Annotated in this window: 53 protein-coding genes and 2 pseudogenes (1 of these 55 only partly in view); 30 read left to right on the top strand and 25 right to left on the bottom strand. The window is 60.0% G+C overall.

The genetic code is table 11. From position 1 onward, the window contains the following. On the bottom strand, positions 1–800 hold the 5' portion of the coding sequence (locus tag EH240_RS27745) for an FAD-binding oxidoreductase (protein ID WP_125004577.1). Its footprint begins 268 nt before the window's first position; the window shows 800 of its 1,068 coding nt (coding positions 1–800); its start codon is at positions 798–800; its stop codon lies off the left edge, out of view. A gap of 4 nt (positions 801–804) precedes the next feature. Then, positions 805–2,043, bottom strand: coding sequence for an aromatic ring-hydroxylating oxygenase subunit alpha (locus tag EH240_RS27740; protein ID WP_125004575.1), 1,239 nt, complete (start codon positions 2,041–2,043; stop codon positions 805–807). A 157-nt stretch (positions 2,044–2,200) separates the two neighbouring features. On the opposite strand from EH240_RS27740, the gene EH240_RS27735 reads away from it, so the two are divergent. After that, positions 2,201–3,079, top strand: coding sequence for a LysR substrate-binding domain-containing protein (locus tag EH240_RS27735; protein ID WP_125004573.1), 879 nt, complete (start codon positions 2,201–2,203; stop codon positions 3,077–3,079). Positions 3,080–3,134: 55 nt separating this feature from the next. Here the strand turns inward: EH240_RS27735 and EH240_RS27730 are convergent, their stop codons facing one another. Beyond that, on the bottom strand, positions 3,135–4,130 hold the full coding sequence (locus EH240_RS27730) for an isopenicillin N synthase family dioxygenase (protein WP_125004571.1): 996 nt from the start codon (positions 4,128–4,130) through the stop codon (positions 3,135–3,137). A 249-nt stretch (positions 4,131–4,379) separates the two neighbouring features. Next, positions 4,380–5,291 carry a LysR substrate-binding domain-containing protein gene (locus EH240_RS27725; RefSeq protein ID WP_125004569.1) on the bottom strand — a complete coding sequence of 304 codons (912 nt, stop codon included), beginning with the start codon at positions 5,289–5,291 and terminating at the stop codon, positions 4,380–4,382. A 418-nt stretch (positions 5,292–5,709) separates the two neighbouring features. Here EH240_RS27725 and EH240_RS27720 point away from each other — a divergent pair, with 418 nt between their 5' ends. From EH240_RS27720 to EH240_RS27710, 3 genes are read left to right on the top strand one after another with little or no spacing between them, the layout of a single operon-like run. After that, positions 5,710–7,260, top strand: a complete 1,551-nt coding sequence (locus EH240_RS27720; RefSeq protein ID WP_125004567.1) for a trimethylamine methyltransferase family protein — start codon at positions 5,710–5,712, stop codon at positions 7,258–7,260. Positions 7,261–7,268: 8 nt separating this feature from the next. Further along, positions 7,269–8,378, top strand: coding sequence for a mandelate racemase/muconate lactonizing enzyme family protein (locus tag EH240_RS27715; protein ID WP_125004565.1), 1,110 nt, complete (start codon positions 7,269–7,271; stop codon positions 8,376–8,378). Beyond that, on the top strand, positions 8,378–9,439 hold the full coding sequence (locus tag EH240_RS27710) for a GlxA family transcriptional regulator (RefSeq protein WP_245436419.1): 1,062 nt from the start codon (positions 8,378–8,380) through the stop codon (positions 9,437–9,439). The genes EH240_RS27715 and EH240_RS27710 overlap by 1 nt, the downstream gene beginning before the upstream one ends. Positions 9,440–9,657: 218 nt before the next feature. Here the strand turns inward: EH240_RS27710 and EH240_RS27705 are convergent, their stop codons facing one another. The 7 genes from EH240_RS27705 to EH240_RS27675 all read right to left on the bottom strand — a co-directional run bounded on the left by EH240_RS27705 (position 9,658) and on the right by EH240_RS27675 (position 16,839). Next, positions 9,658–10,773: a mandelate racemase/muconate lactonizing enzyme family protein gene (locus EH240_RS27705; RefSeq protein ID WP_125004597.1), complete on the bottom strand. Its 1,116-nt coding sequence runs from the start codon at positions 10,771–10,773 to the stop codon at positions 9,658–9,660. 11 nt (positions 10,774–10,784) lie between these two features. Continuing rightward, the gene (locus EH240_RS27700) at positions 10,785–11,909 is read right to left on the bottom strand and encodes an alcohol dehydrogenase family protein (protein WP_167484179.1); all 1,125 of its coding nucleotides are present in this window, start codon (positions 11,907–11,909) and stop codon (positions 10,785–10,787) included. 63 nt (positions 11,910–11,972) lie between these two features. Further along, positions 11,973–12,710, bottom strand: a complete 738-nt coding sequence (locus EH240_RS27695; RefSeq protein WP_125004561.1) for an SDR family NAD(P)-dependent oxidoreductase — start codon at positions 12,708–12,710, stop codon at positions 11,973–11,975. Further along, complete coding sequence (locus EH240_RS27690; protein WP_125004559.1) at positions 12,707–13,441, bottom strand: SDR family NAD(P)-dependent oxidoreductase; 735 nt, start codon at positions 13,439–13,441, stop codon at positions 12,707–12,709. The genes EH240_RS27695 and EH240_RS27690 overlap by 4 nt, the downstream gene beginning before the upstream one ends. A gap of 344 nt (positions 13,442–13,785) precedes the next feature. Continuing rightward, positions 13,786–14,772 (bottom strand): glycine betaine/L-proline ABC transporter substrate-binding protein ProX, encoded by a 987-nt coding sequence (gene proX, locus EH240_RS27685; RefSeq protein WP_125004557.1) that lies wholly within the window; start codon positions 14,770–14,772, stop codon positions 13,786–13,788. Between the two features lie 37 nt (positions 14,773–14,809). Continuing rightward, the gene (locus tag EH240_RS27680) at positions 14,810–15,751 is read right to left on the bottom strand and encodes an ABC transporter permease (protein ID WP_125004555.1); all 942 of its coding nucleotides are present in this window, start codon (positions 15,749–15,751) and stop codon (positions 14,810–14,812) included. Beyond that, positions 15,751–16,839, bottom strand: a complete 1,089-nt coding sequence (locus EH240_RS27675) for a quaternary amine ABC transporter ATP-binding protein (RefSeq protein ID WP_125004554.1) — start codon at positions 16,837–16,839, stop codon at positions 15,751–15,753. The genes EH240_RS27680 and EH240_RS27675 overlap by 1 nt, the downstream gene beginning before the upstream one ends. Before the next feature lie 126 nt (positions 16,840–16,965). Between EH240_RS27675 and EH240_RS27670 the strand changes: the two genes are divergently transcribed. The 6 genes from EH240_RS27670 to EH240_RS27645 all read left to right on the top strand — a co-directional run bounded on the left by EH240_RS27670 (position 16,966) and on the right by EH240_RS27645 (position 23,701). Next, positions 16,966–17,673 carry a GntR family transcriptional regulator gene (locus tag EH240_RS27670; RefSeq protein ID WP_125004552.1) on the top strand — a complete coding sequence of 236 codons (708 nt, stop codon included), beginning with the start codon at positions 16,966–16,968 and terminating at the stop codon, positions 17,671–17,673. Between the two features lie 10 nt (positions 17,674–17,683). Then, on the top strand, positions 17,684–18,589 hold the full coding sequence (locus EH240_RS27665) for a dihydrodipicolinate synthase family protein (RefSeq protein ID WP_125004550.1): 906 nt from the start codon (positions 17,684–17,686) through the stop codon (positions 18,587–18,589). A gap of 2 nt (positions 18,590–18,591) precedes the next feature. Continuing rightward, a complete protein-coding gene (locus EH240_RS27660; protein ID WP_125004548.1) occupies positions 18,592–20,091 on the top strand; it encodes an aldehyde dehydrogenase in 1,500 nt (499 codons plus the stop codon). Further along, the gene (locus EH240_RS27655) at positions 20,088–21,434 is read left to right on the top strand and encodes an NAD(P)/FAD-dependent oxidoreductase (RefSeq protein ID WP_125004546.1); all 1,347 of its coding nucleotides are present in this window, start codon (positions 20,088–20,090) and stop codon (positions 21,432–21,434) included. Before EH240_RS27660 ends, EH240_RS27655 begins: the two co-directional genes overlap by 4 nt. A gap of 97 nt (positions 21,435–21,531) precedes the next feature. Continuing rightward, the gene (locus EH240_RS27650) at positions 21,532–22,638 is read left to right on the top strand and encodes a mandelate racemase/muconate lactonizing enzyme family protein (RefSeq protein WP_125004544.1); all 1,107 of its coding nucleotides are present in this window, start codon (positions 21,532–21,534) and stop codon (positions 22,636–22,638) included. Positions 22,639–22,807: 169 nt separating this feature from the next. Continuing rightward, on the top strand, positions 22,808–23,701 hold the full coding sequence (locus EH240_RS27645) for a dihydrodipicolinate synthase family protein (protein WP_125004542.1): 894 nt from the start codon (positions 22,808–22,810) through the stop codon (positions 23,699–23,701). Here the strand turns inward: EH240_RS27645 and EH240_RS39250 are convergent. Continuing rightward, positions 23,682–23,789, bottom strand: a pseudogene (locus tag EH240_RS39250) (IS110 family transposase); the annotation flags it as partial. The gene EH240_RS27645 and the pseudogene EH240_RS39250 sit on opposite strands and share 20 nt — an antisense overlap. Positions 23,790–23,894: 105 nt before the next feature. Here EH240_RS39250 and EH240_RS27635 point away from each other — a divergent pair. The 4 genes and pseudogenes from EH240_RS27635 to tnpC all read left to right on the top strand — a co-directional run bounded on the left by EH240_RS27635 (position 23,895) and on the right by tnpC (position 28,760). Next, the gene (locus EH240_RS27635; RefSeq protein ID WP_125004593.1) at positions 23,895–24,299 is read left to right on the top strand and encodes an MAPEG family protein; all 405 of its coding nucleotides are present in this window, start codon (positions 23,895–23,897) and stop codon (positions 24,297–24,299) included. Positions 24,300–24,588: 289 nt separating this feature from the next. Beyond that, a pseudogene (locus tag EH240_RS27630) lies at positions 24,589–25,500 on the top strand (DUF5996 family protein). A gap of 169 nt (positions 25,501–25,669) precedes the next feature. After that, positions 25,670–26,137 carry a Ros/MucR family transcriptional regulator gene (locus EH240_RS27625; RefSeq protein ID WP_125004540.1) on the top strand — a complete coding sequence of 156 codons (468 nt, stop codon included), beginning with the start codon at positions 25,670–25,672 and terminating at the stop codon, positions 26,135–26,137. A 1,036-nt stretch (positions 26,138–27,173) separates the two neighbouring features. Then, complete coding sequence (tnpC, locus tag EH240_RS27620; RefSeq protein WP_125004538.1) at positions 27,174–28,760, top strand: IS66 family transposase; 1,587 nt, start codon at positions 27,174–27,176, stop codon at positions 28,758–28,760. A 609-nt stretch (positions 28,761–29,369) separates the two neighbouring features. Here tnpC and EH240_RS27615 read toward each other — a convergent pair. Next, entirely contained in the window at positions 29,370–29,606 is a 237-nt protein-coding gene (locus tag EH240_RS27615; protein ID WP_125004537.1) for a hypothetical protein, read from the bottom strand. An 86-nt stretch (positions 29,607–29,692) separates the two neighbouring features. On the opposite strand from EH240_RS27615, the gene EH240_RS27610 reads away from it, so the two are divergent. The 5 genes from EH240_RS27610 to EH240_RS27590 all read left to right on the top strand — a co-directional run bounded on the left by EH240_RS27610 (position 29,693) and on the right by EH240_RS27590 (position 33,130). Continuing rightward, positions 29,693–30,589: an ATP-dependent DNA ligase gene (locus EH240_RS27610; protein ID WP_125004591.1), complete on the top strand. Its 897-nt coding sequence runs from the start codon at positions 29,693–29,695 to the stop codon at positions 30,587–30,589. Then, positions 30,586–30,858 (top strand): hypothetical protein, encoded by a 273-nt coding sequence (locus tag EH240_RS27605; protein ID WP_245436411.1) that lies wholly within the window; start codon positions 30,586–30,588, stop codon positions 30,856–30,858. Before EH240_RS27610 ends, EH240_RS27605 begins: the two co-directional genes overlap by 4 nt. An 81-nt stretch (positions 30,859–30,939) precedes the next feature. Then, positions 30,940–31,206 (top strand): hypothetical protein, encoded by a 267-nt coding sequence (locus EH240_RS27600; RefSeq protein WP_125004535.1) that lies wholly within the window; start codon positions 30,940–30,942, stop codon positions 31,204–31,206. Positions 31,207–31,394: 188 nt separating this feature from the next. Further along, a complete protein-coding gene (locus EH240_RS27595; protein WP_125004533.1) occupies positions 31,395–32,291 on the top strand; it encodes an ankyrin repeat domain-containing protein in 897 nt (298 codons plus the stop codon). 656 nt (positions 32,292–32,947) lie between these two features. After that, positions 32,948–33,130 carry a hypothetical protein gene (locus tag EH240_RS27590; protein ID WP_125004531.1) on the top strand — a complete coding sequence of 61 codons (183 nt, stop codon included), beginning with the start codon at positions 32,948–32,950 and terminating at the stop codon, positions 33,128–33,130. Between the two features lie 445 nt (positions 33,131–33,575). On the opposite strand, the gene EH240_RS27585 is transcribed toward EH240_RS27590, so the two are convergent. The 3 genes from EH240_RS27585 to EH240_RS27575 form a co-directional block, all read right to left on the bottom strand. After that, positions 33,576–33,806, bottom strand: a complete 231-nt coding sequence (locus EH240_RS27585; RefSeq protein ID WP_125004529.1) for a hypothetical protein — start codon at positions 33,804–33,806, stop codon at positions 33,576–33,578. Between the two features lie 172 nt (positions 33,807–33,978). After that, on the bottom strand, positions 33,979–34,560 hold the full coding sequence (locus tag EH240_RS27580) for a hypothetical protein (protein WP_125004527.1): 582 nt from the start codon (positions 34,558–34,560) through the stop codon (positions 33,979–33,981). A gap of 127 nt (positions 34,561–34,687) precedes the next feature. Then, entirely contained in the window at positions 34,688–34,981 is a 294-nt protein-coding gene (locus EH240_RS27575; RefSeq protein WP_245436410.1) for a ribbon-helix-helix domain-containing protein, read from the bottom strand. A gap of 106 nt (positions 34,982–35,087) precedes the next feature. On the opposite strand from EH240_RS27575, the gene EH240_RS27570 reads away from it, so the two are divergent. Beyond that, positions 35,088–35,885 (top strand): hypothetical protein, encoded by a 798-nt coding sequence (locus EH240_RS27570; protein WP_125004525.1) that lies wholly within the window; start codon positions 35,088–35,090, stop codon positions 35,883–35,885. 448 nt (positions 35,886–36,333) lie between these two features. Then, positions 36,334–36,693 carry a hypothetical protein gene (locus EH240_RS27565; RefSeq protein WP_125004523.1) on the top strand — a complete coding sequence of 120 codons (360 nt, stop codon included), beginning with the start codon at positions 36,334–36,336 and terminating at the stop codon, positions 36,691–36,693. 47 nt (positions 36,694–36,740) lie between these two features. Here the strand turns inward: EH240_RS27565 and EH240_RS27560 are convergent, their stop codons facing one another. From EH240_RS27560 to EH240_RS27545, 4 genes are all read right to left on the bottom strand, one after another. Then, positions 36,741–37,160 (bottom strand): trypco2 family protein, encoded by a 420-nt coding sequence (locus EH240_RS27560; RefSeq protein ID WP_125004522.1) that lies wholly within the window; start codon positions 37,158–37,160, stop codon positions 36,741–36,743. 328 nt (positions 37,161–37,488) lie between these two features. After that, positions 37,489–39,822 (bottom strand): trimethylamine N-oxide demethylase, encoded by a 2,334-nt coding sequence (locus EH240_RS27555; protein ID WP_167484183.1) that lies wholly within the window; start codon positions 39,820–39,822, stop codon positions 37,489–37,491. 102 nt (positions 39,823–39,924) lie between these two features. Next, complete coding sequence (locus tag EH240_RS27550; protein WP_245436415.1) at positions 39,925–40,824, bottom strand: GlxA family transcriptional regulator; 900 nt, start codon at positions 40,822–40,824, stop codon at positions 39,925–39,927. Between the two features lie 301 nt (positions 40,825–41,125). Further along, positions 41,126–42,466, bottom strand: a complete 1,341-nt coding sequence (locus EH240_RS27545; RefSeq protein WP_125004516.1) for an NAD(P)-binding domain-containing protein — start codon at positions 42,464–42,466, stop codon at positions 41,126–41,128. 177 nt (positions 42,467–42,643) lie between these two features. Here EH240_RS27545 and EH240_RS27540 point away from each other — a divergent pair, with 177 nt between their 5' ends. After that, complete coding sequence (locus EH240_RS27540) at positions 42,644–43,960, top strand: ABC transporter substrate-binding protein (RefSeq protein WP_125004514.1); 1,317 nt, start codon at positions 42,644–42,646, stop codon at positions 43,958–43,960. Here the strand turns inward: EH240_RS27540 and EH240_RS27535 are convergent. After that, positions 43,948–44,643 carry a FadR/GntR family transcriptional regulator gene (locus tag EH240_RS27535; protein WP_206075332.1) on the bottom strand — a complete coding sequence of 232 codons (696 nt, stop codon included), beginning with the start codon at positions 44,641–44,643 and terminating at the stop codon, positions 43,948–43,950. The genes EH240_RS27540 and EH240_RS27535 overlap by 13 nt on opposite strands. On the opposite strand from EH240_RS27535, the gene EH240_RS27530 reads away from it, so the two are divergent. The 6 genes from EH240_RS27530 to EH240_RS27505 all read left to right on the top strand — a co-directional run bounded on the left by EH240_RS27530 (position 44,623) and on the right by EH240_RS27505 (position 49,927). Beyond that, positions 44,623–44,970 carry a hypothetical protein gene (locus EH240_RS27530; RefSeq protein ID WP_167484177.1) on the top strand — a complete coding sequence of 116 codons (348 nt, stop codon included), beginning with the start codon at positions 44,623–44,625 and terminating at the stop codon, positions 44,968–44,970. The two genes, EH240_RS27535 and EH240_RS27530, sit on opposite strands and share 21 nt — an antisense overlap. A 73-nt stretch (positions 44,971–45,043) precedes the next feature. Next, positions 45,044–46,177 (top strand): aminomethyl transferase family protein, encoded by a 1,134-nt coding sequence (locus tag EH240_RS27525; RefSeq protein WP_125004508.1) that lies wholly within the window; start codon positions 45,044–45,046, stop codon positions 46,175–46,177. 71 nt (positions 46,178–46,248) lie between these two features. After that, positions 46,249–46,848, top strand: a complete 600-nt coding sequence (locus EH240_RS27520; RefSeq protein WP_125004506.1) for a dimethylamine monooxygenase subunit DmmA family protein — start codon at positions 46,249–46,251, stop codon at positions 46,846–46,848. Continuing rightward, positions 46,845–47,810 (top strand): PDR/VanB family oxidoreductase, encoded by a 966-nt coding sequence (locus EH240_RS27515; protein WP_125004504.1) that lies wholly within the window; start codon positions 46,845–46,847, stop codon positions 47,808–47,810. The genes EH240_RS27520 and EH240_RS27515 overlap by 4 nt, the downstream gene beginning before the upstream one ends. 16 nt (positions 47,811–47,826) lie before the next feature. Continuing rightward, a complete protein-coding gene (locus EH240_RS27510) occupies positions 47,827–48,867 on the top strand; it encodes a heme-dependent oxidative N-demethylase family protein (RefSeq protein ID WP_125004502.1) in 1,041 nt (346 codons plus the stop codon). Between the two features lie 28 nt (positions 48,868–48,895). Further along, positions 48,896–49,927, top strand: coding sequence for a GlxA family transcriptional regulator (locus tag EH240_RS27505; RefSeq protein ID WP_206075331.1), 1,032 nt, complete (start codon positions 48,896–48,898; stop codon positions 49,925–49,927). Positions 49,928–49,933: 6 nt separating this feature from the next. Here the strand turns inward: EH240_RS27505 and EH240_RS27500 are convergent, their stop codons facing one another. The 4 genes from EH240_RS27500 to EH240_RS27485 are packed head-to-tail and all read right to left on the bottom strand — an operon-like array spanning position 49,934 to position 55,002. Continuing rightward, positions 49,934–50,506, bottom strand: coding sequence for a sarcosine oxidase subunit gamma (locus tag EH240_RS27500; RefSeq protein ID WP_125004500.1), 573 nt, complete (start codon positions 50,504–50,506; stop codon positions 49,934–49,936). Continuing rightward, entirely contained in the window at positions 50,499–53,456 is a 2,958-nt protein-coding gene (locus EH240_RS27495) for a sarcosine oxidase subunit alpha family protein (RefSeq protein WP_125004498.1), read from the bottom strand. Before EH240_RS27495 ends, EH240_RS27500 begins: the two co-directional genes overlap by 8 nt. After that, on the bottom strand, positions 53,453–53,740 hold the full coding sequence (locus EH240_RS27490) for a sarcosine oxidase subunit delta (protein WP_125004496.1): 288 nt from the start codon (positions 53,738–53,740) through the stop codon (positions 53,453–53,455). The genes EH240_RS27495 and EH240_RS27490 overlap by 4 nt, the downstream gene beginning before the upstream one ends. 11 nt (positions 53,741–53,751) lie before the next feature. Continuing rightward, entirely contained in the window at positions 53,752–55,002 is a 1,251-nt protein-coding gene (locus tag EH240_RS27485; protein ID WP_125004494.1) for a sarcosine oxidase subunit beta family protein, read from the bottom strand. 297 nt (positions 55,003–55,299) lie between these two features. Here EH240_RS27485 and EH240_RS27480 point away from each other — a divergent pair, with 297 nt between their 5' ends. Together EH240_RS27480 and EH240_RS27475 are read left to right on the top strand one after the other, a co-directional pair. Beyond that, positions 55,300–56,490: an aminotransferase class V-fold PLP-dependent enzyme gene (locus tag EH240_RS27480; RefSeq protein ID WP_125004492.1), complete on the top strand. Its 1,191-nt coding sequence runs from the start codon at positions 55,300–55,302 to the stop codon at positions 56,488–56,490. A 10-nt stretch (positions 56,491–56,500) separates the two neighbouring features. Further along, positions 56,501–57,180: HpcH/HpaI aldolase/citrate lyase family protein (locus tag EH240_RS27475; protein ID WP_148101153.1), on the top strand; the 680-nt coding region annotated here is incomplete at its 3' end.

Here is a 57,180-nt window from a genome sequence, read left to right as displayed (position 1 = left end):
TCGGTGGGAACGAAGTCATCCGGGACCTTCTCGGCCTCAGGAAGCGGTGCGCGGAAGCTTTCCTGATGATAATGCGCCATGTCGAAACCGAGACCGGCCAGCGCCTCGCGCACGGCTTGCATGAAGGGCTCTGGCCCGCAGCAGAACACCTCGCGATCAAGATAATCCTGCGCCATCAGTCCGAGCATCAACTGGTTGAACATGCCTCTGTAACCGGTCCACGGCCTGTATGGATCGGTCTGTTCAACCACCCATTTCAGGTCGATGCCAGTTACGCGCGACGCCATATGCTCCAGCCGTTCGCGGAAGATGATCTCAGAAGGGCGGCGCGCGCAGTGGACAAAGACGATGTCCGGATCAACTCCGGAATCATACAGATGTGTAGTCATGGACATCATAGGTGTGATGCCCGAGCCGGCTGAGATGAAAAGATACTTTTCGGCTGGCTGATGCGCCATCGAGAAGGTGCCCCCCGGACCTATTGCCCGCAGGCGCATTCCCGGACGGAGGCTGTCAAACATCCACTGCGTTCCGACAGAGTCGGCCTGCGCCTTTACGGTAATGGTCAGCGAGGTCGGCCGCGACGGAGATGAGGATATCGTGTAGGTCCGATAGATCGGACCGCCGGGAGTGGGCAGTTCCAAAGTGAGGAATTGCCCTGGATCAAAATTGAACAGCGATCCGGAGGGCGACCGGAAACAAAAGGTCAGGACGTTCGGCGCCTCCGGAAGAAAGGAGGCACATTCGAGTTCTTCGGCGTCGGTCCAGAAAACCAGCCTGGGTTTTGCCACCACGTTCATTGGTTCACTCCGCGGCCAATCGCATCGAGGCCTGAGAGCGCTCAAGCCAGTTCGCATACCAATCGACGAATTGGGTCACACCGCTTTCCTGAACCGGCGAATATGGTCCGGGAACATAGGCAGGAGAAAAGATCCCTTGCTGGTTGGTCTCGACGATCTCACGGTCTTCATCATTGGTAGAAATCCAGACCTCGGTCAGGCGCTTGAGGTCGTAGTCGACGCCTTCGACGGCATCTTTGTTCACCAGCCAGGTGGTGGTGACCTCGGTTTCCGTGGCGCTGATTGGCGTGACTCGGAAGGTCAAGGAGTGATCCGGCAGGAAGTGGCTCCAGGTCGTCGGATAATGGAACATCAACAGCGAGCCTGCTTCGGGCAGAGCCACCCGGCCAAGATTCTTGTGAACGGCAGCCTTGCCGTCGAGCGTGTAGCTCACGGCCTTTTGCTGCAGCGGCATCCGCGCCAGGCGAAATTGGCCGCTGCCGCCAAGGCGGAACTGCGCCGGCGCGCCTGAGGCTTCGCAACGGTCAAAATGCGCCTGAAGGGTCGCCGAGACAGACCCGTCCGCAGACACTCCGGCCACTTCCGGGTCGAGCGAGAAGGAGCGGCAGAGCGACGGGTGGTTGCTGCTGCAGTGGTAGCATTCGCGGTTGTTTTCCCACACAAGCTTCCAGTTGGCCTTCTCGATGATGGTCGACGTATGCGCGGCCTTCGCATTGTTGAGGTCATGGACCTCTAGGTAGGGAAGGGCCAGGTCGGCAAACGGTTCGAAGTCTGGGGGCGTAGCTGACAGACAGACGTAAATCAGGCCGGCAAGATTGCGCAAATGGACCGGCTTCAGCCCGTGTTTGGACATGTCGAAGTCGGGCCCCATGTCATTTGCCCAGATGAGCTTGCCGTCAAGCTCATAGGTCCACTGGTGATAGGGGCAGACGAGTTTGGCCACTTGGCCTTCGCGCGCCTTGCAAATCATCGAGCCGCGATGGCGGCAAGAATTGTGGAAGGCGCGGATTTCACCATCGCGGGCGCGCACGATGACCACCTCATAGGCACCCACGCGCATCGTCACGTAGCTACCGGCTTTCGCAAGCTGGCACGCCGGGGCCGCGTAGAGCCATTCCTGGTAGAAGATGTGCTCGAGATCGAGATGGTAAATCGTCGGCGAAGTGTAAAAGGGCTGCTCAAGGGCATAGCCCGAGACGCGGCGCGCTAGCAACTCTTGGATCGAGGGCGAGGGGGCGATCATGCGGAATTCCATAGATGGCGTGCACATTTGAGATGTAATTTTCTTGCCTGAACGCCTTTTGCGCAATAGCACTAATTTTCAGCACGATTTAGTTCAGCTAATCTGTTGCACTCTGCGAACCATCCATGAGCCAAAAAGCGGGTCCGAAGAAGCGTTGATGCCAAGACCGTACGATCTCTCCTCGGTGACGGCTCTCATCTGCTTCGAGGCGGCCGCCCGAAATGCGAGTTTCAAAAACGCCGCCCAGGAATTGAATGTGACGCCTGCGGCGATCAGCCACCAGATCAAGGCGCTTGAGGGTGATTTGGGATGCAACCTGTTCCTGCGCATGAGCCGCGGCGTCGAATTGACTGAGAAAGGGGCGTTCTTGTTCGTTGCCGTGCAGCGCGGGCTTGAGACGATTTCCGAGGCCGTTACTCACATGCGCGATCGCCCGGAAACCGCTGACGTGACTATCCGGACAACGACGGCCGTTAGTTCGTTATGGCTTACACCGAAGATCGCAGCCTTCTGGAAAAGCCATCCCACCGTCACCGTGTCGCAGATCGTCAGCGACGTGCCCGGAACAGCGATCCGCTGTGATCTAAGTATTCAATACGGAGATGCGCAGGTGAATCGCGAGGAGTGTCACAAACTTTTTCAAGATCGCATTGTCGCGCTTGGAACTCCAAAATTCGCCGCAGAGCACGGCATTTGCCGAGTTGAGGATCTGCTCATGGCGCCTTTGATTCATATGAATAATGAGGAAACCGACTGGACGAACTGGCCAGAGTGGTTTCAAGCGCTTGGATACACCATCCCGAAAGGCCGCAGGTTTTCCGTGAACAACTACATGATTGCTCTCCAAGCCGCTCAGGATGATATCGGGGCGGTCTTGGGGTGGGATGGATTGGTCAAAAGCCTGATGGAACAGGGCCGGCTGGTCACACTTGTACCCGACAACATTCCCTCACCCAGGGCATTTTATCTGAAAATCCATCCCAGGGCAGGTTCGAAAGCTCGGCTTTTTGCGAGCTGGCTCGCCAAAAGCTCTTGAGCGGCTGCTCTCTTGCTCGCTGACTTCTTCGGGCGGCTTCACATCACCGCCCTCGCTATGCCTTGGCCAAGTGGGCGTAGCTTACTGCGAAACGCCCGAATTTGTGCTGGCCACAAGTCACCGGCTTATAGCGACGCGGGTTGCCATCCGTGACGCAGGACGCCAAAGGTTCGATGATTGCATCGAAATCAGCATCGATAAAGAACGGGATCGAATAGCGCTCCCGCCCAGTGGTGTTGACCACGCGATGCATGTTCGCCAGATAGACATCATTGGTGAGCCGCTGGATCAGATCGCCAATGTTGATGACGAAGGTGCCGTGGATGGGTGTGCCCTCTACCCAGTCTCCGTCGCGATTCATGACCTGCAGACCGCCGACGTCGTCCTGCGCGAGGATGGTCAGATTGCCATAGTCCGTGTGCGCACCGATACCGATGATGTTTTCCCCCACATAGCCACCTTGCGGAGGGTAGTGGAGAAGGCGCTGGATACTGATCGGGTTGCGCATCAGTTTCTCGAAATGAGTTTCCTGCAAGTCCAGGCTGAGCGCGATGCCCTTCAACAGTGTTTTCGAGAGGATGACCATTTTCTGATGGTACGCGTATGTCAGCTCGGAAAACTCGGGCAGGGTTGCGGGCCACTGGTTGGAGCCAAAAAACGGACCTTCTAGGGTCGAGCGCTCAGGGCCGATGTCAAAGCATTCTTTCAGGTCTTTCGTCTTGCTTGGATCGGTGTTTTCCCCGAATGGCTCGATGTATCCGCGCAGCGCTACATCCGATTTGCTTACGTGCAGTTCCATCTTCTGCGGCATGGGCAAATCAAAAAACCGGCGACTCACATCGAACACCGAATCGACAAACTCCTGAGGAATGCCATGGTTCCTGACGTACATGAAACCAGTGTTCGACAGCGCCCAACGTATCTGCTTGGCCACTGCCTGCTTATTGCTGCCATCGAGAAGGGGCGCGATATCGACCACCGGAATCTTGTCGAAGCTTTCGCGCTTCGCACGCAGCTTGTCGTCCAGTCTGGCAACGAGATCTACGGACATTGGACACCTTGGCTTGACGGAGGGAGACGGGCCGACCTTGGCCCATTCGTTCCAATCCCCTCAACTGCAATAATATTGCTGTCGGATTACTTCTAATAATCTGGCGTCACGGTGCGGACGGCACGAACGATCCGATCCTGATGGATTCCGGCATCTCAAACTGATCGTGCCTAAGACAGGTTGGCGACGAAGACGCCAAGTTCGGCGAGCAATATAGCGACACGAGGAGCGCTTAGGGGCGGAAGAACTCTAGCTGTCTCGTTCTTGCGCAGCGATTTCTCGTATCCAGCTTCGCAGGATTTCGGCAGCGGGCGAAAGCGTACGGTTATCGTTCCAGGTGAGATAGTAGCTGCCTGGCGCCGGGAGTTCGAGTTCGGTCAGCCTGACCAGTTTGCCTTCCTCGATCTGTGACGTCACGAGGCGATGCCAGCCCACGGCAACGCCCTGGTCGGCCTGAGCCGCCTGCATGGCTACAAAGAATTTGCCGAACCGGCGGCCGCGGGTCGGACCGTGGGGCACGGCCGCACGGCGCAATACCTCGTCCCAGCCCGCCCAGTTTGGGTCAACCCAGTCAACATGCAGCAAGGGAAGATCCGGCAAAGATGCTGCCGTCGCGTCTCGATGCACATTGGCAAACTCCGCCCCGCAGACCGGATATATGGTTTCGCTGAAAAGGAGCTCGGCATTCTCGTCAGGCCAGGAGCCGAATCCGTATCGGATGCGCAACTCCACCTCGGCCCTTCGATAGTCACGCGGATTGTCGGAAATCAGATGATCGACTGCAATCTCGCCGTACCGTGTCCAGAAATCGGGCATACGCGGTATCAGCCACATTGTAGCAAAGGCGTCAGAACAGGCGAGCGTGACGTTCTTGGAGCGATCGCCGCGCTTGACGGTGCGGACAATTTCGGCTGCGCGCGAAAAGCCGCTCGCAAGAACGCCATAAAGGTCCTCGCCGGCACTCGTCAGCATCACCCCTGAGCCCAGCCTTACAAACAGCTGAACGCCAAGTTCGTCCTCGACCGCCTTGACCTGTTTGCTGACCGCCCCGGGGGTTACATTCAGCTCTCCCGCCGCCAGCTTGAACGACAAGTGCCTGGCGGATGCTTCGAAGATCGCGAGGGCTGTCAGGGAGGGCAGGTCATAATATCGGCGAACCATCCTGGGCTCCAAACATTCCAAAACCGAGCGGCGCCGCGATTTCGGCAAAACGTACGTGAGACGTCGGCACGACATTGTGATCGCTGCCATGCATACACCAGATCGCATCTGGCGAAAGCTGGCTCTGTCGGGACTTTAGGCATTTTGATGCGGAATATGCTGACCGTCGCAACTCAGCAAAGATGAGACTTCTGCTGGGGCGCGTGGGAATGATTTACGGGCCGGCTTTCAGTGATTGAGCTGCGTTTCCCATAACGATGCTGATTGGATCAATCGTGAGCGACGAGGCGAAGCCACGGACTTCAGCACTTTAGTCAACACGCACGTGAGACTTTTGCAGTAGGTCAAGTCGGCCGGTTGCAGCAATAGTCGCGCGCGGCCCGGCTGCGGCTCGCGTATTCTTTTTTTGGAGGCCCGCATGACCATTGAAGCGCAAGTCGCTCGAAGGGGAGGACGCGATGCGCGCCGAATTATTCGGACCGCGCCCAAAGTGGAGATGCTGCCGACGCTCAAGCGCGGGCTACCCGTAATCGAGCCCATGGATGCAGAGCAGGTAGAACGTATTCACGAAGCGTCGCTTGCGATCCTGGAAGAGGTCGGGGTGGTGTTCCGCGACCCGATCGCTCTTGAGGACTGGAAAAGAGCAGGCGCCGACGTTCGCGGTGAGCGAGTCCATCTGGATCGCGCGTTGGTGATGGATCTGATCAAAACAATCCCACCCGACATTGAATATTTCGCTCGCAACCCGGCGAAAAACGTACAGCTGGGCGGCCCGAATTCGATCTTCGTTCCGATGACCGGCGCGCCTTACATGCGCGATCTTGACGACGTGCGTCGCGGCCCGACCATTGCCGACTTGGGGACCTTCCACAAGCTGGCGCACATGATGCCGGCGCTGCACTCATCGGCGCACCACATCGTCGAGCCGATGGATATCGTCGTAGCGCATCGACATCTGCACATAACCTACTCGTCGATGAAGCATTCCGACAAGATCTTCATGGGAATGACCACCTCGCCCAAGAACGCCGAGGACGTGCTCGACATGTGCGAGATTCTTTTCGGCGAAGGCTTCATGGAAACGCATGCGGTCACAACCGGAAACTGCAACGGCAATTCTCCACTGGTGTGGGACCAGGTTATGCTCGGCGCGATGCGGGCATTCTGCCGGCGCAACCAGCCGGTGCTGTGCTCGCCATTCGTGCTGGGCGGCGCGAACACGCCCGCGTCGACGGCAGCCGCGGTGGCGCAGCTCAATGCCGAGGCGCTTTCTGCACTCGCCTACACGCAAGTGATCCGCAAAGGGTGCCCGGCCATCTACGGGCATTACTTGTCGACGGTCTCCATGCAGTCCGGCGCCCCCATGGCTGGAACGCCCGAGATATCGTTGATGAACTTCATGATCGGCCAGATGGCGCGACGCTACAACGTCCCGTGGCGCACATCGAACCTGCTCGGCGGTGCCAAGATTTTCGATGCTCAGGCCGGCTACGAAAGCGCCATGACAATGATGGCGGTGCTGATGTCCGGCGCCAACTACATCTGGCACTCGGCGGGCTGGAACGAAGCCGGGATGCATTGTTCCATCGCGAAGTTCGTCGTCGATGCCGAGGTTTGTGCCATGGGCTATCGCATGACCCAAGGTATCCACTGGGATGATTTCGACGAGGCCTTGGCCGCCATCCGTGACGTCGGACCCGGTGGCCACTATCTCGGACATCCGCATACTCAGGCCAACTTCGAACGCGCATTTTTCATACCAAAGCTATTCGATAACAATTCGATCGAGCAGTGGAAGGTCGACGGCTCAAAGGACATAAAGCAAAGGGCGCTCGACCACGCGAAGCACCTTTTGGGAGAGTACCAGGAGCCCACGCTGGACCAGGCCAAAGATGAAGAACTGCGCGCCTATATCGATCGACGCTCGCGCGAGATCCCGGCGGTTGACGCCCTCAACGAAGACTATTGAGGGTCGTCATGCGCATCAACAGGATCAACGTCTATTCGACCCAGCTTCCCACCAAGGGTGGCGCCTATAAGATGGCGAGCACCGAAGTCCACTCTTTAGACAGCACCGTTGTCGAAGTTATGACGGATGACGGCATCACGGGATGGGGCGAAACCTGCCCCGTCGGGCCAGTCTATCAACCCCATCACGCGCTGGGAGCTCGGGCGGCGATAGCTGAGATCGCGCCAGGCCTGATTGGAGAGTCGACCCAGTCGCCGCGACATCTGGCCAAGCGGATGGATGAGAGACTGAATGGGCACAACTACGCCAAGGCGGCGCTCGACATAGCGTTCCTCGACCTCATCGGCCAACGTCTTGGCGTGCCGGTCTCGACGCTGCTGGGCGGAGCCCTGACAGACCGCGTGTCGTCTTACTACTCCCTGATCGTGGGCTCTCCAGACGAAACCGCGCGTATCGCGGCCGACAAGGTCAAGGCGGGCTACCCGCGTATCCAGATCAAGATTGGTGGGCGCAATCTGGAAAAGGATGTAGCGACCGTGCAAAAGGTCTGGGAAGCCGTTGGCCTCAAGGCAAGCATAGTTGTGGACGGCAATCGCGGTCTATCCGTAGCGTCTGCCCTTCACCTAGATCGGCTTTGCCAAAACATCCCGTTCGTGTTCGAGCAGCCCTGTAACAGCATGGAAGAGATTGCGGCTGTCCGGGGCAGGGGTACCCATCCCATCTATCTGGACGAGAACACCGAAGACCTGAATGCAGTATTGCGGGCCATCTCATCGGGTATTGCCGATGGTTTTGGCTTCAAAGTCACTCGCCTGGGCGGACTGACCAAAATGATGACCGCTCGCGACATGTGTTCCATCCGGTCGCTGCCGCACACCTGCGACGACGCATGGGGCGGCGACATTATTGCAGCCGCCTGCGCACATCTTGCTTCTACGGTCGAGCCACGCCGCTTTGAAGGCGCCTGGATCGCGCAGGAATATATCGATGGGCACTACGACAATACAAACCCCGTAGTCATTGAAAATGGTCATATCGCCGTGCCACAGGGAGCGGGCCTTGGGGTAAAGCCTGAAGCCGGCATCTTCGGCGTCCCGGTAGCGAGCTATGGTTGCTGATGAACGCTCCGGCCCGCGTCCACGAAACCAGCAGCCCCGTCCACGCTGACGTTGCGCTTCAGGTGTCGGGGAAGCCGCATGACATTGCCGTGCTCGTGTTGCCGGGATTTTCGCATTTGGCGCTTCACGCCTATATCGAGCCCTTTCGCATAGCCAACACTGTTTCCCGGCTTCCTCTTTTCCGCTGGCGGATTGCGGGGATCGACGGCCAAGCGGTTGTGGGCGCCAACGGGCTCTCGATAACGGTGGACGTTACGATCGAGGAATTGACAGCGGACCGGTCCTACAGTTGCAGACTGAACCAACTGGCCGTCGTGGCAGGCGAGCCGGTCGAGAAGCAGATGACGCCTCTGTTGCACACGTTCCTGCGGCTACTGGCGCGGCGAGGGGCATCGATATCGGCGATCGGCACGGCGACGTGGCTGCTCGCTCAGACGGGGCTTCTCGGGGATACCCGTTGCACCATTCATTGGTCGCGGCTCGCGGCTTTCTCTGAGGTTTTTCACAAGCCACGCATCCGTGATTCCCTGTTCGTCAAGGATGGCCAATATTCAACGTGCGGCGGCGAATTGGCGGCGTTCGACCTCGCGGTGGATCTCATCGCGAGTCACGCGGGCGCCTACATCGCTCAAGAAGTATGCCGTCATGCGACGGTGGAGGGCCAGCGGTCCGGTTCGAATCGCCAGACGGGTCCTTCTGGTCTGGCGTTTGCAGGAGTCAGCGACAAGCTGGCGATGGCGATGCGCATTATGGAAGAGAATGTGGAGACTCCGCTGTCGATGGGCGACGTTGCGGATCGGGTCGGGATTTCCCGCCGCCAGCTTGAACGCCTGTTCGCAATCCACATTGGTCAACCACCGGCTCGTCACTACCTCAGGATCAGGGTCGACCACGCCAAGCGCCTGATCGAAGGCACGCGAATGCCCATCATAGACATTGCTGTTGCCTGCGGGTTTATGTCGGCGTCGCATTTTGCCAAATGCTTCCGCATCATCAATGGCTTTTCGCCACAGCAGTGCCGGACGATGGTGCCGGCTTGGGTCGGGCCGGGACTAGGTTGAGAAGCTCAGCTGCAGGGTGACCGTCCTGGCCGCGAAATGTCAGGAACACGTTGAACTTACTGGTCGCTGTCGACCGAACACAGCTGTTTGCGCAGCCACGCGAGGCAAGCGCCCAAGCGATGCCGTAGCGCCTGACCAAAGGCCTCAATCACCGTGGTTGCTCGGCGCCGATGCTGGTCATGCACGTGCTTGCAACCGGCGTGACCTACACCGCTCAATCAAGAATAAGTTGCAACTGGAGCGCCCAGGACGTCTAGGCGCGGAGTAATGCCTAGTCCAGGCACGTCAGGCGCGATGACACGCCCTTCAGCTACCACGAAATCGCCGTCTGCCACCTTTGTAGTCACCATATCTCGACATTCCAGAATGCATCGAAGGTTCTTTTCGGGAACGGTCTGTCCAAGATGCACTATGCCCGCGAACGCGATATCCGATCCTACAGTGTCTTGTACGCTGACGGTGTAGCCCGCTGCGAGGCAGATATCTCTGTGGCGACGACCCTTAGTGAGACCGCCATTCTTGGAAATCTTGAGGCCGATACCGTCCGCCGCATCGTCTGCGATTATCTGGACGATTGAGGCGTCATTCGTCGCGAGCTCATCGAAAATTATCGGAACGTCAGTGCGCCGACGCAGCGACACACATTCGCGCCACGTCGCGCAAGGTGCCTCCAAGACAAAGTCGAGACCTTGCGGCAGCAATCGCAACATTCTCAGCGCCGTCTCCACCGTCATGCCGCCATTGGCGTCCACGAGAAAGAACTCGCCTGGCTTCTTGTCAGCCATCGAAGCGGCTATGCGTTCGGCGTCGATCGCCGGATCGTCGCCCACCTTCACGGAGTGCCCGATATATCCTTTGGCTCGGTGTTCCGCGACGCGCCTGCGCATCTCCTCGGGATCGCCCACATAGATCGACGAGATGATCGGCATGCGCACGCTCGTCCGGCCGCCTAGCAGCTCGCAGACCGGCATGTCGACCGATTTTCCGAAGATGTCCCAGCAGGCGATGTCCAGAGCCGTCTTCGCATGTTCGTGGCCGACCAGCGCGAAGTCCATCGCCTCGTTGATGCGGTCGACCCGCCGCGGATCGAGACCGATCAGACTGGGCGCAATCTCGGCGATTCCTGAGCGGACACCAAGCGCGTGGGCCGCGACATAGGTCGAACCCCACGGCGTGCTTTCGCCCCAACCTTCGATGCCGGCGTCGGTGGTCACTCGAACGATCGTCGCATCGAAGCTGCGGTATTCTCGTCCACCCGAAAGGAGGTAAACGCCGCCAGAATAGGGGAGGTCGACCTGAAAGACGTCGATTTTTTGGATCTCGAGGCCGCGCATTTTGGTCGCTTTCATTTGGGTATGACGAGGACCAGCTTGCCGCTGATTTTCTTGGACAGGAAATCCTCCTGCGCCTGCACAATGTCTTCCAATCGATAGGTCTTGCCGATGTGCGGCTTGATTTCGCCGCTCTCGACGTAAGACACGAGATTCTCGAAGACTATGTCCTCCTGGAATGTGCAGCCGAAGAAGGTCAGATCCTTGAGATAGAGCGTGCGCACATCAAGCTCGACAATAGGTCCGGCAATTGCGCCGGCAACGGCATACCGTCCGCCACGACGTAGCACGTCCAGCAACTGCGGAAACTGCGGCCCTGCCGCGACGTCGATGACAACATCGATCGAGTCTCCTCCTACGGCACCGAGGAGGCTCTCGCCACGCGCTACCACGCGATCAGCACCGAGGTCGCGTACCGTGGCGGCCTTGCTTTGGCCCGCAACCGCGATGACGATGGCCCCACGCCGCTTTGCCAGTTGGACCGCAGCGGACCCGACGCCACCGGACGCGCCTGTGATGAGCACGGTCTCGCCGGCCCTCACGTCTGCCCGATGCAACATGCCTTCAGCGGTCGAATAGGCGCAAGGCACCGCAGCCAATTCGACGTCGCTCCAGTCGCAGTCGACCTTGAACGTCTCACGCGAGGGCGCTCGCGCGTATTGTGCGAATGCGCCGTCGCATTCGGAGCCAAATGTCCAGCATTCCCAAGGTCGATAGTCCACATAGGTGCGAAGCAAATTCCGCACGATCACCCGTTCGCCGATGCGCCCCTCATCGACACCCTCTCCAACAGATACGATGTAGCCACAGCAATCAGCGCCCTGAATGCGCGGGAAGGACAACGCCATGCCTGTCCAACTCGCGTCGTCATTCTCCAACGATTCAAATCCGGAGGAGCCGCCCTCCGAAGTTCCGCTCCTCACTGCCTTGGAATACCAGCCGATCCGGGTATTGATGTCGGTATTGTTAATCGCAGCCGCAGCCACTTTTATGAGAACCTCGCCCGGTCCAGGATGTGGAACCGAGAGGTTGGTCTTGAATTGCAGCTTGTCGAAGCCGCCATGTCCGGTCAGCACTACGCCGGACATGGTCGTTGGAATGCGGGTTGATGGGGACAATTTCGTGGCCTCTCTGTTCATGCTCGTGTCGTAGGGGGCAAGATCCGGCAGACGGCGGCTGGCGCGAGATCGGCCAGGGACTGGTCATTGTGGTAGACTAAGCTTCGCCATTCGACCGCCGTCGATGGTCCAAACCTGACCTGTCACGAACGACGACTCGTCCGATGCCAACCAAGCCACCAGACTTGCGACCTCTTCGGGCTTTCCGGTGCGTCCCACAGGATGAATTTTGCCGATATCCCGGCGGAACCCTGCCGGATCGGGCATGCTTTCGATGAACTCAACGTTGAGATCAGTGTCGATCCAGCCTGGCGCAACGGCATTGCATCGGACACCTTCGGCACTGTGGTCGACCGCTACCGCGCGGGTCAGACCGTTAATTCCAGCCTTGGAAGCGCAATAGGCAGCGTGTCTCGGGTTGGAGCCGAGCCCCTCGATCGAGCCAATATTGACGATCGTCCCGCCAACCGCTCGCAGATGCGGAAGCGCTGCCTTGATCATGACAAATGGTGTGGTCAGATTTACCGCTATCGTCCGCTGCCAGTCCTCGAGGCTCATGTCCTCAACGAGGGCTTCTTGCATCATGCCGGCGTTGTTTACCAAAACGTCGAGCCGTCCGGCACGGCCGGCAACTGACTGCACAGCGTCGGAAGCCGCGAACGGGTCGGTGAAATCAACGGCTATCCCTTCGAACTCCAGGTCCTTGCCACGTTGTGCCGTGAATACCCGCGCGCCCTCGTCTCGCAACCTTCGTGCAACGGCTAGACCGATGCCACTGCGACCGCCTGTGACGAGGGCGACTTTGCCTGCGAACCTGTTCATCCCACGGGCTTCCCACCATTGACCTCAACCAGCGAGCCGCACATGTAACGGGCGGCGTCAGAGGCAAGAAACAGGACCACCGCGGCAATATCCTCCGGCTCCGCAATCCGGCCAATCGGGACGGTCTTTCCTAGCTCGGCAACCGCCGTGTCCGGGTCGAAGCCGCGTTTGACAAAGCCTGTTCGAAGCATCGGCGTGTTGACCTCGTTGGGGCACACGGCATTGACCCGAATGTTCTGATGGGCGTGGTCCATGCCCATGCACTGGGTCAACGAGGCCACGGCTGCCTTCGTCATGCAGTATACGGCGTGGTTCGGACCCGGCCGAACGCCCCAGCATGACGACACGTTGACGATCGCACCGCCACCCCGATCCGCCATGATAGGAATGGCGCCCCGGCACACACGAAACGGGGCCTCTACATTTACGCCGAGCGACAAGGCCCAGTCGGCGTCCGTTGTGTTGGCTACCGAACCCCGCGTGATCACGCCGGCGTTGTTGACCAGAATGTCCAGGCCACTCAGAGCCGCAAATGCGGCTGCGGACAAACTGTCCGCATAGCTTGCATCGAGCAGGTCGCCAGGCAGATGCGCCTCCGCGTCCACGCCCGCCACGTCGCGATCTGCGACGGCGACCCTGACGCCTTCAGCTCTCAGCTGTTTGACAATCGCCGCTCCGATGCCGCCGGCGGCACCTGTCACCAGGGCGGTCTTTCCCCTGAAATAACTCATCAGCCCGTTCCTGTTCACTTCAATTAGGGTCAGTCCTGGCTACCCGGCGTGTTGCCGAAATGCTCTCGATAAAGGGCTTCGAACAATGCGACGTCGACGTGAGCCCGCATGCCAGAGCGATTTCCTGGTCGATAGGCGATGCAGGCTCGTATCGCTCGATCAACCGCTCCAACTGCCTGGAAGGCATGCCAAGCCGGTTATCGAGTTCTAATCGCTCGTTCGCGCTCGATGTACTCTTCGATGATGTCACTCCGCCAAGGCGGCTATGATCGTGCCGATGGCGGCGGGCGAGGGGGCAAAAAATGGGTTGCGGGGCGCTGTCTGGAGCGCCCCGCCGTCGACAATCATTTCACCGTTTCGCGGGCCGCTTTGACCCAGCCGTCGTACGCTTCGCGGTGGGCCGCGATCCAGGTCTCGACATGCTTGTCGATGTCGGCGGAGTTCTTTTCGCCGTCGGCGATCAATTTGTTCTCAGCCGAGATGTCTTTGATGTCGATCTTCGCGAGCTCAAACAGCTTGGCGGCCGCCGGATTGGCCTTAAGGAAATCGTTGCGAGCAACAATCCGCAGGCTGTCCACCGCGAAGCCCAGATTCTTGCCATCAAACTCGGTGTTCGCTTTGGCACCATCGGGCAGGGAAGTGTAAGGCACGCTCAACCATTCCACGTCCTTGCCTGGAACCAGCGCGCCCGAGACCCAATAGGGCGTCCATGTGTAGTAGAAGACGGTCTTACCGTTCTTGGCGCGTGCGATCGTATCGGCGATGATCGCGTTGTATTCGCCCTGGTTGTGTGTGACCGTGTCGCGAAGCTTATACTCGGTCAATTGATGCTCGATCACGCGTTCGCATCCCCAGCCGGGCACGCAGCCGGCGAGATCGGCCTTGCCATCGCCGTCCTCGTCGAACTTCGCAGCGATCTTGGGGTCTTTCAGGTCGCCCAGGTTCTTGACTCCGGCGTCGTAGCTGGCCTTGTCGACCAAATAGCCCTGGAGGGCGCCTTCGACCAAAGTGCCCACCTTGCTTATCTTCTCCGGTCCACCCGCTTCTTTGAAGAATGCTTCATGCAGCTGATCCCAGCTATCGGTGAAGAAATCGGCATCTCCGGTGCCGACGGCCAGATGCGCGGTCTGGGCGATCACTTCCTGCGGTTCGGCAACGGTATAGCCAAGATCCTGGAGCGCGCGGAAGATGATCCGCGCCTGGAACATTTCCTCGATCGCTGGCTGAATCACCGGTCGTACGGTAACGCCTTCGCCTGGCTTTTCCTTGGCAAAGAGCGGACTTGCGATAAGCGATAGGACGATGGCTGTAGTCACAGAAAAGAGTTTCATGCACTTTCTCCCTTGTTGCATGTGAAATTGATTCTCATCAGGCATGCTTGTGGAACAGGTTGGCGATCAGCCCGACAGGCCCGCTCTGCCACCAGTGGCGGTGGCCTCTTTCGCGCCTCGACTGATTGAGGCCTTGGGTGATGCGGTCGAGGACTATCGCCAGGATCACGATGCCAAGCCCGCCGACGATGGCCTTACCGGCATCGAGTCGTCCCATTGCGCGCAGCACTTCGTTGCCAAGGCCGCGGACCGAGATCATGGAGGCGATTACCACCATCGACAGCGACAGCATGATGGTCTGGTTGAGCCCAGCGAAAATGGTCGGCGTGGCCATCGGCAGTTCGACCTTGAACATGATCTGTGATGGTGAGGCACCGAACGCCCGCGCCGCTTCGACAACGCTTGGATTTACCGTGCGGATACCCAGCGAGGTGAGCCTTATCAACGGAGCGAGCGCGAATATGACCGTAACCAAGACGCCCGAGACATTGCCAATTCCGATAAGCATGACGACGGGAACCAAGTAGACAAACGCTGGAATGGTTTGCATCGTGTCTAGGAGGGGCCGAAGTACAGCTTCGAAACGATCGCTCTTGCCTGCGAAGATTCCGAGAGGAAGCCCGATGATCACGGCGAGGATCACCGCAGCCATCACGATAGCCAGCGTCGTCATCGCGAGTGACCACGCCTCTGGCGAGAGGAACCCGAGGACAGTCAGAGTGACTGCGACGTAGATGGCGGTCCGGCGGCCCGCGGCCTGCCAGGCGATCAACACGATGATAGCGAGCATGACGAGCGGCGGAGTCGCCAGAAAAGCTCGTTCGATGCTTTGAATCACGCCATCGAGGAAGATTTTGAAGGGCTGTATTGCTTCGCGATTGTCGATCGCCCACTGCTTTATGCCGTCGGAATGATCAGCGATTTTCAAATCGACGCTCTCGAACGGATTTAGCCAGCTGAAGGTCTTTTCGTCGGCCATCAATTGATCTCCCGTTTGGCCGGGCCGGAGTGGTCCCGGCCTTGAATGCCCCGCAGCAAAGCGTCCTTGGTCACGACACCGGCAACGACGTCGCCGTCTCGCACCAAAATGGGATGGGCAGTTCCGATAGACAGATTTACCAATGTGTTGAGCTTGTCGTCGGGCCGGGCGACTGGCCAATTCGCGGTATCGGTCGAGCCGTTCGTCTGTCGGTACTGCTCAAGTGGCAGCATCACCTTGGCTGCGGTGACAAGATCGAGTTTGGAGATGCCGCCGACGAACTGCGCGACGTATTCGTCGACCGGGTTTGTGACGATCTCCTCCGGCGTCCCGATCTGCACCAGAACGCCGTCTTTCATGATGGCAATGCGGTCGCCGATGCGGATCGCCTCGGATAGGTCATGCGTGATGAACACGGTGGTCTTATGGAGTTCGGCGGAGAGCTCCATGAAAGTGCCCTGCAACTGGTGGCGGATAAGCGGATCGAGCGCGGAGAACGGTTCGTCCATCAGCAGGATCGACGGGTTGGCCGCTATGGCGCGCGCCAAGCCCACGCGCTGTTGCATGCCGCCGGAAAGCTCGTCAGGGTATTTGAGGTCCCACCCGGTGAGCTCCACCGCCTCGATAGCCTGCCGGGCAACTTGACGGCGCTTGTCTTCAGCGATGCCTCTCACCTCCAGGGCGAATGCTACGTTGTCCCGGACGTTGCGGTGGGGCATCAAGGCCATGTTTTGGAAAACCATGCCGATGGTTTCGGCGCGGATCTGACGCAGTTCCTTCGCGCTCATGGCACTGACGTTTCGGCCCTCAATGTAAATCGCACCGTCGGTAGGCTCGATCAATCGGTTGATGTGTCGGATCAGGGTCGACTTCCCCGACCCCGACAGCCCCATGATGCAGAATATCTCACCGCGGCCGACGCTAAAGGTGGCGTCACTGACGCCAACGACGCAGTCGAGCTTGTCGCGGATTTGAGCTTTGTTCAGCTCTCCAGCCTTGACGGCGCGGATCGCCTCTTTGGCCTTGGAACCGAATACCTTCCAGACGCCATCGCATCGAATGACAGGCTCTGCAGCCGGAGCACCCATTCGCTGTTCCCTTATGTCGTTTTTTCTCTTACAACATAAATTTTCTGAATAGACAATATGTATTATAGCGCGCTACAAAGATTGTGATGCTAGATCGCAGGACGAAACCCTTTGTGAGGATCATCCATGCCCGGTGACGCTAAACGAAACAAAAGCAATTGCTTGGAGGACCTGCGCCGCCGGATTCTGACTGAGAAACTGGAGCCAGGGAGCTATATCGACGAGACCGAGATCGCCGAGTCGTATGGCATGTCCCGTCCGCCGGTGCGCGAAATGCTCCGGCAACTTGCCGGAGAAGGCTACGTGGTTCTCCACGAGAATCGCGGCGCTCAGGTCGTCCCGATGAACCACAAGACGCTAAGGAATTTTTTCATCGCCGCGCCGATGGTCTATGCAGCAATCGGCCGGCTGGCTGCCCAAAATGCAACCCCGCCACAGATCATGCGGCTGAAGGACACGCAGCTTCTGTTTCGTGCCGCCATCCGGGATGGTGATACCGAGCAACGCGCCCTGACCAATGAGCGCTTCCACTCGATCATGGGTGAGATGGCGGACAACGAATTTCTTATGCCCAGCCTGAAGCGATTGCTCATTGATCATACGCGCATCGGGATGACGTTCTACAGCCCGCGAAATGTCGACCTGGCCGCCCAACGGGCGACAGCCGCTCAGCAGCACGATCAGTTCATTGAGCTTATCGAAGCAGGCGATGCAGAACGCTGCGCCGAGCTATCGATAGCGCACTGGGAGCTGTCGCGGGCTCAGATCGAAAGCTTCGTCTCGCCGGCAACCTTTTTCGTTCCGCTGGGACGGGTGCCTGACAGTATGGGTTGAGGAGAATTTGATGAAATTCGAAGGGATATACACTCCCGTCATCACGCCACATCGTGACGACGGTTCAATCGATCGCGAGGCGTTCGCCAAAATTGTCGAGCACCTAATAGCATCAGGTGTGCACGGCGTCATCATCGGCGGGTCGACGGGCGAGTACTATGCGCAATCGATGGACGAACGCGTCGAAATGGCAAAGTTCGCCAAGGAAGTCATTGGCGATCGCGTGTCTCTTAGCATAGGCACAGTCGCCATCCGTCTGGAGGACTCGATCCTGATGGCCGAGACGGCGGCCAAGATCGGTGCTTCGTCCATTCTCGTCGGGTCGCCGCCTTATTCGGTGCCGACCGAGCGTGAAAACGCGCTAAATGCGTTGGCGATCGACCGGGCGGCGGACCTCCCGATTATGCTCTATAATTACCCAGGCCGCATGGGGATCAACATGGGCGAGGATTTTCTCGACCGTGTCGCCCGCAGCCGCAATTTCTGCGCCATCAAGGAGAGCTCCGGCGACATCAACCGGGTACATTTGCTCGCCCGCGACTACCCGCACATCCAGATGTCCTGCGGAATGGACGACCAGGCCTTGGAGTTCTTTGCATGGGGAGCGCGCAGCTGGGTTTGCGGCGGCTCGAACTTCCTGCCTAAGGAACATCGCGCGCTTTATCGCGCATGCGCGATCGAGGGCAATTTCGCCAAGGGGCGTCGGATCATGTCCGCCCTAATGCCTCTGATGCGCGTGCTGGAGCAGGGCGGGAAATTCATTCAATGCATCAAGCACGGTTGTGAAATGGCTGGGTTCCGTGCCGGCCCCCCACGACCACCGCTAAGGGGATTGAACAAGGACGATATGCGCCAGCTGGAACAGGTCATCCGGGTCCTGAAGCGCACGATTGCGGAAATTGAAGCGGAGGCATGAGCATGGGCAATCTTCTGACACACGAGGAATATGTGGCGATTGCCGCCGGATTGGAGTTTCCGACACAGGCATTCATCGACGGCGGCTTCAGACCGGCAATCTCGGGGAAAACATTCGAAACGACCAATCCGGCGACGGGCAAGGTGCTGGCGAAGGTTGCCTCCTGTGGTCCTGAGGACGTCGCCTTTGCCGTACAAAAGGCGCGCGACGCGTTCGAGGACGGTCGATGGTCGCGCCTTCATCCGTCGGCACGTAAGGAAGCCCTCATCCGTCTCACCAAGCTCATGAAGCGCAACGCCCGTGAACTGGCCGTTCTGGAAAGCCTCGACAGCGGCAAGACGATCTACGATTGCGAGAACGTCGATGTCCCTGAAACCATCCATTGCCTTGCCTGGCATGCAGAATTGATCGACAAGATCTACGATCAAGTGGCGCCGGCCTCCGACAACCACATCGCGATGATCGTGCGCGAACCGGTCGGCGTGGTGGGCTTGGTTCTGCCCTGGAATTTCCCGTTGCTGATGCTGGCCTGGAAGATCGGACCGGCGCTCGCCGCGGGCAACTCGATTATCGTCAAGCCGGCCAAGGAAACGACCTTGACCGCGCTGCGTGTCGCCGAGCTTGCGATGGAGGCGGGTATCCCCTCCGGCGTTTTCAACGTGCTGCCGGGCGCTGGCTCCGAAGTCGGGGAGCCGCTTGGGCGACACATGGACGTCGATATGGTGTCGTTCACGGGCTCCACGGAGACCGGAAGACGCTTTCCGCGCTATTCGGCCGAGTCCAATCTCAAGGAAGTGACATTGGAAATGGGCGGCAAGAACCCGGCCGTCGTGCTGGACGACGCGGAGAATATCGATCGCGTCGCCGCCCACATCGTCAACGGCGCGTTCTGGAATATGGGACAAAACTGCTCTGCCTCGTCGCGGCTCATCGTTCAACGCGGCATCAAGGACGAACTCCTCAAGCGGGTCATCGCGCATGCCCGGGAGTGGCCGATGGGCGACCCGCTCAATCCCGAGAACCGGGTGGGTGCGCTGGTTTCCAAGTCGCACTTCGAAAAGGTCTGCTCCTATCTCGAGAAGGGCCAGAAGGTGCTTCTCGGCGGAAAGGCCAAGGGTGGGTTCGTTGAACCCACGATCCTGGACGTCAGCGACCGCGACGCGAAGGTCGTGCGGGAAGAGATCTTTGGACCGATCCTCACGGTGCTGACTGTCGAGAGCTTCGATGAAGCCATTACGCTCGCGAATGACACAGAGTACGGACTGTGTGCGTCGATCTATTCGTCGAACGCGAAACGAGCAATAAGGGGAGCACGTGCGATCCGGGCGGGTACCGTGACCGTCAACAGCTTCGGCGAGGGAGACGTCACAACGCCCTTCGGAGGCTTCAAGTCGTCCGGCTTCGGCGGCCGCGACAACGGCATCCACGCCCACGACCAGTACACCAGAATCAAGACCATCTGGCTTGATCTCACCGATGACGCAGACGAGGCGGTCGCGTGACCGTCCACAAGGCTGAAAGGCTACCGGTCCAACGGGGGCCGGCAGCCTGGAACGCCATCCTCCCGGCCCAACCCTGTCCTGCGCCCCTTGAAGGCGACATCCGTATCGATGTCGCCATAGTTGGCGGCGGCTTCGCTGGTCTTTCAGCCGCCAAACGCCTACGCCAACAAGACGCGAACCTTCAGATCGCGGTTCTTGAGGCCGGCGCTCTCGCGGAAGGCGCTTCCGGCCGCAACTCCGGCTTCATGATCGACCTGCCTCACGATGTGCAGTCCGATGATTATGCCGGAAAGGGTGTCGAGGAGGACAAGAAAGTGATCGCGCTGAATCGCGCGGCCATTAGCTTCGCCAAGGAGTGCGTCGAAGAATACGCAATGGACGCCGCCTATTTCGATCCAGCGGGCAAGATCAACGGCGCAGCCAGCGAGACCACGCGCAACCTCAACGCAAGCTACGCCAAACACCTCACTGAACTGGGCGAAGCCAGCGAGACACTCGACGCCAAGGCGATGCAAGAGTTAACGGGAAGTCGCCACTACACGTCTGGCCTCTACACGCCCGGAACAGTGATGATCCAGCCGGCGGGGTATATCCGGTCGCTTGGTACAGGCCTTCGACGCGACGGCGTGTTCGTGTTTGAGGAATCCCCTGTCTCAAAGCTAACAAGAGTGAACCAAGATTGGATACTTACAACGCCCAATGGCCATGTCACCGCGGCGAAGGTCATTCTTGCCAACAACGGGCACCTTGAGAGCTTCGGCTTCGCACGCAAGCGCCTCATGCACGTTTTCCTGTACGCTTCTATGACTGTCGACCTCAACGCTGACGCCCTGTCCAGGCTGGGCGGGCAGCCACGTTGGGGTGTAACCCCGTCCGACCCGATGGGAACGACAATGAGGCGCATCGACACCGCACAGGGCGGAAACCGCGTCATCACCCGGACCTGCGCCAGCTATCTGCCTGGGATGGTGGCGTCGAAGTCAGCGGTCGCCCGTGCGGCAAAGGTTCATCGACGAAAATTCGCTGACCGCTTTCCAGCCCTCGCGGATATCCCCATGGAATACAGTTGGGCCGGACACCTTTGCCTGACCTGGAACGGCGTCTCGGTGATGCGCGAACTTGAGCCGGGTCTTTTCTCGGCCTGCTGCTGCAATGGCCTGGGAACGGTGCGCAGTACGCTAACCGGCATCGCCGCGGCCGACATGTTGTTAAACCGGCCCTCGAACATCTCCGCGCATTTCATGGCTGAACCAGAACCAGCGAAGCTCGTACCGTCGCCTTTCGCCGAGATCGGCGCGAACCTCTATTTCCGTTGGAAAGAGTGGAGAGCGCGTGAGGAATAGCAAAACCGAAATCACTAATCTTGCTGGGCCGATCGTCTAACTCGACGTCCGCACGTGTTGCCTCGCGAAGAATATTATCCTTCAGATTGGAACGAAAATGAAAATCAAGGAAGTCCACGTCTTCGCGCATGATCTGCCGGTCAAGAACGGCCCCTACACAATGGGCGGCGTTAAGGTGTATGCGCTCGACACAACGATCGTTAAGATCGTGACCGACAATGGCCTCATCGGTTGGGGCGAAACCTGCCCCGTTGGCCCGACCTATCAGCCGCATCATGCAAAAGGTGCCCGTGCTGCACTGGATGAGATGGCTCAGGGACTGATCGGAGCCGATCCCCTTCAGCCAGTAGCCCTTCGACGCCGGATGGACGGCCTCCTTAATGGCCACCGATATGCAAAGGCAGCCGTGGATATGGCGGCATACGACATCATGGGCAAACAGTTCGGCATGCGCGTCGCCGATCTTCTAGGCGGCGCCGTGACCGAACGGGTTCCTTCATATTACGCGTTGGGCATAGGCGAGCCGGATGAGACCGCGCGTATTGCGGCGGAGCGTGTTGCAGAAGGCTATCCGCGCCTCCAGATGAAGATCGGCGGGCGACCGGTCGAGATCGACATTGCCGTGGTGCGCAAGGTCTGGGAGCGCGTCGGGGGAAGCGTCCGACTTGCGGCCGATGCCAACCGGTCCCTGACGACGCGCGACACGCTGCGGCTCAGTCGCGAATGCCTCGATGTTCCGTTCATCCTGGAACAGCCTTGCAATACGTTCGAGGAGATAAAGGCCATCCGCAATCAACTACACCACGCTGTGTATCTCGACGAAAACACAGAGCACCTTTCCACTGTGATCCGAGCGATTGGAGAGGGAGTATGTGACGGCTTCGGGATGAAGGTGACCCGCATTGGTGGTCTCCATGCAATGGCGACGGTGCGTGATCTTTGCGAGGCTCGTTCAATGCCCCACACTTGCGACGACGCGTGGGGCGGCGATATCCTCGCCGCCGCCTGTGTTCAAATCGGTGCAACCGTCAGTCCGCGCCTGAACGAGGGCGTCTGGATCGCTGCACCGTATATCGAACGCCACTATGACGAGAAGAACGGTGTATCCGTTGAAGAGGGGCATATCAGGCTTCCGAGCGGGCCTGGCCTGGGAGTTGTTCCGCAGGAATCCTGCTTTGGCTCTCCGGTGGCATCTTATGGTTGATCGGTAGAGAAGTCTCAGTCCACCGTCGGACAGGAATTACGCGACATGCCAGCCGCCAGGGCTACGCTTGGGCCGCCACTGCCACCAGCACCGAAACCATACCCTTATCGGCTGGCATTCAAGGAAATTCGCTTTCCCTAGGCTGGAAGCATTGGAGACCTGAGAAGAGATGGCTGACTTTCTGTTCCCTGGCTTGAACCTGGCGATCACAACACCGTTTGACGCCACTGGTCATATCGATTGGAACCGTTTGCGGGGACTTGTCGAACGCTACCTTGCCGCCGGGATAAAGGGCTTCGTGCTTAGCTCCGGCACCGGGATGCACGTGTATCTCTCCAAGGAAGAATCCAAGGAGCTTGCTCAGCAGGGCAGCAGGATCATCAATGGCCGCGCAAAAATCATAGTCCAGACGTCCGCGCTTCTCGTCGAGGAGGTCATAGAGCGTAGCAAGCATGCCGCCGACTGTGGCGCGGATGGTGTAATGGTCCTGCCGCCGTTTTTCGAAGGGCCGACCGATCACGACGACATCGTGGCCTTCTATTCCGAAGCCTCTAAAGGCGGTCTTCCGATCATCGGCTATAACGTGCCTCAGGCCGTAGGCGTAGAGATCACTCCAAGCCTTATTCAACGTCTCTGCGAGATCCCCAATTTCCACACGGTCAAAGACAGCAGCGGCGATCTCGGCAAGCAGGCATCCCTAATCCGCACGGCTCTTCCCGTCATAAATGGCGCGGACCCATTGGTCCCTTACGCTCTTTTTGCAGGTGCTCGCGGCTTGATATGGGGAGGCGCAAACATTGCGCCCAAATCCTGCCTTGGCGTCGCCGAAGCCGCGCAGGCTCAGGACTGGCAGCTCGTTTGCGAGCGATGGAAGGCCCTTGAGCCCATCATGTCGCTCATTTGGCAGGGCGACTATGTGCAATCGGTTTATGCCGCATCGAAGATCACCGGGTACGACGCTGGAAAACCGCGCCGACCGCTGCGCGCTCTACCAGCACAAAAGATGCTGGCGCTTCGCATCGCGCTCGGCGATCAGCGTGCGTCATGCTGTCGAAACCTTTGACCCGAACTTCTCGGTAGAAGCCGACCTCGGCCAGATGTGCCAGGCCTTCCGGGTCGTTCGCATCGGTCTTGTTCGCGGCCATGTTCAGGCGATTACGTCATGTTCGTTCTTCGGCCCAAAGCCGCCTCGTCGATTAGCATTAGACCACTTGATCCTTTACAATGAACCAAAGGGCGAACAACGGGGACGGCATATGTCGGCGAGTGCTTTTGCATTGACCGGATTCATCTCGTGGGCACTAGGCCTGCTGATCATTATGGAAGTCATCCGAACGTACCTAGTGATCTCCGGACAAGTCGCGGCAAACGGCTTTACGCCAGATAACGCATCGCTCTCCCCCTTCATGCAGAGGTTGGCCCGTGCCCACGCCAACTGCATAGAAGGGCTTCCAATCTTCGGAGGTCTGCTCGGAGTCGCGATCATTATTTCAAAGACAGATGTCACGGATCCCTTGGCCTCCACGCTGTTAGGCGCACGGATAGCGCAGTCGGTGATCCACCTCGTCTCGACCAACCAACTCGCAGTCAGTCTCAGGTTCACCGCGTTCGCGGTGCAAATGGTGATTGGTGCGTATTGGTGCTGGATGCTGTTGATCTGAGGAGTGCGGAATGACCGAAAGCGGACCACCTCGATTCCGGGAGCCTTGCAAAACCCCGCTCCGGGTCGTGAGCCGAAAGATTGTCCCTTTTGACAGGCGAGCGAACCGCAAAAACTGGCAGCAGCAAGGTGGCCTGCTGCCGGTTTCGTGGACACCGAGATAAGGTGTTTAACGGAACCCGAGCCGCTCGTAGTGGGATGGATGACGTCTTGAACGAGAACGGCGGCGAGTATCTGGGACAGCGCTCTTTCGCCGACGCATTCCCTCGCCAGGACATGGAGCCGATCGGATGAGCGACGTACCAGACACCAAGAACCGCTGGCCGGCGTTGCCCTATGCAGATTGGGCCGAGACCTGCGCCGCACTGCACCTTTGGACCCAGATCGTCGGCAAGTACCGCCTCGCGCACACACCATGGGCGAACCACTCCTGGCAGGCCACGCTTTACGTGACGCCCCGCGGTTGACCTTCGATCTCCACGAACATGCCCTGATCGGTGAAACACCCGCCGTGCGCGAGCGCTTCCAGCTGGAGGCGATGAGCGTGGCCGATTTCCTAGACAGGACCACCAATCTGGTGGGGCAGCTTGGCGGACGGATGGACATCCATGGGGCTCCAAACGAGATTCCCAATGCGAAGCGTTTTGCCGAGGACACCGCGCAGCGTCCCTACGACCGTGAGGCGGCGGAGCGGTTCCACAGGGCGCTGATGCAGATCGAGCGGGTGTTCACGCGTTTCCGCACCGGATTCCTGGGCAAGGTGTCGCCTGTGCACCTGTTCTGGGGATCGTTCGATCTTGCCGTGACGCGCTTTTCGGGCCGCAAGGCGCCTCGCCATCCCGGCGGAGTGCCGGCGCTACCCGATGCGGTGACCCAGGCAGGCTTATAGTCACGAAGTGTCTTCGGCCGGGTTCTGGCCCGGTGGCGGCGGCGTGAACGAGCCGATGTTCTATTCCTACGCCTATCCGGCGCCCGACGGCTTTGCCGAGCGGCCCGTAGCGCCGGCGGCGGCCCACTTCGACCCGACATTGGGTGAGTTCCTGCTGCCCTATGAAGCGGTCCGCCAAAGCCCGGACCCGGAAGAGGCACTCATGCGCTTCCTGCAATCGAGTTACGAGGCCGCGGCAGAGGCAGCCGGATGGGACCGGAAGTCCCTCGAATGTAATTTCGGAACCCCGCGAGTGCCGCGCACGGTGAGCTAACAAAAGGAGCAACCAAGACCAAAAGAGGGACAAAACTCGGAAGGCTGGCTTCCGGAGGAATCTACGCAGCGGCCGGCCGATGATCCCGAGCATTTCGTTGTGTGGTCCTGCTTCTTGCGCGATCCGACTTTCCCCCATACGAAAGGGGACTTGCAATAGGAGTTGATGAATGACCGAAGAGAAGAATCGCCAGAACGCGGAATTGATGGAATTGACCGCGGATATTGTCGCGGCGTTTGTCCAAAATAACGCAGTGCCCGTAGCAGGCCTGCCCGATCTTATTTCTTCGGTGAACTCCGCTCTCGTCAGCTTGGTCAAGCCAGCTGTAGTTGAGCAGCCAACACAGACCCCGGCGGTCAATCCGAAAAAATCTGTGTTTCCAGACCACATCATTTCCTTGGAGGACGGGCGCAAGTTCAAGTCGATGAAACGGCACTTGGGCTTGCTTGGCATGACGCCTGACGAGTATCGAGCCAAGTGGGGGTTGGCGCGGGACTACCCTATGGTGGCACCAAGCTACGCCGCACAACGGTCAGAGCTGGCGAAGTCAATCGGACTTGGTCGCAAGGCGGGCGCAATAATGCCCACCAAGAAGGCACCGTCCAAGAAGGCACCAGTCAAGCGGGTGAAGGCTTAAGAAGACCCTGCCTCAGGCAAGCGGACTGATGCGATGACGCGCCAATCTATTGCCGAAGAGCTTGAAAGCGCGGCCGATCGCATTGCGGACATTTCCCGCGCGGATCTGCAGACGATTTAGGTTGGATTGACAGCGTCGGCTCCTCAAAGTGCCCAAGCGGCACGCCGGAGCCAAAACGCGACCCGGCTCGATCTCCTTTGGCGCAAACGAGGATCTTAGGCACTGGCCTTTTTTAATTGTTTAGAGAGCGTCCGTGGTCAAGCCGCCCTCAGTTCCCGCACGGTTCGGGCTACCCCGTCGGCTGTCTCGAGCGTCAGGGCCTTGTATGTTCCAGCAGGCGGCAACAGCGGTGAGTTGGCGCCTGCACCACCGTCATGCAGCCTGGCAGGCATACGTTGGGGCGCGTGGTGCAGAACAAGTACAACTCCGCATCTCGCTCACGCTTGCTGTGGGACGGCTGCTCGCTTTGCTATTCCTCGATAGGCGGACGGCTCTCCTCTTCGCGGGCGAGATCACCGTCAAAGCCTTCCAATCCAAGCGCAAGTTGTTCAGGGGTCGTGCCGCGCTCGGAGCGGCAGTCGAACCGAGCGCGCTGCAACTGCTTGATGAAAGGCGATGGCCAAACGGCAACGGAACAGTTCCGCCGTCGGGCGGCACTCTTAACTGCCGGTACTAAGGTGATCGCGGGGATTTGGCACGTGTACGATCACCGGTGGCCTGCCGGGATATGACCTCTCCAGAGATCCTCGCTGACTTCGGCTTGCACCCGCACGCGCACCCCGCCGACCAGGCGATTTCAAGCACGCCGTGCTGTTCCGCCCCTGCTGCCGCGGCTGGGACAGCAGCCGGCGCGCTACTGATGACCTCGACCGGAGTCAATTCCAGCGCGAAGCTGCCGACGCCGGCGTGCGCATCTCCGGCTCCACGTGATCAGCAGGTTCGCATTAATGTCGTACTTGCCGGATGAGTGTGTGGCACAGTGACTCAGGCGTTGTCTCCGATGGCGTTATCGGTGTTCATGTGCTTGAATTAGCGCATGAATCTGACGGTTCTCCAGGAAGAGAACGAGCGTTTGAAGGCGCTCCTTGCCCAGACGCGAGCGGCCCTGGCCGAGCACCAGGCTGCCTTGGCTGAGGCCGAAGAGGCGCGGCGTCGCCTGGAGAGCATCGTCAGCCAACTCAACCACGAGAAGTTCGGTGCCAGGTCCGAGAAGCTGCATCCGGATCAATACCACCTGCCGCTCGAAGACGTGGAGATCGCCCAGGGTGTGCTCGACGCCGCGCAGGAAAAGGCGCAGCGAGTCGTCCAGGGCCATTCGGACGACACCTCCGGTTCTCGCCGGCGCAACCGCGGTCACTTGCCGGCCCATCTGCCGCGGGTGGAGCGGGTCATCGAGCCCGAGAGCACGTTGTGCCCGTGCGGCTGCGGCGAGATGGCCAGGATCGGCGAGGACGTCAGCGAACGGCTGGACGTGATCCCGGCGCAGTTGCGCGTGCTGGTCACGCGCCGCCCGAAATACGCTTGCCGCCGCTGCTCGGGCGCGGTCGTGCAGGCCCATGCCCTCGAGCATGTGGTGCCTGGCGGCCTGCCGACCGAGGCGCTGATCGCCCAGGTTATCGTCGCCAAGTTCGGCGATCACTTGCCGTTCTACCGGCAGGCCGAGATCTACGCTCGCCAGGGCATCCAACTGGATCGCGCCACACTGGGCAATTGGGCAGGCCGGGCCTGCTTCCATCTCAAGCCGATAGCCGAGCACATGCGCAGGCATCTGGCTGACGCGGATCGCCTGTTCATGGACGAGACCACCGCGCCGGTGCTCGATCCCGGACGCGGCAAGGTCAAGAAGGGCTTCTTCTGGGCGATCGCTTCCGATGACCGCGGCCATGGTGGCCAAGGCCCGCCCATCGTGCTGTTCCACTATGCGCCAGGGCGCGGCGGCGACCATGCTGAACGCTTCCTTCAAGGCTTCGGCGGACAGTTCCTGCAAGTTGACGCCTATGAGGGCTATGACCGGCTGACACGCCTGGAACGGCCGCAAGGACCGTGGCTGCTCGTCCATTGCTGGAGTCATCTGCGCCGACGTTTTGTGAAGCTGGCGCGCAACACCAAGTCCCCGATCGCCGAAGCCGCCGTACGCCAGATCGCCACGCTCTACGCCGTCGAGGCGACGGTGCGCGGCATGACGCCACAAGCTCGGCTCGCCGCGCGACAGCAGTACTCCACCCCGATCATCGCCGCCTTGAAGCCGTGGTTTGAAAAGCAATTGTCGATGATCTCCTCGGGCTCAAAGCTGGCCGAAGACATCCGCTATGGTCTTGCCCATTGGGAAGGGCTCACCCGCTTCCTCGGCGACGGGCGGCTCGAGCTCGACACCAACCCAGTCGAAAACGCCATCCGTCCAGTATGCTTGACCAGAAAAAATGCTCTGTTTGCTGGCCATGAAGTCGGGGCCGAAAACTGGGCACTGCTCTCATCCGTCGTGGCCACCTGCAGGCTCAACGACGTCAATCCCGTTGCCTACCTCGCCGAAACTCTCGACGCCATCATCAACGGCCATCCGCAGAGCCAGATCGAGGAACTCATGCCCTGGCGATTCCGGAAAACGTCAAGCCCAAATCCATAGGCGATCGGCGAGGCGCTTACATCCGCGTCCGTGCCTGCTCGGATCTAATGGCGCGAACCATGCCCATGGCGGGGCGGCTGGCCGCCTTTGCAGGTTGGGCAGTGATGGTGCTCTTCGAGATCAAGTCAGCAGGGCTCGCGTTAATGAAATTATTGTGAATAACTACGCTTGAGGCGAGACGGATGTATCTATATTGCAAAGCGGGTAATGAGAATTAGCCATGCCTAAAGTACCAAACGCTAAAAGATTACTTGCCGAAGAGAATCCAAAAGATTTCACTCGGAGAGAGGCAAAGGATAGGATGACGCGAGAAAGCTGGGGCGAAAAGCATCCGGCTCTCGAGCAGCCCATCGCAACCATAATGGATAAGACCACCACGACATCGCCGCCATCCTAGGCGCTGGCGACAAGTTGCTGATCGACATTCGCATTGCGGTCTGGATGTGCTTCGCGGTGTTGTGCGTGATCGCTTGGCGCGTCTGGTGATCAGCGCCCGGCCGGAGGCCGTGGCCAGCATCGACACCAGCGCCGAACCGGCAAGACGGTCAACCGCAAGGCGGGGCGCGTCATCAATGACGCGGGGCTAGACTTCGCGCGTTGTAGGCGCCTTCAATCAGCATGCCCGACCATGGTGAATGATCGGTTACTATCCACAGGGTGATCGGCGGTCAGCTTCTCGACAGTGGCGATGATCGCTTTCGCTAGGGCTTCAGCCTCATGAATAGGCGCCGGACCGTAGAGACCCAGAACCGCTTCTTCGCTCGGCAGCACGCCGGCCGGGCACGTTTCCTCGATCGCCATCCTGATCAGGTGTAGTGCGGCGCGGCAGTCCGGATCATTCTTCATTACCATTCTCATATACAATTTTGCTAAAATACGCGGAACCGATCGCAGCCACCGGGCTTGAATCGCGCTTGGGGAGTAGCGAGTGCATGCGTAACGCAGGCGACCGCCTGAAGTTCATCCCGCCTCTGATGCCGACTTTGGTCGACAAGCCGCCGGAAGGCGATGGCTGGCTGCATGAGGTGAAGTTTGATGGCTATCGGTCGCAGATCGTCATCGATGATGCTGAAGTCCGGATCTTCACCCGTCGTGGGCTCGATTGGACGGCAAAATATCGCGGCCTGGTGGAGACCGCAAAAGGGCTCAACGTTCAGAGCGCAGTCATCGACGGCGAGATCGTCGTCCTGAATGATGTCGGCGTTTCAGACTTCGGCGAACTTCGCAAAGCCATCACGCGGCGTCAGCACGACCTCTATTTCGTCGCCTTCGATCTCCTGCACCTCAACGGCCACGACTTGCGAGATATGCCGCTAGAGGATCGGCGCGAGGTGCTGCAGGCGATGATCCCGGCGGGGGAGCGGATTCAGTTCAGCGAGGCGCTGCCAGGCACCGGCGCCGCCGTCTTTCATCTGGTGGAGCAGGCCGGGCTTGAAGGCGTCGTCTCGAAGCGGAAGGACAGCAAGTATCGATCGGGACCATCGACCAATTGGCTGAAAGCCAAGTGCTACACCATCGATGAATACGAACTGCTTGGGGTTGAACGCGAGCCCGGCAAGCCGGCGTTCGCTCTCATGGCCGAGCCCAGCACCGGCCGATATGTTGGGTCGGCTTTCATCACCTTGAACCGCGAGATGCGCGAACAGCTTTGGAAGAGCGTCCAGGAGCACGCGGGGACGGCGCCCAATGGCATGAAGCGGCCGGCGACACAATGGGTCAAGCCGGGGCTGATCGGCCGCGTGAAGCATCTGCGCGGCGAGGAGGATCTACGCCATGCCTCGCTGCAGGATTTCAGGGAGGAGTGCGCGCCTGGGAAGCTAAGAACGTGACCGAAGAAGCAATGGCTGCTGCTCTGGAAGCCAGGAATAAGGAGGCGCAGATTCTTGGCGTATTAGATCCCACGACCAAATCGGATGCCGCGATCGACTCCTGCCGGTTAGGAGAGGCCGTCCAGTTTGTCGCCAATGCTTCAATCCTGGGTTACGACGTCCGCGCCGCGATGGTCTTGTATGGGGAACCGGGAAGCCCGAGCCTTAGGGTTAGGGACTGCGAGCAGTTGTGGGCCAAATATGGAGAGGCCCTGCTTCGACAGGACTAACGGCAAAAGCCTCTTGGCAATCGACAGGCCTTCAGGAATATAATCCTTCCCGGTGCGGCGACCCACTCACGAGGATCGCCAATGACGATGAAATTCCCCTTCGTTGAAGACACGCTCGGCAAGAAGCTGGAGGCTGGCACAGGTCTGTCGGTCGACTGCCTCACTTGCAGGCGCAAGGCGACCCTGGACGTTGCCGAACTGGCGAAGCGGCTCGGGCCAGACCATGGGTGCCTTCACTGGGATTTGGTCAAAGTGATCTTCTGCCACGAGTGCCGCGCCGCCGGCCGCGAGGACCGAAACCTTCAATTTACGAACCATGCTGTCACGCCAGGCAAGCGACGGTGCTAGTACCTTTTCACAGTGATCTAGTACCTTTTCACAGTGATTTTGACTCTTTGAGCGCTGTTGCGGTCCCAAGCGTGTCAGTAAGATCGAAGAGTGGGAAAATATCGCACGCTGGCGCGCGATATCGCGCCGTGGCGTGTGATTCCCCTGAGAAGGAGTGCCATACTGATCCAGCAGCAGGGGATGCAACTATGCGCGCTGGAATGCTGTTGTTGATATGTTTCTATTTGATCCCGCTGACATCGCAGGCGGCAGCCATTCATGACGCTGCCAAGAAGGGCGACATGGCTGCCATTGCGGCGGCTCTGGACGCGGGGGCGAACGTCAACGGTCCTGATGGCTATGCAACGCCGCTCTACTATGCGGTCAGCAGGCAGCATCTCGGTGCAGCCAAACTGCTGATCGAGCGCGGTGCAGACGTCAACGCCGGATCGAAGATAGGGGGGCCGCCCTTGATGGCGGCCGTTGCAAAAAACAAGCTCGAATTCATCACGCTGCTGTTGGCGCATGGCGCCGATCCCAACTCAACTGCAGGGGATCAGGCTGCCATTCACGTGGCCGTCAAGCATGGCTGCCTGGACTGTGTCAAGGCACTGGTCGCAGCGGGGGCTGACGTCAACGCCCGAACGACGGAGCCCATCGCACGGACACCGATCCATCTCGCCAGGTTCTACGATTTTTCCGAGATATCTGAATACCTGATGGCGAATCGCGTCGTGCTGCCGAAGCCCTCACCGATTGCCACGAAACTGGCTGCCGCCGATGTCGAGAAAGGCCGGAAATATTTCGATGGGAACTGTGATGGCTGCCATAACAACGAACCAGGCAAGGGCGTCAAGCAGGGTCCGAACTTGTGGGAAGTCGTTGGCCGCGACAAGGCATCCTCGCCGGAAGCCAAATACTCCAAAACTCTACTGGCTTGGGCGGGCGTGTGGACCTACGAGGACCTGAACACTTACCTTTACGGCCCCACGCTCACCACGCCTGGCGTGTTCATGGAGATACCCGGTGTTCGTGACGAGGCGGAGCGCGTTGATCTGATTGCCTATTTGCGTACGCTCAGCGACAAGCCGATTCCTCTGCCCTAAGTCCCGGCCAAGGTCGGGCTTCTCTATGCCTTTTCTGGCTAAAATTCGCCTGATTGTCAGGATGTCGCGAGATCCAATACGATGGCGACCCAAACCGACACGCAGTGCCATTTCCGAGTCAGCCCATGCCCGCACGTTATCGACATCACGCCGAACAGGCTCGGTTGGTGTGGCGCGGCCCCAGGCAGGCGCCAGGAGGCGCGGGACGCTTCGGCGGTGCCAGCGGCCAGCTGAAACACGCGCTGGCGAGGCCCCGGCATCAAGCGGCTAGGCTACGAACTCCCGTTCCAGCGCAGTCTTTGCATGCAACGGACACCCAAGTTGGTGCGTCCCGCCGGGGCAGCAAGACCCGATACCCACTTTACGCAATCGAAGACCTTGCCAGCGCCATAGCAGCGCCGGCATTCAAGCCGTGTTGAATCCGTCAAAATGCCCCACACCAATTAGGCGTTCGCCCGAACGCGTTTGTCCCGCGGCTGATCTAGCAAAGCTTACAATTTAAGCAATGCGGAATGTATCCAGTCACGGAGGCGTGACATTGCGCCCAGGGCTGGGATAGCAGCAGCCCGGCGCACTCTGTCGGGGGTAGGACAGCAGGACCACCGGCGTTCTTCTTGGCCGTAGACCGATGCTGCGGCAAGGCGCATAATTCGTAAATGGCCTTCACGGTGATCTGGTACGGGAAACACGGCATTCTTGAAAAGACGCCCTTCGATACCGAGAAAGCGGCACGGGACCACGCGCTGGCGACCTTTCAAGATCGGAAGGCCGGTATTGTGGCGGTGGAAGTTCGCAAAGACGACGGTACGGTTGTATTCAGTCAAGCTGGGGGAAGCTAGCGCTCAATCCTCTCCTTTTAGACATTCCTCCGCAGCCTCACCCCATCGCCGCCGCCATTCTCGGGGATGAACTCGACGCCGGACGGGCACCGGTTGCTTGATAGTATATGCGCTCTGGCCAATATGCGCAGCATGTGAACGAAGGATGCCTTGGCTGGCGCCCGTGGAAGGTCGCTCTTCTACCTGTAGCTGGTCAAATCCGGATCGACGTCCTGCTATAATCCCGAATGGCCGTCCGAATAATGGTTGTCCTGGCGCTTCTTTTCGCCTTCGCCTACGGATTCGCAAAACTCGTGGAACACTATGGCGGCGTTGGCGACAGGCACCCTTCGTGTGAGCAATTGTCCGGTTGCCCTGACCCGAACGCGCCGCCTCCAGAGCCCGAGTTTAGGACGAGCTAGCGCAAAGCCAGACGGCAAGGATCGTGATCGGCCTACGCATATTTTCAGCCCTCGATAGTCCGCTCGATCGTGACTTTCTTGCCCCGTGAAAGCAGAACCAGCAGCCCGAGGATGATATCGCCGAACATCCAAAGCCAAAGCAGGATCCCGACGGCAATGGTCCCGCCGATCGCGGTCCCGGCCTGTGAGGCAGCGTCGGCCATGGCTTGGTAATGTTCACTGGAAATCTTGGCGGCGTAGAATATCCAGAGCCCCATCAGGCCGTTGAAGGCCAAAAAAACATCCACCAGAAGATCATTCCGAAGAAACCGCGCTTGCGGGTCTCAACGCGCTCTATGCGTGCCATGTTTAAGCCCCTCCCTCTATTTCCCCTAGGGCAGCATCGCGCGATGCGCGATCTTGCGCAAGTGCGAGCGCTATCGGGCGGTATCTGCCGATCAGACGGCGCTAAGAGGCGGCCTTTCGCACGACCTCGAAGAAGCGGTCCAGCGTCGAACCGTCGATCGCCAGTGTCCGCTCGCTTGCCTTCGCCGCCGTCGCGACTGTCGGGAACAGGTCCGGCGCCATCTTGAATAGGTTCTGACAAGAGTGCACTGGGCCATGCTTGGCGCAGTTAGCCGCTCGCTCCAGTTCGAGGATTTCCTTGGCGTAGGGGCTCTTTCCTCGCTGGCTTAGCCATCCCCGCGGGTGCCCGTAGGTTGCCCGTTTGAGTTCGGCGTTGCAATGCCGTTCCCAATGGTGAAACAGGGCAATGAGGAACGCCTTGCGGACAAAGTGCGCACCTCTGTCGGCCCGCTCTTCCAAGTCGCCGGCCTCATCATAAAGGCGGCCGACATAATCTTCCTCGTTGTCATCGTTTCGGTCAGGGAAGGCATCTGTCGGCCCAATACCAAGCCGCCGGCGCACTTCTTCCTCGATTTCATCCGGGCGGCTGCTAAGGGCTTGTGCAGCGGCCTTGTAGGCAGCCTGAATGTCATCCAGGGCTTGGAGAAAAAGCCAAGCACGAAACGCGTAGGGCAATGGCGCCACGGGGATATGGTCCGATCAAGCGTCGCGGACAGCGACCAGTCGGTTTCCCGCCTGCCCTCGATCCGCTGGCTTCGAGTTCCATCGCCGAGAATGGCGGGCGGCCCTGGGGGTGAGGCTTCGCCCGAGTTCACTCAGCCTTCAATACCTGATGTCTGATCAACCAGTCACGAATGATCAATCGAACGGCTTCAGGTCGCGAAACATCATGCTCGGCAACAAATTGATCGACGCCCGCGAGCATGTCCGGTTGAAGGCGGACCATGATTGGAACACCCTTGCCAGTTGGGGCCGGTCCGCGCCGTTTCTTTGATACCACGGTTTCTTGCTTTGGCATAAAAACTCTGATATCAGAATTCCCGTTCTGGCGGAAGCGCTGGAGCCTCACATGAAACCGAATTGGAGAAGATCCGATGCCGAACATCCATGTTCCGGCCGCCGGCGAAGCTATACCCGGCGCCGAGGGAAAGACCATCACAGGGCGGTTTTCCCGTCGTCTCCTGCTTGGCGCAATCGCTGCCATTCCCGCCATGGGCGCGGCTTCGGCTGCCCTGGCCGCCACCGTCGCCGCGCCTGCCGAGCATCCCGACGCCGAGCTGTTCCGGCTCGATCGCGAAATGGAGGAAGCCCACGCCAGGATGGAACTGGCGTCGATAGCCCAGCACGAGATCCACGGGCAGTGCGTGGCTCTTTACTCGCTGGAGCCGCCGAAGTGGGAAGAACCGCGCATGCCAGACGACGTAAAGGAGGCGTTCGCAGCCACGACGATTGGAGACACGTGGAACAACAAGCTCCCGGCCATCTGGGTCGCATGGACAAAGGAGGTCGAGGCGCAGAGAGCCACGTGTGAGGCCTTGAAGGAGGCCTACCTCGCCAAGATCGAGGAAATAGACCGAGCAAGGCTCTACCCTGCAGACGAAGCCTATGATGCCCGCGTCGACGAGATGTGGCAGGTCGGCCGTCGAATCTTCGCAACGCCGTCCGGGACGCTCGACGGGATGGTGATCAAGCTCCGAGCGTCCGACAGGCTCGGCTTCAATGATTTTCCAGACAATGAGGCCTTTCTGTCGATCGCCGCCGACATCAGGCGGCTTGCAAAGGCTGGGGCTTCGCCCTCTGAAGGGTCAACCCGGGTTGACTCCTCACCGGCCGCGTCGGGGGCGAGGAGCATCGACGAGAAGTTGGCATTGCTGCCCGAAGAGACGCAAGAACGCCTCAAGCGGGAGATGGTCCAGACCATCGACCATGTTCAGGGCATGATCGACGCCGGCGCCGGCCGGAACGCTATCCGCGCCTACATCAAAGGGGCCGGGCAGGCGACAGCGTGATGGGCAAGCAAACGCCAGACGCAAAGCTCTTGCGGCTCGAGGCCGAGTTCAACGCCGCCAGACGCGCGGCGCCAGAAGGCCACTACAAGAACTGCGGAACTCGAAGCGGAGCTCGATCGCCTTACAGCCCGCGTTCGCAAGGCCGAAAAGAAGGAGGCCAAGAAAGCCGCGGCAACGGCCGGCGCGTTTCAGCGTGTGATGCGGACTCGCGCAAAGAGCCTGGAGGGCTTGCACGCGAAGGTGAGGGTCCGGCGCCGCTGGAACACGGATGACGAGGTCAGCGAGATCATGATCCTCAAAAGCCTTGTCGACGACATAGTCGCTCAGGCCTGACGCTCAGGGCAAATTTGCACGAAGTGGCCCGCTGCCGATGGTGGCGGGCTTTTGTCATTGCCGGAACTTTCTTCCAATGGGGGCCGTTGAGCGATCGACGCGAAGGAGAAAACCGATGCCTGACACGAGCGACGAATCCTCAACGCCGAAGATAACCCAGAGCGAGGCTCAGGAGGCGCTTGAAAAGCAAGTCGCGCAATTAAAGCGCGAAATCAACAAGATCAATCGGATCCTGGCCGAGCGCGCCGAAGAGGCAGAGGAGGTGGCGGAAGGCTGGTATGAAACCGCTGCCGACCGCGCGGGCAAGACTGCTCAGGCGCTCCGAACCGGGGCTGAGTCGGTTTCGGGTGCCGTTCGAGAAAATCCGGGGATGGTTTCAACGGCGTTCATGGTCGGCGCCGGGTTGGGCCTGTTATTGGGCCTCACCCTAAACGAGGCCACCGCGCACGATCGGGATCGCTGGTTCTATAAGTAATTGCTGAGCGCATAATAAGAGGGCCGCTGCCTCATTGTGCGCGGCCTTCATGCAAGCCGCTTGCCCATTTCTTCTAAATGCCGACCCTGCGCTTGTCGAAGCCTCTCCCTGTTTTTGTCCTCGGCCCTGTCCACAGCCACTTTCTTCGATTGATCTCCGTCGGGCAACCGTAACGGCACTGCAAAAACGACCCTGCTAACCGTCTGTGATCGACTGTCCTTACCGCCCTCGGCACCGAGTCCCCAAACCCTGATCGACCCCTTGCCGCCGACAGTAGATTCCGCTGTTACGGCAACATCGAAGTCGACGCGCGCGAACACTCCGAACTCAGGAAGCACGGACAGATTGCTGCCCAGCACGCCAGGAAACGCGGCATTGACGTTCTTGCCGATCTCGGTGTCTTGCGCCTTGGCAGCGCCGGAAAGTATCTGGCGAAGCGTTTCGGATATGAATTCTTCAAGCTCCATTTTGATCCCCTTCCCATGTCGCGTCCATGTCGCATGGACCTGCCGATAGTGGCAGGGAACCCTTGGAAATCAACGGTAGTGGTTTGCAACATGGTGCGACATGAAATCAGCCACCCAGAAGCAGGAGGCTGCATCTAAGTGGCTGATTTAACTGGGAGAGTTTTGGTAGCGGAGGTCCGCTACCGCCGATCCCCCCGGCTGGAAGAGCCGGTGTTTGCCCTCGAATTCGAACGTATCCAGGCTTGATCTCGTCTTCCTGCCATTCGAACTGACGGAGAGAGGCGGAAGTTGTCCACCGCGGTCGCGATCTTTGCACCACATTCTTCCCTCACGATCTTGGTCTTTCCTTCTTGGGATCATAGTGGGCGAAGGGTACGATGCGGGCCGGCAGGCGCTTTTGGTGGCCGTCGAGCTTTCCGATCTCGACCTCGGTGCCGACTTCGGCATGCGTCGCGTCGATACGGGCTAGCGCAATATTCTTCTTCAGCACAGGCGAGCGCATCGATGAAGTGACGACGCCGATCTGGGCGCGGCCAATATGGATGCAGTCCCCGTGACCGACGGCGACGTTTGAATCGATGTCGAGACCGACCAGCTTGTGCCGCGGATGCTCCTTGCGCCGAATAAGCGCGTCGCGACCGATGAAGTCGTCTGTCTTGGTTTTGAGCGGCACGGTGAATCCGATGCCGGCTTCGAACGGATCCGTCTGGTCTGAGAATTCGTAATTTGCGAAGATAAGTCCAGCTTCGATGCGCACCATGTCCAGTGCAGCCAACCCCATGGGCTTCAGTCCGTGTGGCTGGCCAGCTGCCCACACGGCATCAAAAACCTTTTCGGCATCCCGCGGGTGGCACCATATCTCATAGCCGAGTTCGCCGGTGTATCCGGTGCGCGATACCACGACAGGGACGCCGCCGGCGTCGCCGATACGGCCGATGGTGAAGCGGAACCATTCGAGCTCGATGAGCGCCGGCTGGTGAGGCGGTGTCCGGACAATATCCTTTAGGATATCGCGGCTCCGCGGCCCTTGGACGGCAATGTTGTGCATTTGGTCGGTCGAAGAGCGGATCAACACTTTTAGGCCGAGCTTCTCCGCTTGCTCGCGCAGCCAGACGCCGGAATAGTCGTCACCGCAGATCCAGCGGAAATTGTCCTTGCCAAGCCGCAGCAGGGTACCATCGTCAATCATACCGCCATGCTCATAGCACATGGCGGTATAGACCACTTGCCCGACCCCCAATTTGCTGACGTCGCGGGTGAGCGCGTATTGCATCAGCGTTTCAGAATCCGGGCCAGTCACCTCGAACTTACGGAGCGCCGAAAGGTCCATCACCACCGCTTTTTCACGACAGGCCCAGTACTCCTCGATGGCGCCTTCCCTGGAAAATTCCTGGGGCAGCCAATAGCCCTTGTACTCGACGAAATTGCGCGTGTGCTTCGAGAAGCTCGGATGGAAGGCTGTCTCACGGGTCATTTTAGGTTCGGCCTCCGGGGTCGTGCGTCGTGCCATCGCGCGCAGAAATTTGTTCAGCCCGGAATAAGTCCGGACATGGATGTCAGTCGGGTTCCAGCCGTTGGCCGGAGTGGTGTCATCGGGGCAGGCGGAAGACACGCAGACGATGTCGGTCAACGCCCGCAGCAGCACGTAATCGCCCGGGCGTGACCAAGGCTCGTCGGAATACATCACGCCATGGGCATCGATGCCGGTGTTGAAGAAGAAGTTGACCGCCATCCAGCCTGCACGCGATGTCACGCCATGGGGAGCGAGCGCGCCGTTGAAGTTCTCAGAGCAGTTGATGTGACCCGGGTAGCCGATATCGTCATAGTATTTTGCATAGCAGGCCAGCGCAAAAGCGTCGTGCCGGCCACAGGTATCCTGAACCACCTCGACCAGTGGCTCGAAGTCTTGATCGAAATATTTCGCATGTAGGCCTGGCATCGGATAGGCATGGCCCATCAGCGAGCGGGTGGCGGTGACATCGAGGGCGAGATCGCGCCCCTTGTCGAGCTTGCGCGCCGAAAAACACTGGAAGTCGGTACACTGACGGCCATCGACGTCGATGATCTGAATATAGTCGCCGGCTTTGACGAAGTAGGCTTCGGCCGTGCTCGACTTTACCGTGAGGTCAAGCACTGTGTCGGCGAGCGGATCGGGCAGTTCAAATCTGCGGACCGAGCGTGCGGTGGGGTGGCTGACCAGAACTTCCAGCGGGGTTGTGGTGTCCTGGCTGTCGACCGCCATGGGCGCCCCTGGCGCAGCCACTGCAAGCATGCCGGATCGGTCGACGGTGAAGCTCTCTTCCGTCCCGGCCGGAGTGCCGCTGTCGAAAAACCGTACCGCCTCGACACGGCCAAGGTCGACTTTGCGCTGAGCAAGGCCAAGCCGGAATTTCCGCAGGCTCTCGTCACCATTGGCAAGCAATGACTTCAAACCCGAGGCATCGCTATTGGCGCGAGCACCGAGGATGCCGGGATCGATCCGCGCTTGGGCGTCAAAGGCAACCAGTTCGCAGGCCTGCCCACCTTCGAGATTGCGGATCGTGACGCGGTCGCCCGCCTCGATTTCGATGAGCGCAGCGCCCGAACCGGGTACTTGATAACGCTCCAGGGCGGGCACGAGCAGCCCGGGCTGCAGGATCAGGCTGGGTTTCGGCGGTCCCATCGTCACGGCAGGATAGTCCGCAAGCGTCACTGCCGCCTCCCATGGCTAGGCACACGATCGACGAGCACCCTTGAGTGCGTCCCTGAAGCCAGCATCAACGATTCATCCGGCCATTGAAAATCTTCGTTGGGAAGTCCCGGCAAGATCCAGTCCGAGCGCCGGATTCATCTGATGGCTGCGCCCGCTTGCGCGGGCTGCCAATCGTGTTTGATGCGGAGCGCATCCGTAGGCTTCGCGATAGACTTTGGAGAAGTGCGATGGCGAGATAAACCCACACGCCACCGCAACTTCCACGACCGGCAAGTTTGTGCTCACAAGAAGCAGGTGCGCGCGCTCCAGACGGAGCTCCAGGTAATATCGGTTCGGGGAGCGTCCTAGCTCTCTCTCGAAAAGTCTTTCAATCTGCCGGCGCGATATTCCACTTAACGCCACGAGATCGTCGACCGGCATAGGATCATCCAAGCTTGCCTCCATCAGGCCGATGACCTTCATCACTGCCTTGTGGTTAAGCTGGACACGAGAATGAAGAGGCAGGCGTTGCCGGTCTCCGGCCGAGCGCATGCGGAATGCGATAGCCTTTTCACAGATGCGATTGACGACGACTGAACCATGGTCGCGTTCAACCAGGTGCAAAAACATGTCGAAGGAGGCATCCCCACCCGAGCAGGTATGCAGATCTCCATCATGTTCAAACGCGGTCTGCGTGGACTCTATGCCCGGAAACTGCTCGCAAAACAGCGGAAGCTGTTCCCAGTGGACTGCGCAACGGCGTCCGTCTGCCAGTCCGGCCCGCGCAACAACGACGGTGCCACTGCCGATGCAGATGAGGGGAATGCGACGCATGCGACACTCCCTCAGCCATGCGTCGAGTTGCCTTTCCGGGCGCGGGATGGCGCTGCCGCCGCATATCACGGCGGCCGAGGTCAAGGTCGATTTTTGGGTTCTCTCCCGTTCATCTCTCAAGGTGGAGTCGATGCTGACGGTCAGCCGGCAGCTCGACATTACCGGTTGACCGTCCTCAGATATGACCTGCCAGCTGTAGACGTTCCTGCCGATTGCCTCGTTGGCCAACCTCAGTACTTCTATCGCGCAAGAGAAAGCTTGAAGCGAAAAGCCAGGCAAAAGGTAGAAACTAAACGACCTGTGTGCGGTCTGTGTAGTCAGCATCCCGGCTTCCTCCTCAGCTTTTGCCATTCTCTCTTAGTGAAGTTGTTCTTCTTCTCATCTGCCCGGAACCATGTTGAACTCGTCACGAGAGTGACGGTCCGCAGGGTTCCGGGACAAGTCACTGCGCAACGCAAGTTCAGTTGCGCAGATAGCTCTGCATTGTATCGTCCAGCGCGTCTTTCCACGGCGTATGATGCTTCGGCGCCATGGTACCGGTCATGACCGACCGGTAGCTGTTGTCGCGGAACGCCATGATGTCCTTGATCTTGTGCTTCTTCCACTGGAAGAAAGCCTCGTCGGCGCCGTCGACGTCGAAACTTGGATAATCGGTCTCGGCGATCAGCTCCTTGATATAGTTGCCTTGGTATCTGATCGCGTCATAGCTGTCCTCTCCCGCATCCTCGGCCGCGACCCGCTTCTCGACGTCGGCGATCAGATCGTTCTTGGACGCGGGCAGCTTAATCCTGCCGAGGATAACATCGCGCACCCACCAAGCCTGCGCATCGAACATATTGAAGGTGTACCACTGGTCCTGCATGCCGAGATAAAACAGCGCCGGGTTGTGGACGTAGGCTACGCCCTTGTAGAGATCCGCCGTGGCCAACCTGTTCGCGGTGCGCAGCCGCAAGTCGTCTGGCATGAACGGAAAATGGTGCTTGTAGCCGGTACAGAGAATGATCGCATTGACCGTCGCCGTCGAGCCATCCGTGAAGGTTGCGACGTTACCCTCGACCTTGGTCAGCAGCGGCACCTCCTTCCAGTTGGCCGGCCACTTGAAGCCCATGGCTTGCGTGCGGTGGCTGACCGTGACCGACTTGCAACCGTACTTCCAGCACTGGGAACCGATATCCTCGGCCGAGTAGCTGGTTCCGACGATCAGTATGTCCTGACCGACAAATTCTCGTGCGTCGCGGAAGTCGTGCGCATGCAGGATGCGACCATTGAATGTGTCGAACCCGGGGAATTCCGGCACGTTTGGCGTTGAGAAATGGCCCGATGCGACGATCACGTGATCGAACTCTTCCGAGTAGGATCGGTCATTGGGAAGATCTTGCACAAGCACGGTGAACCTGCGGGTCTCCGGACTCCAGGTCACATACCTGACGACGCTGGAGAAGCGTATCCACGGACGGACGCCCGCCTTCTTCACGCGCCCCTCGATGTAGTCGAACAACACGGCCCGGGGCGGATAGGAAGCAATCTGTTTGCCGAAGTGCTCCTCGAAGGTGTAGTCCGCGAATTCTAGACCCTCTTTGGGGCCGTTGGACCAGAGATAGCGATACATCGAGCCATGCACCGGCTCGCCAAATTCGTCCAGGCCTGTGCGCCACGTATAGTTCCACAACCCACCCCAATTCCTCTGCTTTTCGAAGCAGACAATTTCGGGAATCTCCGCTTTCGGCGCTGCGGACGCGAAGGCGCGCAACTGAGCCAAGCCGGACGGACCGGCACCAATGATGGCAATTTTCTTTTTCATGCTAATTCTCCCATTGGTCTAAACCAGTTTGTGGTATTGGTTCTTTTGGTTCAGACCAGTTAGGATCGAATTTGGAGCGTTGTCAACAAATATTCATATGGGGAAAGTAAATTTGCACATTCGCATCGCTTGCAGCAACCGAAATCTGGGCGGTGCCCGCTTGGGGAGAAGCGCCCAATGAGCCCGGCCAGTTTCTCGCAACGGATTGCCGTGAACGCCCAGACAAAACGGCTCAGCGTCGGGGCGCATCGGACAGTCAAGGTGGGATTTCTCGGGCCGCTCACGGGACCAATTCGCTCATGGGGGCTGCCTGGGCTGAATGGCTGCCGTATCTGGGTGGACTGGATCAATCGCACCGGAGGAATCTTGATCGGAGGAGCGCGCCACCATGTCCAGCTGCTCGCCGAGGATTGTGGTTATGATCCGGAACGGGCGGCAGAAGGCGCCCGACGCCTGGTGCAAGAGCACGGCGTGGGACTGCTGATGATGCTGGGTGGCGACACATTCCGTCCAATCCAGGACTATCTTATGTCCCGGAAGGTTCTGACCTCGACTCTGCTGCCGAGCGATCTTTCGCCCGACACGCCGTACCTGATCGCCCCAAGCGAGATCCATCCACTCTACAACGTCACGGCTGTCGAGTGGCTTGCACGCAACCGCCCCGATCTGCGGCGTGTGGCGATGTGCAGCCAGACTGATGCATTGGGACTGCCCTCGCTCGCCACCTACCGGGCTGCCTTTGCGGCAGAGGGTGTCGCGGCCGTGGGGGAAGTCCGTTACGCGCCCGAGGCCACAAACGCTGACGAGATAGTCGGCGCGATGCTGACCGGCAGTCCTGACATTCTGTGCTGGTGCACGAGCTACGAGCCGATGGTTCACGCATTGACAGAGGCTGCATACCGATCGGGATTCCGGGGGCAAATAATATCCTGCACCGCGGACAACTACCGCCGGTTGGCCGAGAGGACATCGGTCGAGTTCGTTGAGGGCTTTCTATTCCAGTTCCCGGATTTCGACGATCCGGAGCTCCGCGACAAAGCCTTCTTCTTCAATCGCCCCGCCGAATTCTTCGATGAGTACAATCGCCGCTTCCCGGACAGCTGGACCGCAGTGTCATGGGAATACGTTGCAACCCTGGACCTTTGGCATGCGGCGGTCGAAAAGGCCGGAACGGCAGCGCCAGTTTCGGTTCTCGCGGCGATGAAGCATGGCGGCCTTGGTGAGCACGCCTTCGGAATAGCCAAATGGTCCGGCTCGGACCTGTTCGGCAATGACAATGCGCTTATCGGCGATTGGCCGGTCGTGCGTATCACGAATGGGCAGGCGCGAATCGTCGCCTTCGGATCGATCCCAAACTGGCTGCGGCGGCACGGGACTCGGTTGCGCCAGGAACTGCGCGCGCTTGGGCTGATGTGGGATCAACGTCATCCCAGCGTGCCCGATGCGCTGCGGATTTCCGCTGGGCCCGCTGTGGTCAATCTTCAATCTTCTTGAAGGAGGAGCTTTTGCTCTTCGATCAAAAGCAGCTTGGCAAACTCGACCGCGCTCTCGATGTCCCGCGCGATGATCGCGTTGAGCAACGTGTTGTAACGTCGCTGATAGTCCTGGATCCGGCGAGGTGTCAGATGCCGCCGGTTGAGCGCGGCGCGAAAGCCTTGGCGTCGAGCCTGGATCAACAGGTCGTAGCAGGACGCAAGCAGCGGGTTTCCTGCTCCGCGGGCTACCTGGCGATGAAACTCTTCCTCGAGCCGGGCAAACTGGGCTGCGTCGGTCTGAACCATTTCCATCGCAGACAGAATCTCGCCCAGCCCTTCTATGGCTCGCGGCGACATGTTGATAATGGCGAGTCGCATCATCTCGGGCTCTATGATTCCGCGCATGACCAGGAGGTCGAGCGGACTCGTCTCCGCAGCAACGCCTCCCGCTGCATCGTCCGGGCCCGACTGTCCGGTCACAAAGCTACCGCTTCCGGCTCGGCGGCGGATAAAGCCGTGGGTTTCGAGTATGTCGAGCGCTTCGCGAACCGTGTTTCGAGCAACGCCAAGTTCGCTGGCCAGGGTTCGCTCCGAAGGCAGTCGTTCGTCGGCCGCGTATTGCTGAGAGCGTATTCGCGCCAGCAACGTATCCACCACGATCCGCACCGTGGCGCCTATCGAATGATCCACAATCAGAGCCAATGCTGCATCATGGTTTGGTGGCATCGCAACCTTCCTTTCTTGGCGACCGCCCGGAATTCATCAGAACTGCGCCATGACGACAATACCGTGATGCGCCGCGCCAACCCCGATATCCACGAGGACGCGCTTTTGCCGCATTTTCTGGCATCCATGCAAGCCGCAAGTCCCGCCCGTGACTGTGGCGATTTCGCTCGTTCGGATGATGAACTTCAGGGTGTGACGGTGCGTTTCCCAAGCTTTCTCGTCACCGTCCCTGGCTCAATTCGACAGCCGGCCTCACTGAGCCACTCTCCGATCGGCATTTTGCTGTCAGGAAAAAAATTTTAACAGCATTATTGATTTTCGCGATCCTTTCTCCCAAACTGGCTGCCAACAACAGATACAAAAAGGGGATAACGAAATGACCAATTCCTGGAGATTTTCCACGCTCGCCGATCGCCATCGTGCGCTTGGTTCGAAGCTTGAAGACTGGAGCGGCATGGGCACCGCCTGGCAATATTCGGGCGACCCGGAGCGCGAATATCTGGCGATCCGCACCAAGGCCGGCCTCATGGACGTTTCCGGCTTGAAGAAGGTGCACTTGAACGGCCCTGCGGCCAGCCACGTCATCGACCGCGCCACGACCCGCAATACCGAGAAGATCATGCCTGGCCGTTCGGTGTACGCGACCATGCTGAACGACGCTGGCAAGTTCATCGACGACTGCGTGATCTACCGCATGGGGCCGAACAGCTGGATGGTCGTTCACGGCTCGGGCGGCGCCCATGAACAACTCACGATGGCGGCTACGGGGCGCGACGTAGCCATCCGCTTCGATGACAATCTCCACGACCTGTCGCTGCAGGGGCCGCTTGCAGTCGACTACCTGCAGAAGCATGTGGAAGGCATCCGTAACCTGAACTACTTCAGCCATATGCACACCTCGCTCTTTGGTCTGCCCGTGACGATCTCGCGCACTGGCTACACGGGCGAGCGCGGCTATGAGATTTTCTGCCGCGGCCAGGATGCTCCCGCGATCTGGGACCGGATCCTGGAGGAGGGCGCGGGCATGGGCATCATCCCCTGTCGGTTCACGACGCTCGATCTGCTGAGGACCGAAAGCTATCTGCTGTTCTTCCCCTACGACAATTCGGAGAAGTATCCTTTCGAGAACGAAGGGCCCGGCGACACGCTGTGGGAACTTGGGCTCGACTTCACCGTCTCGCCCGGCAAGGTGGGCTTCCGCGGCGCCGAGGAACATTATCGGCTGAAGGGCAAGGAGCGCTTCAAGATCTATGGCGTCAAGCTCGAAGGCACGGCGCCGGCCGAGGAGGGCGCGCCGTTGCTGAAGGACGGCAAAAAGGTCGGCGTGGTGACGATCGGCATGTACTCCAGCCTCAATAGGCACAACATCGGCATTGCCCGCATGCCCGTGGACTGCGCGGTCGACGGCGTGAAGCTGACGGTCCAGAACTCAGCCAGTGAGATCCCCTGCGTTGCCCATTCGATGCCGTTTTTTGATGCTGAAAAGAAGCGTCGCACCGCCAAGGGATAGATCGCGGTGAGGTATCGGAAACAGGGTTCCAGCCCGCAGACCAACAACAACGGAGCCGAGGGTCAAAGTCAGTGTTAGAAGGCACGATTCCAAGCCGCCCCGTCTATGGCGCGCTGGAGATACGGCCGGGGCGGCTGCATCTGATAGTCGCCGACGCCGAAGGTGCAGAGGCGATTCTCGATCTAGCTGCCTCTGCGCCCCCCGATTTCTTCGCCGGGGCTCAGATCATTTATCTCCCCAAGAAGTCAGGGGACAAGTTCGTTGCCGGGCTGGAGCAACTTGCCCCTGCCCAACTCTATGTCGGGCCGAGCTACGAGGCCGCGCTTCCGCGGCTAAGGCGGGTCCTGGCAGGCGCGCATATGGGCCTGCAGGTTTATCTGGCGGGAACTGAGGGGTTAATGGGACAGGCAATGTTGGAGGCCACGCAGGCCGGAATCCCACATTCCGCGATCCAGGCTGAGCACCGCGGCTCGACTGTGCGCCGCGTGCAGTGCGTGCATTGCAAGGGTATCACTGAAGATGTGACGCACGATCCTTTCCGATGCGCCCATTGCGGGCTGCATCTGTTCGTGCGCGATCACTATTCGCGCCGCATTGCGGCCTTCCAGGGCGTGCGCGTCGACGCGGAAGATCCCGGCAACATTCCCGAATCGGTGGAGCGGTTCAGATGAGTGCAGGAGCCGCAAAAATACCCGTGACAGTGGCCGAGGTCACGCCCGTCAACGAGCTTGTCACCCGATTCAAGTTCGTTCGCCGCGATGGCGGTCCAATGCCTACTTTCTCGGGCGGTGCGCATACCGTCGTGGAGATGAACGACAAGGATCGCGTGCGTCGCAATCCCTACTCTATCATGAGCGATCCCGCCGACCGGGGCGGCTATTCGATCTCGATCCGCCGCGACGACAATGGAAGAGGCGGTTCGTTGTTCATGCACCGGCAGGTGAGGCCGGGGATGGAGATGGTCATCTCCAACCCAATCAATCTCTTCGCGCTGGATTTGCGGGCGCGAAAGCACCTGTTGCTTGCCGGAGGCATCGGCATCACGCCGTTCCTGGCACAGATCAAGCAACTCGCCGGCATGAATGGAAACTTCGAACTGCACTACTCCGTGCGGACAACATCCCTCGCTTCCTACGCGGACGAGCTTGCGGCCAACTATCGCCCGCGCGTTCATCTTTACCATGACGACCGGGGCGAGCAGATCGACTTGCCGGCACTGCTCGACGGGCAGCCGCTCGGCACCCACGTCTATGTCTGTGGGCCTAAAGGCATGATCGCCTGGGTGCGCAAGACCGCGACGGCGCTAGGGTGGCCGCGCGAGGCGGTGCATCACGAAGAATTCCTTGCACCTGCCTCAGGCAAGCCCTTCGAGGTCATGCTGGCGCGGTCGAACAAGATGATCCAGGTCGGCGAACATCAAAGCCTGCTTGAAGCGATCGAAGCAGCCGGCGTCGAGGCGCCATATCTGTGCCGCGGCGGAGCCTGCGGTCAGTGCGAGACGGACGTTCTCGAATATGAGGGAACGTTCCTGCACAAGGACCATTGGCTGACGCCCGCGCAATGTGCCAGCGGCACCAAGATCATGCCTTGCGTATCACGCTTCGAAGGCAAAACGCTGGTGCTGGATCGATAGCGAGGAGGACGCTGCAATGACTGTTATCTTCAAGGAAGAAACCTTCCACGACGACTTCACCTTCCGCAACTCGCCGGAGGCGGTCAAGCGTTTCCCGTTCCCGTTTCCCGAGGACAGCTACATGTACTCGGTGAACTTGGAGCCGCATAAGTCATACCGTCCGGGCAGCGTCTACGAGCGGACTTTCGACGTGGATGAGCACTATGTCTCGGAGATGCGCGACCGGGCCCGCGTCCTTGCCGAAGACCCGTTGCGCTGCCAGTCGCTGCCGCACATGACCTTGGCCGGCTGGGATCTGCTCGAGCTGATCATGACTTCGAAGGCGGAGGAGTATCCCGAGCTTTTCGAGCTGCACCGCGACGGTACCAAATGGCACTGGATCAACCGTCCGCTGGGCATCGAGCAGAAGTTCACCTTCCTCGATGAGACCACATTGCCCTATGGCCCGATGGAATACATCACGCGGCAGACCCAGGGCGACTTTGCGGTACTCGACCAACGCGACGACAACCTGTGGATGGACGCCGGCATGGTGACGACACAGGCCGACTGGAGCCTCGATTTCGACATCGGCATGAACTTCTTCGAGTGGCACGCCCCGGTGCCGAAAGCGCACGAGATGGGTATCTTCCAGCGCGCCTTGAAGTTCCTCCTGAACGTGCAGCAGGGCTCGCCGGCGCGCCGTCTAAACTGGACGATGACGGTCTATCCCTTGCTCGATACAAGCCCGGAGAACTATCACAAATGGGGCGTGATGAAGAAAGACCTGACCCTGGAGAACATGGGGCAAATGATGCATTTGCGCGTCGAGCTTCAGACCTTCTTCCGTCTCCCTCGCTCAAACGCCCTGGTGTTTCCGATCCGCTGCTACCTCATCAAGCTGGACGAACTGGTGACGGTGCCGAAATGGGCGAGGCGCTTCCATCGCGTCATCCGCGACCTGCCGACCGAGTTGGCCACCTATAAGGGCTTTGTCACCAATCGGCCCAAGATCGTGGAATGGCTGTCAAAGTATGACGACGGTGCCCCGACGTCGCCTGGCATTTGGCCGGACTGACCAGCCGTGCACAGCGCTAGGAAAAGACGTGGGAGTGGTTGCCTTGTTGCAACGAATGCCGCGTGACGAGCAAAGACATCTGGGCTTCCTGATCTTTCCAGGCTTCCCCATGGCATGCCTGACCTCAGCGATTGAGCCGTTGCGCGCGGCGAACGAAATCGTCGGACGAGACATTTTCTCATGGACCGTCATTGGTGAGACGGCAAGTCGCGTCGTCTCCAGCGCGGCTGTCGGGTTCGACCCCGACATCGGGCTGCAGGACCTGCCTGGCGTCGACCAACTCTATTTCCTTTCAGGGCCGAATGGACGCTTCCAGTCGCCTCGCACGGGCAATGCCGCGATACGCAGGCTCGCACGTCATGGCGCGGGGCTCGGCGCCTTCAGCGGCGGCATTTTTCCTCTCGCGCGCACCGGTCTGATGTCTGGGCACAAATGTGCCGTGCATTGGTGTTACGAGGCGGCGTTCAAGGCAGAATTTCCGGATGTCCAGGCCAGCGAGAAAGTCATCTGCGTAGATCGGCAACGGCTTACCGCGGCAGGAGCAACGGCCGTGTTCGATCTTATGCTGCAACTGATCCAGGATCGTCTGGGAGCTGAGGTCATGACCGAGGTTGCGTGCTGGTTCCAGCATCCCTTTGTGCGCGGCGAGGAGGCAGTCCAGAGAACGCCGGCACTGCGAAGCGACCGTACCGAGGACATGCTGCCCCCGCCCGTTGCCAAGGCGATACGACTCTTTGCGGAGCATGTGGAGGATCCGATCCAGATTGCGCGCGTCGCCAAGGCCGTGGACCTGTCCACGCGGCAGCTCGATCGCTCCTTCAGGCGCTCTACCGGGCAGAGCCCCCTCAAATATTACCGTCTGCTGCGGATGAAGAAAGCGCGGCAGATAGCTCTCTATTCCAACGATTCAATCACCGACATCGCGCTGGCCATTGGCTATGCAAGCACCACGCCCCTGGTGCGCCACTATGTCCAGACCTTTGGCGTAACGCCCCAAGAGGACCGCAAGGCGATCAACAGGTTCCGCGTCCGCGGCAACACACCGCTTCCAGCTGTCTAGGACTGCTCAAGCGACGGATCGGGCCGCCGCCACTAGCGCATGATGCAACGACGCTGCCGATGAACGCGGGCCAAGGATGCTGAACTGCAAACGCGCTTCGCGGCAGATGACGATACAACCGATATGTTCAATTGTTGTGCGGCTCGCCGCGCTGCCGGGCATGGCATAGACATCAAGCGCGCACAGCCGCTCAAATACGGCCGGCGCTGCTGGTCCCCCTACGTCGAAGCGCGCCCAGCCGTCAGTCTGTTCGGTGACAGAAGCACTATCGCCAAGGCCGTTCTTGACGATTCGCGCGACGTTCTCGTGGCTGGCGAAAGGCGCTTCGACGAACCACTGATCGACGCCGGTCCAGATCGCCGTGTAGGGCGTCTTTCCCGCGACCTTTCCAGGCCCAGGCATTTCGAATCCGAAGAAGCGCTTGGCGGCGGCGGCGAACTCTGCCTCTCGGTTCAGCCGGGAGGCTATTGAGGCCAATGCCGCACCGACGTTTTCGGCGATGCGGAATCCCGGCAGCTCATCGACGCGCGGCGTCGTTCCTCCGAGTGGCGTGGTGGAATGCAGACGATGCTCAGGCACGCAGGCGCTCTCCTTCCGGGTCGACGAAGTGCGGGCTTACAACCTCAACCTCGACCTCTTCGTTCTTCAGGGGGTTCACGGCCCGCAGCACTTCGCCCTTGCGAGCTGCTCCGTTCTTGAGGAATCCCAAGCCAACCGAATGGCAAAGGCTGGGAGAAAAGGCGACCGAGGTAATATAGCCTTGGTCGTTGGCGGCCTCCGCACGCTCGCGACCCGATATCAGATGCGATCCGGCGGTCAGTGGCCGTGCGACGTCCAGGGGGCGGAAGCCGACTAAGTTTAATGCATCGGGCTGGTTCAGTCCTTCGCGCTCGGAGAGGGTCGAGCCGATGCCGTCCTTCTTCTTGGATACCATGCCGCCCATGCCGAGATTGAGTGCGGTCGTGGTTCCGTTGAGCTCGTTACCGGCCGCATGGCCTTTCTCGATGCGCATGACGCCGAGCGCTTCGGTTCCATAGACGACCGCGCCGAACTCCTTGCCGGCGTCCACCAGAGCGCGGATCAGGGCATCGCCGTATCGTGTCGGCACGGCGATTTCGTAAGCCAGTTCGCCCGAGAACGATATGCGGAACAGTCGCGCCCGCAACCCGCCGCATACGCTGATCTCGCCGCAGGCCATATAGGGGAACGCTTCGTTGGAAATGTCATGTTGAGGATCGACGATCTTCTGCAGGAGCCGGCGTGCATTTGGCCCGGCGACGGAGAACTGCGCCCAGGCTTCGGTTGTTGAGATGATCTGCACGTCGAGATCCGGCCACAGGCACTGACGGCAGAACTCCATGTGCCGGAAGACGGCGACGGCGTTCGCCGTCGTTGTGGTCGTGACGAAGTGATCCTCCGCCAGCCGAGCGCTTGTGCCGTCGTCCATGGCCATGCCGTCCTCGCGCAGCATCAAGCCGTAGCGCACCTTGCCGACGGCCAGCTTCCCGAACGGGTTGGCATAGATGCGATTGAGGAACTCGGCCGCGTCCTTGCCCTGCACATCGATCTTGCCGAGCGTGGTGACATCACAGATGCCGACCGAGCTGCGCGTGGTGAGCACTTCACGGTCTACCGATTGGCGCCAGTGAATCTCACCGGGACGTGGCAGCCATTGCGCCCGGAGCCACATTCCTACCTCGACAAACACCGCGCCCTGCTCAGATGCCCATTTGTGGCTTGGCGTTAGCCGGGTCGGGCGAAAGTCGCGGCCGCAGGACCGGCCGGCCAGCGCGGCGATCGGCACCGGCGTGTAGGGCGGACGGTAGATCGTTGTTCCGGTCGCGGGAATGCTCCGGCCTGATATTTCCGCCATTACCACAAGGCCGAGCATATTGGACGTCTTGCCCTGGTCTGTCGCCATGCCAAGCGTCGTATAGCGCTTGAGGTGTTCAACCGAGCGGAAGCCCTCCTGGTGCGCGAGCTTGACGTCCTTGACGGTCACGTCGTTCTGAAGGTCGACCCACGCCCGGCCCTTGGCGCTGCCGACATGCCAGAGCGGCTCTATCCGGATTGGCTGGTCTTCGGCTTTTGGCGTATCTGCCGGCAAGGCCTTGATGCCGATTGCCGCTAGCGCCTCGCGCGCCGCGGCAGCGCCCGAGGTGAGGGCTGCCGCAGTCGAAAAGACGCCACGCGCCGCGCCTGCGACGGTCATGCCCGGCGGACAATTGCCAGGCACGAAGGCTGCGATCGACGGCTCCCAGTTCGGGCGACCGCGCTGGTGACACGTCAAATGAACGTTCGGATTCCACCCGCCTGAAACGCCGAGCGCCTCGCACGCAATGGTCCTCGTCTCGCCAGTGGAGAGCCGGACAGTGATTGAGGTAAGGCCGAGCCGGCCTTTCGTGTCGATCACCTGCGCACCCCGAAAATGGTCGGCGTCGGCTACTTTGGCGCCATCGGCGCGAGTGTCGATTACGGCCGAGACCTCGACACCCTTAGCCACGAGGTCCGCTGCCGTGCGCAGGCCGTCGTCATTGTTGGTGAAAACGGCGACCTTTCGTGCAGGCGCGGCAGCCCAGCGATTTACATAGCTGCGCAAGGCACCAGCCAACATGATCCCCGGTCTGTCATTGTTGGCGAAGGCGATGGGCCGTTCGGCAGCACCCGCGCAAAGCACCGCGCGCTTGGAATAGATTCGCCAGAAGATTTGTCGAGGTTTGCCGTGCGCACGATGCGCCAGGTGATCCGAGACACGCTCCAGCGCGCCATAGATGCCGTGGTCGAACGTTCCGATGATCGTCGTTCGTGTCATCAAGCGCACATTTGGCATGCTCAAGAGCTCGACCCGGGCGTGGTTACGCGCCCAATCGGTTCCGGACGTGTCACCAACGACGAAGGTTTCGCTGTTCAGCCGGCCGCCAATCTCGTAATCCTCGTCCGCCAGGATCACGCGTGCCCCCGCCCGTGCCGCCGTCAGCGCTGCCGCAAGCCCTGTGGGGCCGGCGCCGATTACTAGCAGGTCGCAATGCAGGAACCCCTTGTCGTAGACGTCGGGATCGGGTGCCATGGAAAGTCGACCCAGACCCGCGGCGCGCCGGATCAGTGGCTCATAGACCTTCTCCCAGAAGGCCTTCGGCCACATGAAGGTCTTGTAGTAGAAGCCGGCCGAGAAGAAGGGAGAGAGGAGGTCATTGATACCCAGTGCATCGAAGGCGAGCGAGGGCCAGCGGTTCTGGCTGGTCGCGGACAGGCCCTCGAAAAGCTCTGTCACGGTGGCGCGTGTGTTGGGTTCGCGAAATGCCCCCTGGCGCAACTCCACCAGAGCGTTCGGCTCGTCGGAGCCTGCCGTCAGTGGGCCGCGCGGCCGGTGATACTTAAACGACCGCCCCATGAGCCTCTCGCCGTTCGCCAGCAGCGCCGAAGCCAGCGTGTCGCCTGCAAAACCTGTGTAGCGTTTGTTGTCGAAGCTGAAGCTTATGCCGCGGGAGCGGTCGATCAACCCACCCGCAAGCCGGTTAGCCTGGCTCATTTGCTGCGCCCTCTCGCTCGCGCGACATCGCGCGCCAGTTCTACCGATGTGATCTCATGGGTGACGGTGTTTCGGGTAACCACGAGCCAACTCCGGTCGCCCTGCTCATGGAACCAGAGCTCTCGGTGCATGCCGGCCGGATTGTCGCGCAGGTAAAGATACTCGTAGAAGCGGTCTAAGGCTTCGCTCGCCTGCCAGTCGGGTCTGTCGATCAGGGTAGCATCGCCCAGATAGACAAATTCCTGCGCATCGCGCGGTCCGAGCAAGGGATGGTTGATGATCATCTCCGTGAGCCTCAGTGCAGGTTTGGTTGGGCGCCCATGCCTTTTTCGTCGATCATCAATCCCTTGCGGAAGCGGTCGAAACGATAGGCTGCGGCGTTGGGATGCGGCATGTCGGTGGCGAGCAGGTGCGCGAAGCACCAGCCGGATGCAGGCGTGGCCTTGAACCCGCCATAGCACCAGCCGCCGTTGAAATAGAGACCTTCAATGTCGGTCCGGTCGATGATGGGCGAGCCATCCATCGACATGTCCATGATACCGCCCCAACTGCGAAGCAGCCGTGCTCGTCCGATCATCGGCATCAGACTCATGCCGCCCTCACAGACATCCTCGATGACGGGAAGGTTGCCGCGCTGGGCGTAGGAATTGTAGCCGTCGATGTCGCCGCCAAAGACCAGGCCGCCCTTGTCGGATTGGCTGACATAGAAATGGCCGGCTCCGTAGGTGATCACGCCAGGCAGAAGCGGCTTCAGCCCCTCCGAGACAAAGGCCTGGAGGACATGGCTTTCGATCGGCAGACGCATCCCGGCTTTTGCCATCACTTGGGAGGATGCGCCGGCAACGGCGCAGCCAACTTTCTTCGCGCCGATGAAGCCCCGGGTGGTCTCGACGCCCAGGCACTTGCCATTTTCGATGCGGAAGCCGGTGACCTCGCAGTTCTGTATTATGTCAACACCGTGCGTGTCGGCGCCGCGGGCATAGCCCCAGGCGACGGCGTCGTGACGCACGGTGCCGCCGCGCGGTTGCAGCAGCCCCCCTTTGATCGGGAAGCGGGCATTGTCGAAGTTGAGGAACGGCGCGATCCTTCGCACACCTTCCCGGTCGAGCAGCACCGCGTCGACCCCGTGCAGCCGCATAGCGTTGCCGCGGCGGGTAAAAGCATCCCGCTGCGCGTCCGTGTGACAGAGATTGAGCACGCCACGCTGGCTGACCATGGCATTGTAGTTGAAATCCTGCTCCAGCCCTTCCCAAAGCTTCATGGAGAATTCGTAGAAGGGCTCGTTGCCGGGCAAAAGGTAGTTGGAACGGACGATGGTGGTGTTACGGCCGACGTTGCCGCTGCCGATCCAGCCTTTCTCGACGACCGCTACATTTGCCTCGCCGAACTCCTTGGCAAGGTAGTATGCCGTGGCAAGCCCGTGGCCGCCTCCGCCGATCACCACGATATCGTAGCTCCGCTTTGGTTCCGGTTCGCGCCACACAGGCTTCCAGCCACGGTGGCCCGTTAGCGCCTGAGCAATGATCTTAAAGCCGGAGTAGCGCATCGCTTCCTCTTCTTACGATTTCTTTGTATTTTCAGGAATCTAGGGCCATCCGTCACGTCGATTTCGGACGACCACCCTTCCATTTCGGACATGCCGGGCATGTCCACGGGCATGGCGTTGGAACGCGACTGAACGACTTCGTTTGACTATCGAAGCGCAAACCATCCGGTCGGGTAGGAGAAAACCTATCCGGCTCAGAGATCATTTTCTATCCGGACAGGTGTTGTTGGTGGTTGGCCATCGATCGATGCTCCTCGCATGACAATCGCGGGTCAGCCGCTTGTCGAGGAGGATTTCATGGCCGGTTACAACCATCTTTTCATCCCAGGACCCACCAATGTGCCGGAGGCTGTTCGCCAGGCCATGAACCTGCCGATGGAGGACATGCGCGCCGCCTCCTTTCCCAATCTCACGCTGCCGCTGTTTGAGGACATCAAACGAGTCTTCAAGAACGAGACCGGCCGCGTCTTCATCTATCCCTCGTCCGGCACGGGCGCCTGGGAAGCGGCGATGACCAACGTGCTCAGCCCCGGCGACCGGGTGCTGATGTCGCGCTTCGGCCAGTTCTCGCATCTGTGGGTCGACATGGCCGAGCGCCTCGGCTTCGACGTCGACGTCATCGACTGCCAATGGGGAACCGGCGTCCCGCTCGACCTCTATGCGGAGAGGCTGCGGGCGGACAAGGCGCACCGCATCAAGGCGGTCTTCTGCACGCAGAACGAGACCGCGACCGGCGTCACCAGCGACGTCGCCGGCTGCCGCGCCGTGCTCGACGCCGCGAACCACCCTGCTCTGCTCTTCGTCGACGGCGTTTCGTCGATCGGCTCGATCGACTTCCGCCAGGAGGAATGGCGCGTCGATTGCGCCGTCAGCGGCTCGCAGAAAGGCTTCATGCTGCCCGCCGGCCTCGGTTTCCTGTCGGTCAGCAAGAAGGCGCTGGCCGCGTCGCGGGTTGCGACCCACCAGCACTGCTTCTTCTCCTTCGAGGACATGATCCGCGCCAACGACGCCGGCTACTTCCCTTACACGCCCGCCACGCAGTTGCTGCGCGGCCTGCGCGCCTCGCTCGACCTGATCGCCGGGGAAGGGCTGGAGAACATTTTTGCCCGCCACCACCGCCTGGCCGAAGGTGTGCGCAAGGCGGTCGACGCCTGGGGGCTGAAGCTCTGTGCCAAGGCGCCGCAATGGCACTCCGATACGGTGAGCGCCATCCTGGTGCCCGAAGGCATCGACAGCGCCGATGTCGTCAAGCGCGCCTACCGCACCTATCAGACGTCGCTCGGCGGCGGCCTCAACAAGGTGTTCGGCAAGGTCTTCCGCATCGGTCATCTCGGCTGGCTGAACGAGGTGATGGTCTGCGCTTCGCTGTCGGCAGCCGAAATGGCGCTGCTCGATTGCGGCGTGCGCCTGGCACCGGGCTCGGGCGTGGCGGCCGCGATCGAGCATTTCCGGCGCACCGCCGCAATGCCGGTCGCCGAGGCGGCGTGAGGAGCAGACGATGAGCCACACCATCAACCACCTCAAGAAACTGCGGCTCCAGCGCAGCGAGCTGGCGGTTCCGGGCTCGAGCCCCGAAATGATCGACAAGGCGGCCAACAGCGCCGCCGACTTCGTCTTCCTCGACATCGAGGACGCGGTCGCGCCGCCCGACAAGGAGCGCGCCCGCAAGAACATTATTCAAGCGCTGAATGACATCGACTGGCGCGCCAAGGGCAAGACCGTCTCGGTGCGCATCAACGGCCTCGATACGCATTACATGTATCGCGACGTGGTCGACGTCATGGAGCAGGCGGGCGACCGCCTCGACACCATCCTGGTGCCGAAGGTCGGCGTGCCGGCCGACCTCTATATGGTCGAGGCGCTGGTCAACCAGATCGAGATGGCCAGGGGTTTCAAGACCCGCGTCGGCCTCGAAGCGCTGATCGAGACCGCGCTCGGCATGGCCAATGTCGAGGCGATCGCCGCCACGCCCGGCCGGCTGGAGGCGATGCATTTCGGCGTCGCCGACTATGCCGCGAGCAACAAGGCGCGCACCGTCAACATCGGCGGCCTCAACCCCGACTATCCCGGCGACCAGTGGCACTTCGCGCTGTCGCGGATGACGGTCGCCTGCCGAGCTTATGGGCTGCGCGCCATCGACGGACCGTTCGGCGATTTCTCCGACCCGGAAGGCTACAC

This window comes from Mesorhizobium tamadayense, assembly GCF_003863365.1.
GTDB classification, from domain to species: domain Bacteria; phylum Pseudomonadota; class Alphaproteobacteria; order Rhizobiales; family Rhizobiaceae; genus Mesorhizobium; species Mesorhizobium tamadayense.
Note: the sequence above shows the minus strand (reverse complement) of the source record. Positions and strands in the feature narration are given on the sequence as shown.

Coding starts and splice junctions, on each gene's coding strand:
- EH240_RS27730 (WP_125004571.1), bottom strand. CDS start 4,130: ATGTCCGTAGATCTCGTTGCCAGACTGGACGACAAGCTGCGTGCGAAG.
- EH240_RS27530 (WP_167484177.1), top strand. CDS start 44,623: ATGATCCACAATCAGAGCCAATGCTGCATCATGGTTTGGTGGCATCGC.
- EH240_RS27615 (WP_125004537.1), bottom strand. CDS start 29,606: ATGAAGAATGATCCGGACTGCCGCGCCGCACTACACCTGATCAGGATG.
- EH240_RS27560 (WP_125004522.1), bottom strand. CDS start 37,160: ATGGAGCTTGAAGAATTCATATCCGAAACGCTTCGCCAGATACTTTCC.
- EH240_RS27545 (WP_125004516.1), bottom strand. CDS start 42,466: ATGAAAAAGAAAATTGCCATCATTGGTGCCGGTCCGTCCGGCTTGGCT.
- EH240_RS27695 (WP_125004561.1), bottom strand. CDS start 12,710: ATGAACAGGTTCGCAGGCAAAGTCGCCCTCGTCACAGGCGGTCGCAGT.
- EH240_RS27515 (WP_125004504.1), top strand. CDS start 46,845: ATGAGTGCAGGAGCCGCAAAAATACCCGTGACAGTGGCCGAGGTCACG.
- EH240_RS27595 (WP_125004533.1), top strand. CDS start 31,395: ATGCGCGCTGGAATGCTGTTGTTGATATGTTTCTATTTGATCCCGCTG.
- EH240_RS27660 (WP_125004548.1), top strand. CDS start 18,592: ATGGGCAATCTTCTGACACACGAGGAATATGTGGCGATTGCCGCCGGA.
- EH240_RS27735 (WP_125004573.1), top strand. CDS start 2,201: ATGCCAAGACCGTACGATCTCTCCTCGGTGACGGCTCTCATCTGCTTC.
- EH240_RS27495 (WP_125004498.1), bottom strand. CDS start 53,456: ATGAGCCAGGCTAACCGGCTTGCGGGTGGGTTGATCGACCGCTCCCGC.
- EH240_RS27590 (WP_125004531.1), top strand. CDS start 32,948: ATGGCCTTCACGGTGATCTGGTACGGGAAACACGGCATTCTTGAAAAG.
- EH240_RS27540 (WP_125004514.1), top strand. CDS start 42,644: ATGAGCCCGGCCAGTTTCTCGCAACGGATTGCCGTGAACGCCCAGACA.
- EH240_RS27710 (WP_245436419.1), top strand. CDS start 8,378: ATGAACGCTCCGGCCCGCGTCCACGAAACCAGCAGCCCCGTCCACGCT.
- EH240_RS27670 (WP_125004552.1), top strand. CDS start 16,966: ATGCCCGGTGACGCTAAACGAAACAAAAGCAATTGCTTGGAGGACCTG.
- EH240_RS27635 (WP_125004593.1), top strand. CDS start 23,895: ATGTCGGCGAGTGCTTTTGCATTGACCGGATTCATCTCGTGGGCACTA.
- EH240_RS27550 (WP_245436415.1), bottom strand. CDS start 40,824: ATGTCGAGCTGCCGGCTGACCGTCAGCATCGACTCCACCTTGAGAGAT.
- EH240_RS27570 (WP_125004525.1), top strand. CDS start 35,088: ATGGGCGCGGCTTCGGCTGCCCTGGCCGCCACCGTCGCCGCGCCTGCC.
- EH240_RS27625 (WP_125004540.1), top strand. CDS start 25,670: ATGACCGAAGAGAAGAATCGCCAGAACGCGGAATTGATGGAATTGACC.
- EH240_RS27700 (WP_167484179.1), bottom strand. CDS start 11,909: ATGAACAGAGAGGCCACGAAATTGTCCCCATCAACCCGCATTCCAACG.
- proX (WP_125004557.1), bottom strand. CDS start 14,772: ATGAAACTCTTTTCTGTGACTACAGCCATCGTCCTATCGCTTATCGCA.
- EH240_RS27480 (WP_125004492.1), top strand. CDS start 55,300: ATGGCCGGTTACAACCATCTTTTCATCCCAGGACCCACCAATGTGCCG.
- EH240_RS27565 (WP_125004523.1), top strand. CDS start 36,334: ATGCCTGACACGAGCGACGAATCCTCAACGCCGAAGATAACCCAGAGC.
- tnpC (WP_125004538.1), top strand. CDS start 27,174: ATGAATCTGACGGTTCTCCAGGAAGAGAACGAGCGTTTGAAGGCGCTC.
- EH240_RS27740 (WP_125004575.1), bottom strand. CDS start 2,043: ATGATCGCCCCCTCGCCCTCGATCCAAGAGTTGCTAGCGCGCCGCGTC.
- EH240_RS27525 (WP_125004508.1), top strand. CDS start 45,044: ATGACCAATTCCTGGAGATTTTCCACGCTCGCCGATCGCCATCGTGCG.
- EH240_RS27690 (WP_125004559.1), bottom strand. CDS start 13,441: ATGAGTTATTTCAGGGGAAAGACCGCCCTGGTGACAGGTGCCGCCGGC.
- EH240_RS27600 (WP_125004535.1), top strand. CDS start 30,940: ATGACGATGAAATTCCCCTTCGTTGAAGACACGCTCGGCAAGAAGCTG.
- EH240_RS27650 (WP_125004544.1), top strand. CDS start 21,532: ATGAAAATCAAGGAAGTCCACGTCTTCGCGCATGATCTGCCGGTCAAG.
- EH240_RS27680 (WP_125004555.1), bottom strand. CDS start 15,751: ATGGCCGACGAAAAGACCTTCAGCTGGCTAAATCCGTTCGAGAGCGTC.
- EH240_RS27675 (WP_125004554.1), bottom strand. CDS start 16,839: ATGGGTGCTCCGGCTGCAGAGCCTGTCATTCGATGCGATGGCGTCTGG.
- EH240_RS27645 (WP_125004542.1), top strand. CDS start 22,808: ATGGCTGACTTTCTGTTCCCTGGCTTGAACCTGGCGATCACAACACCG.
- EH240_RS27725 (WP_125004569.1), bottom strand. CDS start 5,291: ATGGTTCGCCGATATTATGACCTGCCCTCCCTGACAGCCCTCGCGATC.
- EH240_RS27485 (WP_125004494.1), bottom strand. CDS start 55,002: ATGCGCTACTCCGGCTTTAAGATCATTGCTCAGGCGCTAACGGGCCAC.
- EH240_RS27490 (WP_125004496.1), bottom strand. CDS start 53,740: ATGATCATCAACCATCCCTTGCTCGGACCGCGCGATGCGCAGGAATTT.
- EH240_RS27575 (WP_245436410.1), bottom strand. CDS start 34,981: ATGTTCGGCATCGGATCTTCTCCAATTCGGTTTCATGTGAGGCTCCAG.
- EH240_RS27720 (WP_125004567.1), top strand. CDS start 5,710: ATGACCATTGAAGCGCAAGTCGCTCGAAGGGGAGGACGCGATGCGCGC.
- EH240_RS27665 (WP_125004550.1), top strand. CDS start 17,684: ATGAAATTCGAAGGGATATACACTCCCGTCATCACGCCACATCGTGAC.
- EH240_RS27705 (WP_125004597.1), bottom strand. CDS start 10,773: ATGCGCGGCCTCGAGATCCAAAAAATCGACGTCTTTCAGGTCGACCTC.
- EH240_RS27510 (WP_125004502.1), top strand. CDS start 47,827: ATGACTGTTATCTTCAAGGAAGAAACCTTCCACGACGACTTCACCTTC.
- EH240_RS27555 (WP_167484183.1), bottom strand. CDS start 39,822: ATGGGACCGCCGAAACCCAGCCTGATCCTGCAGCCCGGGCTGCTCGTG.
- EH240_RS27610 (WP_125004591.1), top strand. CDS start 29,693: ATGCGTAACGCAGGCGACCGCCTGAAGTTCATCCCGCCTCTGATGCCG.
- EH240_RS27715 (WP_125004565.1), top strand. CDS start 7,269: ATGCGCATCAACAGGATCAACGTCTATTCGACCCAGCTTCCCACCAAG.